The organism is Streptomyces sp. NPDC017202 (assembly GCF_044331705.1).
In the GTDB taxonomy this organism is placed as follows: domain Bacteria; phylum Actinomycetota; class Actinomycetes; order Streptomycetales; family Streptomycetaceae; genus Streptomyces.
The window spans coordinates 1-55828 of the sequence record NZ_JBIRNP010000022.1 but is presented as its reverse complement, the minus strand read 5'-3'; the positions used below and the strand labels follow the sequence as shown (position 1 = coordinate 55828).

The 55828-nt window shown below is 73.4% G+C and carries 51 protein-coding genes, 1 tRNA gene and 1 pseudogene; 29 read left to right on the top strand and 24 right to left on the bottom strand.

The genetic code is table 11. The features are described 5' to 3' along the window. Positions 1 to 294: 294 nt before the first annotated feature. Positions 295 to 1845, bottom strand: a complete 1551-nt coding sequence (locus ACH4N1_RS29625) for a DUF4331 domain-containing protein (protein WP_398102016.1) — start codon at positions 1843 to 1845, stop codon at positions 295 to 297. Positions 1846 to 2050: 205 nt separating this feature from the next. Between ACH4N1_RS29625 and ACH4N1_RS29620 the strand changes: the two genes are divergently transcribed. The 3 genes from ACH4N1_RS29620 (at position 2051) to ACH4N1_RS29610 (ending at position 3810) form a co-directional block, all read left to right on the top strand. Continuing rightward, positions 2051 to 2593: a sigma-70 family RNA polymerase sigma factor gene (locus tag ACH4N1_RS29620; protein WP_363089309.1), complete on the top strand. Its 543-nt coding sequence runs from the start codon at positions 2051 to 2053 to the stop codon at positions 2591 to 2593. Further along, entirely contained in the window at positions 2590 to 3408 is an 819-nt protein-coding gene (locus tag ACH4N1_RS29615; protein WP_398102013.1) for an anti-sigma factor domain-containing protein, read from the top strand. The genes ACH4N1_RS29620 and ACH4N1_RS29615 overlap by 4 nt, the downstream gene beginning before the upstream one ends. Positions 3409 to 3534: 126 nt before the next feature. Further along, a complete protein-coding gene (locus tag ACH4N1_RS29610; protein WP_363089307.1) occupies positions 3535 to 3810 on the top strand; it encodes a hypothetical protein in 276 nt (91 codons plus the stop codon). Positions 3811 to 3819: 9 nt separating this feature from the next. Here the strand turns inward: ACH4N1_RS29610 and ACH4N1_RS29605 are convergent, their stop codons facing one another. Continuing rightward, positions 3820 to 5016 carry a CaiB/BaiF CoA transferase family protein gene (locus ACH4N1_RS29605; protein ID WP_398102010.1) on the bottom strand — a complete coding sequence of 399 codons (1197 nt, stop codon included), beginning with the start codon at positions 5014 to 5016 and terminating at the stop codon, positions 3820 to 3822. Here ACH4N1_RS29605 and ACH4N1_RS29600 point away from each other — a divergent pair. Continuing rightward, positions 5015 to 5617, top strand: a complete 603-nt coding sequence (locus tag ACH4N1_RS29600; protein ID WP_398102008.1) for a hypothetical protein — start codon at positions 5015 to 5017, stop codon at positions 5615 to 5617. The genes ACH4N1_RS29605 and ACH4N1_RS29600 overlap by 2 nt on opposite strands. Positions 5618 to 5651: 34 nt before the next feature. Here ACH4N1_RS29600 and ACH4N1_RS29595 read toward each other — a convergent pair whose 3' ends face one another. Genes ACH4N1_RS29595 through hmgA form a run of 3 tightly spaced genes read right to left on the bottom strand, consistent with a single transcriptional unit; the run spans position 5652 to position 8900 of the window. Further along, entirely contained in the window at positions 5652 to 6791 is a 1140-nt protein-coding gene (locus ACH4N1_RS29595) for a type ISP restriction/modification enzyme (protein WP_398102005.1), read from the bottom strand. 12 nt (positions 6792 to 6803) lie between these two features. After that, complete coding sequence (locus ACH4N1_RS29590; RefSeq protein WP_398102003.1) at positions 6804 to 7553, bottom strand: GntR family transcriptional regulator; 750 nt, start codon at positions 7551 to 7553, stop codon at positions 6804 to 6806. A gap of 27 nt (positions 7554 to 7580) precedes the next feature. Next, positions 7581 to 8900 (bottom strand): homogentisate 1,2-dioxygenase, encoded by a 1320-nt coding sequence (gene hmgA / locus ACH4N1_RS29585; protein ID WP_398102000.1) that lies wholly within the window; start codon positions 8898 to 8900, stop codon positions 7581 to 7583. Positions 8901 to 9060: 160 nt separating this feature from the next. Here hmgA and ACH4N1_RS29580 point away from each other — a divergent pair, with 160 nt between their 5' ends. The 10 genes from ACH4N1_RS29580 to ACH4N1_RS29535 all read left to right on the top strand — a co-directional run bounded on the left by ACH4N1_RS29580 (position 9061) and on the right by ACH4N1_RS29535 (position 21741). Continuing rightward, the gene (locus tag ACH4N1_RS29580; RefSeq protein ID WP_398101997.1) at positions 9061 to 9789 is read left to right on the top strand and encodes a nuclear transport factor 2 family protein; all 729 of its coding nucleotides are present in this window, start codon (positions 9061 to 9063) and stop codon (positions 9787 to 9789) included. Then, positions 9786 to 10400: a TetR family transcriptional regulator gene (locus ACH4N1_RS29575; RefSeq protein WP_398101994.1), complete on the top strand. Its 615-nt coding sequence runs from the start codon at positions 9786 to 9788 to the stop codon at positions 10398 to 10400. Before ACH4N1_RS29580 ends, ACH4N1_RS29575 begins: the two co-directional genes overlap by 4 nt. Positions 10401 to 10502: 102 nt before the next feature. Then, positions 10503 to 12734: a molybdopterin oxidoreductase family protein gene (locus ACH4N1_RS29570; RefSeq protein ID WP_398101992.1), complete on the top strand. Its 2232-nt coding sequence runs from the start codon at positions 10503 to 10505 to the stop codon at positions 12732 to 12734. A 124-nt stretch (positions 12735 to 12858) separates the two neighbouring features. After that, the gene (locus ACH4N1_RS29565; protein WP_398101989.1) at positions 12859 to 14307 is read left to right on the top strand and encodes a CitMHS family transporter; all 1449 of its coding nucleotides are present in this window, start codon (positions 12859 to 12861) and stop codon (positions 14305 to 14307) included. Between the two features lie 153 nt (positions 14308 to 14460). Then, positions 14461 to 15756, top strand: a complete 1296-nt coding sequence (locus ACH4N1_RS29560) for an MFS transporter (protein ID WP_398101986.1) — start codon at positions 14461 to 14463, stop codon at positions 15754 to 15756. 101 nt (positions 15757 to 15857) lie between these two features. After that, positions 15858 to 16436, top strand: coding sequence for a hypothetical protein (locus ACH4N1_RS29555; RefSeq protein WP_398101984.1), 579 nt, complete (start codon positions 15858 to 15860; stop codon positions 16434 to 16436). Beyond that, entirely contained in the window at positions 16423 to 17577 is a 1155-nt protein-coding gene (locus ACH4N1_RS29550; RefSeq protein ID WP_398101981.1) for a class F sortase, read from the top strand. Before ACH4N1_RS29555 ends, ACH4N1_RS29550 begins: the two co-directional genes overlap by 14 nt. Before the next feature lie 227 nt (positions 17578 to 17804). After that, complete coding sequence (locus ACH4N1_RS29545; protein WP_398101979.1) at positions 17805 to 19145, top strand: ABC transporter ATP-binding protein; 1341 nt, start codon at positions 17805 to 17807, stop codon at positions 19143 to 19145. A 117-nt stretch (positions 19146 to 19262) separates the two neighbouring features. Further along, positions 19263 to 20651, top strand: a complete 1389-nt coding sequence (locus ACH4N1_RS29540; RefSeq protein WP_398101976.1) for an aldehyde dehydrogenase family protein — start codon at positions 19263 to 19265, stop codon at positions 20649 to 20651. Between the two features lie 10 nt (positions 20652 to 20661). Then, the gene (locus ACH4N1_RS29535) at positions 20662 to 21741 is read left to right on the top strand and encodes a Zn-dependent alcohol dehydrogenase (protein WP_398101973.1); all 1080 of its coding nucleotides are present in this window, start codon (positions 20662 to 20664) and stop codon (positions 21739 to 21741) included. 272 nt (positions 21742 to 22013) lie between these two features. On the opposite strand, the gene ACH4N1_RS29530 is transcribed toward ACH4N1_RS29535, so the two are convergent. From ACH4N1_RS29530 to ACH4N1_RS29520, 3 genes are all read right to left on the bottom strand, one after another. Further along, complete coding sequence (locus ACH4N1_RS29530; RefSeq protein ID WP_398101971.1) at positions 22014 to 23006, bottom strand: DMT family transporter; 993 nt, start codon at positions 23004 to 23006, stop codon at positions 22014 to 22016. 79 nt (positions 23007 to 23085) lie between these two features. Beyond that, complete coding sequence (locus ACH4N1_RS29525) at positions 23086 to 23796, bottom strand: ArsR/SmtB family transcription factor (RefSeq protein ID WP_398101969.1); 711 nt, start codon at positions 23794 to 23796, stop codon at positions 23086 to 23088. Between the two features lie 57 nt (positions 23797 to 23853). Beyond that, on the bottom strand, positions 23854 to 24495 hold the full coding sequence (locus ACH4N1_RS29520; protein ID WP_382792424.1) for a TetR/AcrR family transcriptional regulator: 642 nt from the start codon (positions 24493 to 24495) through the stop codon (positions 23854 to 23856). Between the two features lie 130 nt (positions 24496 to 24625). Here ACH4N1_RS29520 and ACH4N1_RS29515 point away from each other — a divergent pair, with 130 nt between their 5' ends. From ACH4N1_RS29515 to ACH4N1_RS29505, 3 genes are all read left to right on the top strand, one after another. Continuing rightward, on the top strand, positions 24626 to 25777 hold the full coding sequence (locus ACH4N1_RS29515) for an acyl-CoA dehydrogenase family protein (protein ID WP_398101967.1): 1152 nt from the start codon (positions 24626 to 24628) through the stop codon (positions 25775 to 25777). A 59-nt stretch (positions 25778 to 25836) separates the two neighbouring features. Then, complete coding sequence (locus tag ACH4N1_RS29510) at positions 25837 to 26124, top strand: YiaA/YiaB family inner membrane protein (protein ID WP_366059174.1); 288 nt, start codon at positions 25837 to 25839, stop codon at positions 26122 to 26124. 96 nt (positions 26125 to 26220) lie between these two features. After that, on the top strand, positions 26221 to 26847 hold the full coding sequence (locus ACH4N1_RS29505; protein WP_398101964.1) for a TetR/AcrR family transcriptional regulator: 627 nt from the start codon (positions 26221 to 26223) through the stop codon (positions 26845 to 26847). Positions 26848 to 26920: 73 nt separating this feature from the next. Here ACH4N1_RS29505 and ACH4N1_RS29500 read toward each other — a convergent pair whose 3' ends face one another. Further along, a complete protein-coding gene (locus tag ACH4N1_RS29500; RefSeq protein WP_382784827.1) occupies positions 26921 to 27382 on the bottom strand; it encodes a MaoC family dehydratase in 462 nt (153 codons plus the stop codon). A 112-nt stretch (positions 27383 to 27494) separates the two neighbouring features. Here ACH4N1_RS29500 and soxR point away from each other — a divergent pair, with 112 nt between their 5' ends. Then, positions 27495 to 28010 carry a redox-sensitive transcriptional activator SoxR gene (soxR, locus tag ACH4N1_RS29495; RefSeq protein WP_398101961.1) on the top strand — a complete coding sequence of 172 codons (516 nt, stop codon included), beginning with the start codon at positions 27495 to 27497 and terminating at the stop codon, positions 28008 to 28010. Positions 28011 to 28047: 37 nt separating this feature from the next. On the opposite strand, the pseudogene ACH4N1_RS29490 reads toward soxR, so the two are convergent. Beyond that, positions 28048 to 28470 (bottom strand): annotated as a pseudogene (locus ACH4N1_RS29490) (3-keto-5-aminohexanoate cleavage protein); the annotation flags it as partial. A 133-nt stretch (positions 28471 to 28603) separates the two neighbouring features. Beyond that, positions 28604 to 29209, bottom strand: a complete 606-nt coding sequence (locus tag ACH4N1_RS29485) for a hypothetical protein (protein ID WP_398101958.1) — start codon at positions 29207 to 29209, stop codon at positions 28604 to 28606. Between the two features lie 232 nt (positions 29210 to 29441). Between ACH4N1_RS29485 and ACH4N1_RS29480 the strand changes: the two genes are divergently transcribed. Beyond that, positions 29442 to 32228 carry a penicillin acylase family protein gene (locus tag ACH4N1_RS29480; RefSeq protein ID WP_398101956.1) on the top strand — a complete coding sequence of 929 codons (2787 nt, stop codon included), beginning with the start codon at positions 29442 to 29444 and terminating at the stop codon, positions 32226 to 32228. Here ACH4N1_RS29480 and ACH4N1_RS29475 read toward each other — a convergent pair. Further along, a complete protein-coding gene (locus ACH4N1_RS29475) occupies positions 32192 to 32761 on the bottom strand; it encodes a hypothetical protein (protein ID WP_398101953.1) in 570 nt (189 codons plus the stop codon). The two genes, ACH4N1_RS29480 and ACH4N1_RS29475, sit on opposite strands and share 37 nt — an antisense overlap. Between ACH4N1_RS29475 and ACH4N1_RS29470 the strand changes: the two genes are divergently transcribed. From ACH4N1_RS29470 to ACH4N1_RS29460, 3 genes are read left to right on the top strand one after another with little or no spacing between them, the layout of a single operon-like run. Then, entirely contained in the window at positions 32706 to 33470 is a 765-nt protein-coding gene (locus ACH4N1_RS29470; RefSeq protein ID WP_398101950.1) for an SDR family oxidoreductase, read from the top strand. The two genes, ACH4N1_RS29475 and ACH4N1_RS29470, sit on opposite strands and share 56 nt — an antisense overlap. Next, the gene (locus ACH4N1_RS29465; RefSeq protein WP_398101947.1) at positions 33467 to 35134 is read left to right on the top strand and encodes a class I adenylate-forming enzyme family protein; all 1668 of its coding nucleotides are present in this window, start codon (positions 33467 to 33469) and stop codon (positions 35132 to 35134) included. Before ACH4N1_RS29470 ends, ACH4N1_RS29465 begins: the two co-directional genes overlap by 4 nt. Before the next feature lie 25 nt (positions 35135 to 35159). Beyond that, positions 35160 to 35753: a TetR/AcrR family transcriptional regulator gene (locus ACH4N1_RS29460; protein WP_398101944.1), complete on the top strand. Its 594-nt coding sequence runs from the start codon at positions 35160 to 35162 to the stop codon at positions 35751 to 35753. A 90-nt stretch (positions 35754 to 35843) separates the two neighbouring features. Here the strand turns inward: ACH4N1_RS29460 and ACH4N1_RS29455 are convergent, their stop codons facing one another. Together ACH4N1_RS29455 and ACH4N1_RS29450 are read right to left on the bottom strand one after the other, a co-directional pair. Beyond that, positions 35844 to 37067: an acyl-CoA dehydrogenase family protein gene (locus ACH4N1_RS29455; RefSeq protein ID WP_398101941.1), complete on the bottom strand. Its 1224-nt coding sequence runs from the start codon at positions 37065 to 37067 to the stop codon at positions 35844 to 35846. Between the two features lie 4 nt (positions 37068 to 37071). Beyond that, positions 37072 to 38094, bottom strand: coding sequence for a phosphotransferase family protein (locus tag ACH4N1_RS29450; RefSeq protein ID WP_398101938.1), 1023 nt, complete (start codon positions 38092 to 38094; stop codon positions 37072 to 37074). 362 nt (positions 38095 to 38456) lie between these two features. Between ACH4N1_RS29450 and ACH4N1_RS29445 the strand changes: the two genes are divergently transcribed. Continuing rightward, complete coding sequence (locus ACH4N1_RS29445) at positions 38457 to 39404, top strand: NADP-dependent oxidoreductase (protein ID WP_398101936.1); 948 nt, start codon at positions 38457 to 38459, stop codon at positions 39402 to 39404. A gap of 50 nt (positions 39405 to 39454) precedes the next feature. Here ACH4N1_RS29445 and ACH4N1_RS29440 read toward each other — a convergent pair whose 3' ends face one another. From ACH4N1_RS29440 to ACH4N1_RS29425, 4 genes are all read right to left on the bottom strand, one after another. Further along, positions 39455 to 39766: a DUF202 domain-containing protein gene (locus ACH4N1_RS29440; protein ID WP_398101933.1), complete on the bottom strand. Its 312-nt coding sequence runs from the start codon at positions 39764 to 39766 to the stop codon at positions 39455 to 39457. Next, entirely contained in the window at positions 39763 to 40155 is a 393-nt protein-coding gene (locus ACH4N1_RS29435; protein WP_398101930.1) for a YidH family protein, read from the bottom strand. Before ACH4N1_RS29435 ends, ACH4N1_RS29440 begins: the two co-directional genes overlap by 4 nt. Before the next feature lie 85 nt (positions 40156 to 40240). After that, positions 40241 to 40756 (bottom strand): NUDIX hydrolase, encoded by a 516-nt coding sequence (locus tag ACH4N1_RS29430; protein ID WP_398101927.1) that lies wholly within the window; start codon positions 40754 to 40756, stop codon positions 40241 to 40243. A gap of 77 nt (positions 40757 to 40833) precedes the next feature. Then, a complete protein-coding gene (locus ACH4N1_RS29425) occupies positions 40834 to 41727 on the bottom strand; it encodes a DMT family transporter (RefSeq protein ID WP_398101924.1) in 894 nt (297 codons plus the stop codon). A 437-nt stretch (positions 41728 to 42164) separates the two neighbouring features. Between ACH4N1_RS29425 and ACH4N1_RS29420 the strand changes: the two genes are divergently transcribed. The 3 genes from ACH4N1_RS29420 (at position 42165) to ACH4N1_RS29410 (ending at position 44690) form a co-directional block, all read left to right on the top strand. Next, positions 42165 to 43181 (top strand): hypothetical protein, encoded by a 1017-nt coding sequence (locus ACH4N1_RS29420; RefSeq protein WP_398101921.1) that lies wholly within the window; start codon positions 42165 to 42167, stop codon positions 43179 to 43181. Between the two features lie 176 nt (positions 43182 to 43357). Further along, the gene (locus tag ACH4N1_RS29415; RefSeq protein ID WP_398101918.1) at positions 43358 to 44083 is read left to right on the top strand and encodes a molybdopterin-dependent oxidoreductase; all 726 of its coding nucleotides are present in this window, start codon (positions 43358 to 43360) and stop codon (positions 44081 to 44083) included. After that, positions 44067 to 44690 (top strand): cytochrome b/b6 domain-containing protein, encoded by a 624-nt coding sequence (locus ACH4N1_RS29410; protein WP_398101915.1) that lies wholly within the window; start codon positions 44067 to 44069, stop codon positions 44688 to 44690. Before ACH4N1_RS29415 ends, ACH4N1_RS29410 begins: the two co-directional genes overlap by 17 nt. 115 nt (positions 44691 to 44805) lie before the next feature. On the opposite strand, the gene ACH4N1_RS29405 is transcribed toward ACH4N1_RS29410, so the two are convergent. Together ACH4N1_RS29405 and ACH4N1_RS29400 are read right to left on the bottom strand one after the other, a co-directional pair. After that, positions 44806 to 46203, bottom strand: a complete 1398-nt coding sequence (locus tag ACH4N1_RS29405) for a gluconate:H+ symporter (RefSeq protein WP_398101912.1) — start codon at positions 46201 to 46203, stop codon at positions 44806 to 44808. A gap of 95 nt (positions 46204 to 46298) precedes the next feature. After that, positions 46299 to 46817, bottom strand: a complete 519-nt coding sequence (locus ACH4N1_RS29400) for a gluconokinase (RefSeq protein ID WP_398101909.1) — start codon at positions 46815 to 46817, stop codon at positions 46299 to 46301. Positions 46818 to 46947: 130 nt separating this feature from the next. Here ACH4N1_RS29400 and ACH4N1_RS29395 point away from each other — a divergent pair, with 130 nt between their 5' ends. Next, positions 46948 to 47649, top strand: a complete 702-nt coding sequence (locus ACH4N1_RS29395; protein WP_398101906.1) for a FadR/GntR family transcriptional regulator — start codon at positions 46948 to 46950, stop codon at positions 47647 to 47649. A gap of 26 nt (positions 47650 to 47675) precedes the next feature. On the opposite strand, the gene ACH4N1_RS29390 is transcribed toward ACH4N1_RS29395, so the two are convergent. The 4 genes from ACH4N1_RS29390 to ACH4N1_RS29375 form a co-directional block, all read right to left on the bottom strand. Continuing rightward, positions 47676 to 48053, bottom strand: a complete 378-nt coding sequence (locus tag ACH4N1_RS29390; protein ID WP_398101903.1) for a YchJ family protein — start codon at positions 48051 to 48053, stop codon at positions 47676 to 47678. A 57-nt stretch (positions 48054 to 48110) separates the two neighbouring features. Continuing rightward, positions 48111 to 49454 (bottom strand): M1 family metallopeptidase, encoded by a 1344-nt coding sequence (locus ACH4N1_RS29385; protein ID WP_398101900.1) that lies wholly within the window; start codon positions 49452 to 49454, stop codon positions 48111 to 48113. A 74-nt stretch (positions 49455 to 49528) separates the two neighbouring features. After that, positions 49529 to 53383 carry a Pls/PosA family non-ribosomal peptide synthetase gene (locus ACH4N1_RS29380; RefSeq protein ID WP_398101898.1) on the bottom strand — a complete coding sequence of 1285 codons (3855 nt, stop codon included), beginning with the start codon at positions 53381 to 53383 and terminating at the stop codon, positions 49529 to 49531. A gap of 272 nt (positions 53384 to 53655) precedes the next feature. Next, a tRNA-Leu gene (locus ACH4N1_RS29375) sits at positions 53656 to 53740 on the bottom strand. Positions 53741 to 53962: 222 nt separating this feature from the next. Here ACH4N1_RS29375 and ACH4N1_RS29370 point away from each other — a divergent pair. Next, the gene (locus tag ACH4N1_RS29370; protein ID WP_398101895.1) at positions 53963 to 55291 is read left to right on the top strand and encodes a M20/M25/M40 family metallo-hydrolase; all 1329 of its coding nucleotides are present in this window, start codon (positions 53963 to 53965) and stop codon (positions 55289 to 55291) included. Positions 55292 to 55434: 143 nt separating this feature from the next. Then, positions 55435 to 55668 carry a chaplin ChpH gene (gene chpH, locus ACH4N1_RS29365; protein WP_363089246.1) on the top strand — a complete coding sequence of 78 codons (234 nt, stop codon included), beginning with the start codon at positions 55435 to 55437 and terminating at the stop codon, positions 55666 to 55668. Positions 55669 to 55828: the final 160 nt, after the last annotated feature.

The following is a 55828-nucleotide window of genomic DNA, read 5'->3' as shown; positions in this document are numbered from 1 at the left end:
CCGGCGGGCTCGACGAGGTCCGGTCGGGTTCGGCGGCCCCCGCAGGTCGGGCACCGTGCCTGGCGCCTCCGCAGGTCGGGCACCGTGCCCGGCGCCTCCGCGGGGCCCGCCCCTCCGGACCCGTGGCCGTGCCTAGGGCCTCTCGTTTGGATCAGGCCGGGCTCGCGGGGCCTGGTGCCGTCCCTCGCCGCGTTGTCGTCGGTTGCCATGGCTCCGCCATGGCGCCCTCCTCCGCCTTGCGATGAACGGCACCAGGCCCCGCTCCCTGATCCGACCTGATCCAAACGAAAGACCCTAGCCCCGGTAAGCCCGTCGGCCGTGGCCGCCGCTCGTCCGGCGCCACCACATCAGCCCGCCGCCGATGAGCAGGATTCCGGCCGCGCCGGCACCCGCCGAGGCGGCGATCACGGTGGTGTCCGTCCCGGACGTGGTGCCCGCGGGCCGGAGGGCGTCGCCGAGCTGGTTGCGGACGTCGTTGCCCGTGCTGACGCCCTTGGCGAGCGGGCCGCGTGACCCCTCGGTCGGCAGCGCGACGTAGGGGAAGGCCTTCTCGAAGTGCTTGTCGTTCTTGTCGACCGCGTCACCCAGGTCGTTCTTGGCGCCCAGCAGTTCGCCCTCGACGACCTGGAGCGAGGCGTCGATCACGTCGTCGGTGAGCCGGCGCCCGTTGGGGAAGCCCGCGTTGTCGCCGTCCAGCACGCCCAGCCGCTTGGGGGAGGCGGTCGGCTTGATGGAGGTGTTGAGACGCAGCTGCTCCGAAGGCGTCACGTGCGGAGGCTGGTTGAGTCCCTTCACCCCCTTGAGGAACACGTCCACCAGGTCGTTGCGCGGCTCGGCGGGTGCCTTGATCTTGTAGATCGCCTCGATGAGCTTCGGCAGCTCCGGGTTGGTGACGTTCTTCAGGAACCGCGCGTCGTCCTTCGGCTCGGACGCGTTGAACCTGTCCTTGTCCTTGATGGGGTTGACGACCTCGTTGACCAGCGGGTTGCCCAGCCGGGACACCTGGGACCAGTAGCCCTGCGCGTTGCGGCGCTGCGTGGTCGACCAGATGCCCACGATCGGCTGGTGCGCGGACTCGGCGATCAGGTCCGTCGGCACCTGGAGGGCGATCGAGTTGACGTTGTAGCCCTTGAGCGTGTCGTTGCCGACCTCGGAGAGGTTCCCGCCGTACAGCAGGTCGAAGACGCGCAGGTCGAGGAAGAACGGGTCGTCGGCCTGGCCGGCGAAGGTCTGCGCGCCGTTGGAGAGTTTGTAGATGGCCTGGCTGCGCAGCTTGGCGTAGTCGGGCATCGAGGCCTTGCCGACGTTCGACGGCGCCACCGGCACGTCGTCCGCGAGCTTCGTCGTGTGGACCTCCTTCCCCTTCCTCAGCTTGACCAGTTCGAGGTCGTACGTCTGCGTCACGTTCAGGTCGGGGTCGTCCAGGCTCTCGACCGCCCCGGTGTTGTACAAAAACGTCTTCTTGTTCTTCACATGCGTCTTGAAGGTGTAGCGGAAGAGCAACTCGCCCTGTGCGTCACCGTTGTTGTCGATGCGGATGTCGTACTGGGCGTCCTCCGCGAACGGGAAGAAGTTCGGGCCGCCGGCCGGCTCCTCGAACGGGATCCAGTTCGCGACGATCGTCGTGGTATCCGGTTTGTCCGGGCTCACGAAGGCGTACACGTCGGTGTTGTCGTACTGCGGGGTGCCCGAGATGAGCGGGGCCTCCCGGTGGCTGGAGGCGGCCGCCTCCCCGGGTGCCAGCGTGGCGACGCCGGCGGCCGCGAGACCCCCGGCGGCCAGTGCCCCGCATATGAGGGTCGCGACGCCCCTGCGTCCGGATCCGCTCCTGGAGATAGCTGTCATGCCGTCCGTCCTCAGTGCCAACTTGCCTGACGGACAGTGATACGGAATGGGGACGCCGGCTGGATTGGTCGGAACCCAAAAACTTTTTCTTTCCTGCTCACCCGCGTTTTCGCCCCTGGAATCCGTACCCCTGCCGGAGGTGTGTGCGTTGCGAGTGCCTGGGATGACGGGACGGCCGGGATGCGGCCGCGGGGAGGGGGACCGGATGGAGGCGGACGAGCTGCTGGTGCTCGTCGCGGGAGGCGACCAGAACGCATTCGAACGGCTCTATGCCATCGTGTCCGGGCCGGTGTTCGGACTCGTGCGGCGCGTCGTGCGGGACCCGGCGCAGTCGGAGGAGGTCTCCCAGGAGGTGCTGCTCGAACTGTGGCGCTCCGCCGCCAGGTTCGACCCCCGGCGCGGCAGTGCGCTGTCGTGGATCCTCACCCTCGCCCACCGCCGCGCCGTCGACCGGGTGCGCAGCGCCCGCGCGGCCGGCGAGCGCGAGCAGCGCGAGGCGCAGCGCGCCCACCACCCCGCCTTCGACCAGGTCACCGAGGAGGTGGAGGCCGGCCTGGAGCGCGAGTGGGTACGCCGCTGCCTCGACCGGCTGACGGCCCTGCAACGCCAGTCCGTCACCCTCGCCTACTACGACGGCTACACCTACCGCGAAGTCGCCGAGCGGCTCTCGCTGCCGCTGGGCACGGTCAAGACCCGGATGCGCGACGGACTCACGCGGCTGCGCCACTGCCTGGGAGGTGCCGCGTGAGCGTTCTCGGCTTCCTCCGCCGCGAGGACCTGCACTCGCTGGCGGCGCCCTACGCCCTCGACGCCCTCGAATCCGGCGAGCGGCGCCGCTTCGAGAAACACCTGAGCGGCTGCGACCGCTGCGCCGCCGAGGTGCGCGCCCTGTCCGAGGACGCCGTCCGGCTGGCCTGGTCGACGGCCGCGCCGCCCCCGGCCGCGCTGCGGGACCGGGTCCTGGCCGCCGTACGCACGACGCCGCAGGAGCCCGCGCGTGAGCCGTCGCGGGAGCGCGCGCCCCAACTGCCCCCGCACGTCTGGGGCATGCGGCCGCCGCCCGGACGCTCCCGTGCGCCCCGGGCACGCCGCCCGCTGTTCGTGCCGTTCGCCACCGCGACGGCCGCCGCCGCGCTCGTCGTCGCCTCCCTCTTCGCGGTCCAGGCCGGTCGCACCCAGGATCAGCTCGACGCCGAGCGGACCCGGGCACGTGAGATCGCCCACGTTCTCGCCGCTCCGGACGCCCGTGCGAGCACCGGCGAGGACGCGCGGGGCGGCACGATCGGAGTGATCGCCTCCGCTTCGGCGGGCGAGGCGGTCGTCACGTTGAGCGGACACGACGGGCTGCCCGGCGGGCGGGTGCACCAGCTCTGGGTCATGCGCCCCGGCGCGCAACCGCGCTCCCTCGGCCTCTTCGAGGGTGACGCGCCTCTGCTCGCCACCGGACTCGAGCCCTCGTCGACGTCACTCGCCGTGACCGTCGAGCCCGACGGCGGCTCACCACGGCCCACTACGCGGCCGGTTGTCCAACTCACCCTGAAATCGGTCGGATTCGGAGAGTGATGATGGAGGGGTCGTCAACCCCCTTACGGGGAAGGTGATTCCTGTGGCCGCGATACACGTGTGCCTCGCCGGGACGATAGGGTTACCCTGCCCGGGCCGGGTGGAGTCGTACGGGTGGGGAGTGACATGGAACAGATAACGATGCGCAGCAGGGCGAGGGTCCCCGCGATCACCTGCGGGAGCAACGCGACCAGTTCGCGTCTCGACCGCCATCTCTCGGTGCTGGCGGGCCCCGCCATACCGCAGCGGGAGACGGTCGAGGCGACCTCCCTCATGCGGGAACTGACGTCGCGCGCGCCGGCCCACCGCAGTCCCAGGGGTGCCCGGATCAGCGGGGTCTCGCTGTTCGCACCGCTGCGCCGACTGCGCCGTTCGCTGTTCGGCAGCAACAACAAGCACTGAGGCCCGCGCTCAGGAGGCCACACCGTCCCGGCGCAGCGCTGCGATCTCCTCGTCCGTCATCCCCACGGCACGCAGCAAGGCTTCGGTGTGCTCCCCGAGCGCGGGCACAGGCCCCATCCGCGCCTCCACTCCACCCGGCAGTGTGATCGGAGGCAGCAGCGCCCGCAACGGCCCGACCGGCGAGTCCACCTCCCGCCACCGCCCCCGGGCGGCCAGCTGCGGATGCCCGGCCACCTCGTGCAGATCCCGCAGCCGCGCGCACGCGATGCCCGCGGCCTCCAGGCGCGCCAGCGCCTCGTCGGCGTCCAGCGCGCCCAGCGCTCCCGCCACCAGCGCGTCGGTGCGCTCCCGGTGCGCGACCCGCGCCGCGTTCGTCGCGTACGCCGGGTCACTTCCCCACTCCGGTCGCTCCAGCACCAGCTCCGCCAGCCGGCGCCACTCCCGGTCGTTCTGCACCGACAGCAGCACCCGCCCGCCGTCGGCCGTCGCATAGGCGTCGTAGGGCGCGATCACGGCGTGCGCGAGACCGGTGCGCGCGGGGACCGTGCCGCCGTGCATCGCGTGGTGCAGCGGATGCCCCATCCACTCGGCCAGCGCCTCCAGCATCGACACCTCCACCGGCCCGCCTCGCCCGGTCGTCCCGCGCCGTACCAGCGCCGCCAGCACGCCCGAGAAGGCGTACACGGCCGCCGCGATGTCCGCCGCCGGGATGCCCGCCTTCACCGGCTGCCCGGGCGTCCCCGTCACCGACACCAGCCCCGCCTCGCACTGCACGAGCATGTCGTACGCCCGCCTGTCCGCGTACGGCCCCGACGTGCCGTACCCGGAGATGTCGACCGCGACCAGGCGCGGGTGCGCGACGCACAGGGTGGCGGCGTCCAGGCCGAGCCGGGCCGCCGCCCCCTGCGCGAGGTTCTGCACGAACACGTCCGCGTCCGCGACCAGCCGGCGTACGACGTCCAGGCCGCGCGGGTCCTTCAGGTCCAGCGCGATGGACTCCTTGCCGCGGTTGCACCACACGAAGTGCGAGGCGAGGCCGCGGGCCGCGGTGTCGTAGCCGCGGGCGAAGTCGCCGCCGTCGATCCGCTCGACCTTGATCACCCGGGCGCCGAGGTCGGCGAGCTGCCGGGTGGCGAACGGGGCCGCGACGGCCTGCTCGACGGCGACGACGGTGAGGCCCTCCAGGGGCAGGGGCTGCTGGTCCATGGGGTGGATCATGTCCCGTGCGGCCCCGGTCTGTCATGGCCGCGCGTACCGTCGCACGGCGAGCGGCGCGAACACCGCGCTCAGCAGCCCGCACCAGGCCAGCGATCCGGCGACCGGATGCGCCACCGGCCAGGCGGAGCCCCCCGGGGACCGGCGCGTTCCCGAACAGGTCCCGCAGCGCCGTCGTCACCGCGCTGATCGGGTTCCGCTCGGCGAGCGCGCGCAGCCGGCCCTGCAGGTCGCCGGTCGGGATGCAGGCGTTGGACAGCAGCGGCAGCACGAAGGTCGCGCTGCCGAGCTGACCGGCCGCCTCCTCGCTGCGGGACAGCAGTCCGAGGAAGATGCCCGCCCAGGCGCAGGCGAACCGGAACAGCAGGAGCAGCGCCACCGCGCCGGTCGCGGCGAGCGGACGCGGTCGCTGCCGTGGTCGGAGGAGCAGGAGAACGCGGCGCGGATCGCCTACCTGGGGAGCCAGGTCGCCACCGGGGCCTGTCCGCGGATGGCCGCGGCCTTCTCCGGGGATCCCGGGCCGATCGACCTGGAGGCCGTGTTCGGGTTCGCGGTGGAGCGGGTGCTGGACGCCTTCGCGCCCAGGCCGTGAACACGCCCTGCACGCCCTGCACGCCCTGCACGCCCTAGAGGAGCGCCAACTGGCCCTCCGGGCCCTCCTCGTCCAGGGTCAGGACCGAGGCGGGGCGGCGGGCCCGGTGCGGTACCGGCAGCACGCCCGCCGCCCGCAGGTCCGACGCCGTGACGTCGTCCGCCACCTGCAACTCCGCACGCTGGGGGAGGAGTTCCGCCAGCAGGGTCAGCACCGTGATGAGTTCCAGGAGTTCCGAGGTCCAGGACTGGGGCCAGGTGCGCGGGCGGAGGGCGGAGAGGGTGCCGGCCTCGCCGGGTGCCGTGCGGACCGCGCACCACTGCTCCAGGACCCGGACGCCGCCCGCCTCGAAGTCCCAGGCCCGCGCGGGGACCGGGGAGACGCGTCCCCCGTCGAGGTGGAGGGCCTCCTCGTCGGGGTCGTAGCGGACGGTCAGGGGCAGGGCGGGGAGCGGGGCGCGGACGTAGGGGCGGCGGCCGCCGGGCAGCTTGGGGCGCTCGCCGTCGCGGCGCAGGAGCCGCAGCAGGCGGTGGCCCAGCGCGACGCCGCGGGACCACGCTCCGGGGTCCCGGGTGAGCGGGACCGTGAGGTCGGGGCGGACGGCGGCGAGGGTCCAGGCGAGGAAGTCCAGCGGGTCGCCGGAGTGGCCGAGGTGGTCCAGCAGACCCGGCGCGAGGTTGGGTTCCCCGCCGCCGGGGCGGCGGTACAGCGGGCGGATCCGGCCGGCGCGGAGCGTGGGGAGGCGGGAGGTCGCCAGGAGGTGCGGGGCCTCGGCCGACTCCACCACGAAGACCTGCTGGGCGTCCGCCACCCGCCACAGCTCGGGTCGGGCCGCGTCGATCAGCCGGTGGTCGGGGATGAGCCACTGCTCGTCGAAGGGGGCGGCCAGGACCCGGACCGGCTCGGGGCAGGGACCGGTGGCGCGGATCAGTCTGCCGGTGCCGGCGGGCCCGCCGGGCAGCTGTGCGACCGCGGTGTGCGCGGTGCGTGAGCGGGTCGGCTGGAAGAGGACCTCGCGGTCCGCTCCCTCCGCCTTCAGGAGGCGGTCCCAACGGGCCCGCAGGGAAGCCGGATCGGGGGCCGTCGGCCACCCCCGGCCGAGCCGCGGCGGTGCGACCGACCACGGCATGAGGTCCGCCAGCGGCGGAGCTTCGTCGCGCGTCACGCGTGGCATCGTACGACGTGCTCAGTGCGCGTCGAGGGTGACCGTGAAGGAGAAGCGGTCGCCGCGGTAGTGGATGACGGCCACGTCCAGCGGGCGGCCGCCGCTGTCGTAGGTGACGCCCGTGTAGCGCAGGATCGGGCTGAGCAGCGGTACCCGCAGCAGCCGGGCGGTCTCCGGGTCCGCCAGGCGGGCCTCGACCGTGTCGGTGATCCGGCTGATGTCCGCGCCCACCACGTCCCGCAGCACCTTGGTCATCGGCCAGCGCACCAGGTCCTCCGGGTCGATCACCGCGGCGAGTTCCGGACGGACGTAGTTGCGGGCGTGGTTGGTCGGCTCGCCCGTCTTCTCGTCGCCGCGCAGCCGGTGGTACGCCGTCACCTCCGCCAGGTCCGGGAAGTACTCGGCGACGTCCGCCGGGACCGGCGTCCCGCCGTGCGAGAGCAGCTCCGTCACCATGCCCGACTGCTGGGCCACGATCGCGTCGACCGAGCCCAGCAGCCGGACCGGGGCGCCCCGCTGGGCCGTCGGCTCGATGAACGTGCCGCGGCGGCGGTGCCGGGTGATCAGCCCCTCGTCCTCCAGCTCCTTGAGCGCCTGCCGCATGGTCAGCACGCTCACCCCGTAGTGCCCCGCCAACTGTTCCTCGGTGGGCAGCCGCAGGGGGTCCGCGGCCGAGCGGCCGAGTATCGAGGCGCGCAGCGACTGCGACACCTGGTACCAGAGCGGCAGCTTGCGGTTCAGGACGATCGAGTCCGGCGCGAAGGAGGTCACGGGGCCATCCGTACCTGGCGGGAATCCTCAGTGCAAGGGGCGGAAGTGGCGTTCGAGGCCCGACCACACGTCGTCGTAGCCCTGTTGCAGATGGTCCGCGCCGGCCGCCTGCGGGGTGAGGGCGAGCGGCCACCGCGTCTCGAACATGAACGCCAGTCCGTCGTCGACCCTGTGGGGCACCAGGTCGGCCGCGCTGGCCCGGTCGAACGTCTCCCGGTCCGGGCCGTGCGCCGACATCATGTTGTGCAGCGAGCCGCCGCCCGGCACGAAGCCCTCCGCTTTGGCGTCGTAGGCCCCCTCGATCAGGCCCATGTACTCGCTCATCACGTTCCGGTGGAAGTACGGCGGCCGGAAGGTGTCCTCGCCCACCAGCCAGCGCGGCGCGAAGACCACGAAGTCCACGCCCGCCAGCCCGGGGGTGTCGGACGGGGACGTCAGCACCGTGAAGATCGACGGGTCCGGGTGGTCGTACGAGATCGTGCCGATGACGTTGAAGCGGCGCAGGTCGTAGACGTACGGGACGTGGTTGCCGTGCCAGGCGACGACGTCGAGGGGCGAGTGGTCGTAGGTGGCCGTCCAGAGGTTGCCGCAGTACTTGTTGACCACCTCCACCGGACCCTCGACGTCCTCGTACGCGGCGACGGGCGCGCGGAAGTCGCGCGGGTTGGCCAGGCCGTTGGCGCCGATGGGGCCGAGGTCGGGGAGGCGGAAGGGGGCGCCGTAGTTCTCGCACACGTAACCGCGGGCCGTGCCCTCGAGCGGTTCCACCCGGAAGCGGACCCCGCGCGGGATCAGCGCGATGTGCCCCGGCTCGGCGTGCAGCAGACCGAACTCGGTGCGCAGCAGCAGGCCGCCGCGCTCCGGCACGATCAGCAGCTCGCCGTCGGCGTCGCTGAACACCCGGTCCATGGGGGCGTCGGCGTGGTAGAGGTGCACGGCCATGCCGGCGCGCTGGGCGGCGTCGCCGTTGCCGCCCAGGGTCCACAGGCCCCCGAGGAAGTCCGTCCCCGGCGCGGGGTCGGGGAGGGGGTTCCAGCGCAGCCGGTTCGGGTCCGGGACCGTGTCCGTGAAGGGGGCGGTGCGCAGAGCGCCGTTGTCCGCGCGGGTGAACGCCGGGTGCGCCGCCGAGGGGCGGATCCGGTACAGCCACGAGCGGCGGTTGTCGGCGCGCGGCTCGGTGAAGGCGGAGCCGCTGAGCTGCTCCGCGTACAGCCCCAGGGGCGCGCGCTGCGGGGAGTTGCGGCCCTCGGGCAGGGCGCCGGGCACGGCCTCGGAGGCGTGCTCGTTGCCGAATCCCGTGAGGTACGTCAGCCCCTCTGCCGTCTTGCGTGCGTCCCCGCTGTTCATGCGTGCTCCCTCGACCGCCGATTCCTCTGCATCACCGTAGGATTGCGGTTTCCCGGACGCAAGAGGTGCGCGGGTCCTCCTCCCGGAGGACGATCACGGATGGCGAGAACCAGACCCCGGGGGGATCCCCGTGTCGTACCCGTGTTCTACGCTCCCGGGCATGTCGTGGACGCGTGGAACCCTGCCCGCGCTCGGGGTCTGTGTCCTGTTGGTGACCGGATCCGCGGGCTGCGGCAGCAGTGGCGCGCCCGCGCCGGCCGGGCGGGAGAGCACGCTCTCGCCCTCGCCCGTCGGCAAGGTGCTCGACGCCACGGACGACGACGGCCGGCACTACCGGGAGATCGGCGGGAAGGGCGCGCCGCGGGTCGGTCTCGAGGTGGAACCCGACGCGGAGGGCGGCTGGGACGTGCGCCTGAAGCTGCGCGGCTTCCGCCTGTCGCCGTCCGGCGCGCAGGCGGCGGTCGGCGGCCACGGCATCGCCCGGCTCTTCGTGGACGGCTCGCCCCTCGCCGACCTGCGCGACCCCTCCTACCGCATCCCCGAGGGCTACCTCGGGCACGGCACCCACCAGGTCACCGCACGGCTGTACGCCGACGACGGCACGGTGTGGGCGGTGGACGGGAAGCCGGTGGAGAGCACGGCGGACATCACGGCCTCGGAGCCGGAGCCGGAGCCGGAGCCGGAAACGGAGCCGAAGTCGAAGTCGAAGCCGGAAACGGAGCCGGAAACAGGGCCGGAAACGGAAACGGGACTCGAGCCGGACGCCGGCTCCGGACCGGGTGCCGCGGACGGCGCGGGCACGCCGTCCCCCGCCGCGTCGAGTGCACCGGGCACCTTCCTCCGTACCGAGGGGCGAGGTTCACCGGATCACGGCGGAAAGGCATCATGAAGCCCGTGCCCCACGCGACATCGCTCCGTCGCGCGCCCGTGCAGCGGCGCAGCGCCGAACGGCTGACCAGAATCCTCGACGCCTGCGCCGACCTCCTGGACGAGGTCGGCTACGACGCGCTGAGCACCCGTGCCGTCGCCCAGCGGGCCGGCGTCCCCATCGGGTCGGTCTACCGCTTCTTCGGCAACAAGAAGCAGATGGCCGACGCGCTGGCCCAGCGCAACCTGGAGCGGTACGCCGAGCGTGTCACCGAGCGGCTGCGGGATGCCCGGCAGGGGGACTGGCGGGCCGCGATGGACGCCGTCCTCGACGAGTACCTGGCCATGAAGCGCACCGCGCCCGGCTTCTCGCTCGTGGACTTCGGCAACCAGATCCCGGTCGGCTCGCGCGCCGAACCCAACCACCGCGTCGCCGACCGCCTCACCGACCTGCTCTCCGGCCACCTCGGCCGCACCCCCGACGAGGACCTGCGCCGCACCTTCCTGATCGCCGTGGAGGCCGCCGACACCCTCGTCCACCTGGCCTTCCGGGTGGCGCCCGAGGGCGACCCGAAGGTCATCGAGGAGACGCGGGAACTGCTGCGGGCGTACCTGGGTCGCGTGCTGGACTGACGCGTCCGCCGGATCCCCGGGCCAGGGCCTCCCCAGCATGCATACCGGTCGGTATGCTCGGCGGACGAGAGCGTCACAGCCGCCGCCTTCCCAGGAGGACCCGTGTCCCGCACCGCCCTGCGAATCTGCCCCCTGTGCGAGGCCACCTGCGGGCTGACCCTGACCATCGAGGGAACCCGGGTCACCGGTGCCCGCGGCGACCGCGAAGACGTCTTCAGCAACGGCTTCATCTGCCCCAAGGGCGCCTCCTTCGGCGCCGTCGACGGCGACCCCGACCGGCTGCGCACCCCCCTCGTCCGCCGGGACGGCGAGCTGCGCGAGGCCACCTGGGCGGAGGCCTTCGACGCCGTCGCCGCCGGGATCCGTCCGGTCGTCGAGCGCCACGGCCCGCACGCGGTCGGCGTCGTCCTCGGCAACCCCAACGTGCACACCATGGCCGGCGCGCTCTACCCGCCGGTGCTGCTCGCCGGGCTCGGCACCCGCAGCCTCTTCACCGCCTCCACGGTCGACCAGATGCCCAAGCACGTCTCCAGCGGACTCCTCTTCGGCGACGCCAACGCCATCCCGGTGCCCGACCTGGACCACACCGACCACCTGCTCCTGATCGGGGCCAACCCCCTGGAGTCCAACGGGAGTCTGTGCACCGCCCCCGACTTCCCCGGCAAGCTCAAGGCGCTCAGGGCCCGCGGCGGCACCCTCACCGTCGTCGACCCCCGCCGCACCCGCACCGCCAGGCTCGCCGACCGGCACATCGCGATCCGGCCCGGCGCCGACGCCCTGCTGCTCGCGGCGATGGCACACGTGCTGTTCGACGAAGGACTCGTGCGGCTCGGCGAGTTGAGCGCCCAGGTGCAGGGAGTCGACGAACTCCGCGACGCCGTCAGCGACTTCACCCCGGAGGCGGTGGCGGCCGCCTGTGACGTGGACGCCGCGCTCGTGCGCACCCTCGCCCGGGAACTCGCCGCCGCCCCCACCGCCGCCGTCTACGGCCGCATCGGCAGCTGCACCGTCCCGTACGGCACCCTCGCGAGCTGGCTCGTCGACGTCCTCAACATCCTCACCGGCAACCTCGACCGGCCCGGCGGCGCCCTCTTCCCGCAGGCCGCCACGGACCGGACGCCCCGGCCCGCCGGTCCCGGCCGGGGCTTCGCGCTCGGCCGCTGGCACTCGCGCGTGAGCCGGCACCCCGAGGCCAAGGGCGAACTGCCGCTCTCCGCGCTCGCCGAGGAGATCGACACCGCGACGGACGAGGGCACCCCGGTCCGGGCGCTGATCGCCGTGGCCGCCAACCCGGTGCTCTCCGCACCCGACGGCGACCGGCTGGACAAGGCGCTGGACTCGCTCGACTTCATGGTCAGCGTGGACCCGTACCTCAACGAGACCTCGCGCCACGCCGACGTCGTCCTGCCGCCGCCGCCGCCGTCCCAGAGCCCCCACCACGACTTCGCCTTCAACACCCTCGCCGTCCGCAACCAGGTCCGCTACACCCGCCCCGCCGTCCCGCTGGAGCCGGGCCGGATGGCCGAGACCGAGATCCTCGCCCGGCTGACCCTGGCCGTCACCGGGATGCACGGCGCCGACCCGCGCGCCGTCGACGACCTGGTCATCGGCCAGACCCTCGGCAAGGCGGTCGAGGACCCGCACTCACCCGTGCACGGCCGCGACCCCGAGGACCTCGCGGCACGGCTCGCCGGCGACAGCGGCCCCGAACGCCGGCTCGACATGATGCTGCGCCTCGGCCCCTACGGCGACGGCTTCGGCGCCCGGCCCGACGGGCTGTGCCTGGAGCGCCTCCTCGACCGCCCGCACGGCATCGACCTCGGGCCGCTGCGGCCGCGCCTGCCGCAGCCGCTGAAGACCCGCAGCGGGAAGATCGAGCTGCTGCCCCGGCCGATCGCCGACGACCTCCCGCGGCTGCGGCGGGCGGCGGACGAGCGACCCGCCGGGCTCGTCCTCGTCGGACGCCGGCACCTGAGGTCCAACAACAGCTGGATGCACAACGTCCCCGCCCTCACCGGCGGCAGCAACCGCTGCACCGTCCAGGTCCACCCCGAGGACGCCGAGCGGCTCGGGCTGCGCGACGGGGAGCCGGTGCGGGTCAAGGGCGCCGGGGGCGAGGTGACCGTGCCCGCCGAGGTGACCGACGGGGTGCGCCGGGGCGTCGTCAGCATCCCGCACGGCTGGGGCCACGACCGCCCGGGCACCCGGCTCGGCCACGCCTCCGCCGACCCCGGAGTCAACGTCAACCAGCTCCTCGACGGCAGCCTGCTCGACCCGCTGTCCGGCAACGCCGTCCTCAACGGCGTACCCGTCGAACTCACCCCCACCGGCTGACCTGGAGTTTTGCGCTTATTGCTCGCACGTCAACGTCTTGTTAACACCGTTTGAACGGTCCTAACGTCAACGCACCGCCGACCCCCAGGTGGGATGTTCAAGGGCGAACGTTAGGTATCCATTCATGCTGACCATCCTCGGCTTCGCCATGATCGCGACCTTCCTGGTCCTGATCATGCTGAAGAAGATGTCGCCGATCGCGGCGCTCGTCCTGATCCCGGCACTGTTCTGTGTCTTCGTCGGGAAGGGCGCCAAGCTCGGGGACTACGTCCTCGACGGCGTCTCCAGCCTCGCCCCCACCGCGGCGATGCTCATGTTCGCGATCGTCTACTTCGGTGTGATGATCGACGTCGGTCTGTTCGACCCGATCGTGCGGGCCATCCTGAAGTTCTGCAAGGCCGACCCGCTGCGCATCGTCGTCGGCACGGCGCTCCTCGCCGCGATCGTCTCGCTCGACGGCGACGGCTCCACCACCTTCATGATCACCGTCTCGGCGATGTACCCGCTGTACAAGCGCCTGAAGATGAGCCTGGTCGTGATGACCGGTGTCGCCGCGATGGCCAACGGCGTGATGAACACGCTGCCCTGGGGCGGCCCGACCGCCCGCGCCGCCACCGCCCTGAAGCTCGACGCCGGCGACATCTTCGTCCCGATGATCCCGGCCCTGGCCGTCGGTCTCCTGGGCGTCTTCGCCCTCTCCTACGTCCTCGGCCGCCGCGAGCGCAAGCGGCTCGGCGTGCTGACGCTGGACGAGGTCCTGGTGGAGGAGCCGGAGACGGAGACCGAGACGGTGCTCGTGGGCGCCGGCACCGGTACCGGCACCGGCCGGAAGGCCGCCCCCGTGGGCGGTTCGGGTTCCGGCACCGACGCCGACGCCGACGCGGGGGTGGATGCCGACGCCGACGCCGACGAGCCCGAGGAGGACGAGCGCCTCGCCGGACTCGACCCGAACCGTGCCACCCTGCGTCCCAAGCTGTACTGGTTCAACGCGCTCCTCACGGTCACGCTGCTCACCGCCATGATCATGGAGTGGCTGCCGATCCCGGTGCTGTTCCTGCTCGGCGCCGCGCTCGCGCTCACCGTCAACTTCCCGCACATGCCCGACCAGAAGGCCCGCCTCGGCGCGCACGCCGAGAACGTCCTCAACGTCGCCGGCATGGTCTTCGCCGCCGCCGTCTTCACCGGCGTCCTCACCGGCACCGGCATGGTCGACCACATGGCCACCTGGCTGGTGGACAACATCCCCGACGGCATGGGCCCGCACATGGCCTTCGTCACCGGCGTCCTGAGCATCCCGCTCACCTACTTCATGTCGAACGACGGCTTCTACTTCGGCGTCCTGCCCGTCCTCGCCGAGGCCGGCCAGGCCCACGGGGTCTCCTCGCTGGAGATCGCCCGCGCCTCCCTGGTGGGCCAGCCCCTGCACATGTCGAGCCCGCTCGTCCCGGCCGTCTACGTCCTGGTCGGCATGGCCAAGGTCGAGTTCGGCGACCACACGCGGTTCGTCGTGAAGTGGGCGGCCCTGACCAGCCTGGTGATCCTCGCGGCGGGAATGCTGTTCGGGATCATCTGACCCGCGATCCCGGCCCGTACGGCCCGACCCGGTCCGGCCCGATCACCTCAGGTCCCACCGGCCTGAGGTGATCGGATCAGGTCCCCCGACCCGCTCCGTCCCACGCTCGTTCCGACTGCGACTCCGACTCCGACTGCCAGGGAGGAAAGACTCATGGGGCCCGGTGGGAACCGCGGCTGGCTGCTCCGCCTCGTCATCGCCTTCGGCTTCGCGCAGGGGGCGGTGTCGATGGCCCGGCCCGCCGTCTCCTACCGGGCCCTCGCGCTGGGCGCGGACGAACGGGCGGTCGGTGTCATCGCCGGTGTGTACGCCCTCCTTCCGCTCTTCGCCGCCGTCCCGCTGGGGCGCCGTACCGACCACGGCCGGTGTGCGCCCCTGCTGCCCCTCGGCGTGGTCCTGATAACCGGCGGCTGCGCGCTGAGCGGTATGGCCGGCTCCCTGGGGGCGATGGCCCTGTGGAGCGGCGTCATGGGACTCGGCCACCTCTGCTTCGTCATCGGCGCCCAGTCGCTCGTCGCCCGCCAGTCGGCACCGCACGAACAGGACCGCAACTTCGGCCATTTCACGATCGGCGCCTCGCTGGGCCAGCTGGTCGGCCCGATCGCCGCGGGCGCCCTGATCGGCGGCTCCGACATGGCCGGCACCAGCGCGCTGGCCCTCCTCGTCGCCGGAGCCGGTGCCGCGGCCGCGTTCACCTCGCTGTGGCGCATCGAGCACCCGGGCACCTCCGCCACGTCGCGTGCGCCGAAGGGCGACCGCGTCCCTGTCGTACCCGTGGTCCGCATCCTGCGCACCCGCGGCGTGCCCGCGGGCATCTTCGTCAGCCTCTCGGTGCTGTCCGCGACCGACATCCTCACCGCCTACCTGCCGGTGGTCGGCGAGCACCGGGGCATCGCACCGTCGGTGATCGGTCTGCTGCTCAGCCTGCGGGCCGCGGCCACCATCGCCTGCCGCCTGGTCCTCACGCCCCTGCTGCGGCTGCTCGGGCGGACCATGCTGCTCACCGTGACCTGCCTGCCGGCGGCCCTGCTGTGCGCCGGGGTCGCGCTGCCGGTGCCGGTGTGGGCGCTGGCCGTGATGCTCGCGGCGCTCGGCTTCTGCCTCGGGGTCGGGCAGCCCCTGTCCATGACGACCGTCGTCCAGGCCGCGCCCGACGGTGCCCGCTCCACCGCCCTCGCGCTCCGGTTGACCGGCAACCGCCTCGGCCAGGTCGCCGCGCCGGCCGCCGCGGGTCTGATCGCCGGGGTGGCGGGCGCGGCGGCGCCGTTCGTGATGCTGGGCGGCCTGTTGCTGCTCTCGTCGGGGGTGGCGCTGCGCTCGCCGGCGGGGGGCGGGGCGGGGGAGCGGGCGGCGGGCGGCGAAGACGCTTCCGGGGCCGGCGGCGGAGCCGGGGCGCGGGGCGGAATCCGGCGTACCGGCTCCTCGTTGGGCCGTAAGAGCGATATCTGAGGCGCGGCACGCGATGCTTCCGTGATCGACGGGCCGGGATGTGACATCCAGTCAGATGAAAGTCAATTTGTATGAAAATCACCTGACTCGGAGGTTCTCTGATGCCGACCTCGTCCCGTCCACGCAAGGCCGCCACGCTGACGGCCCTCGCCGCCGGTGCAGCCGTCCTCCTCGGAGCGCCGGCCGCCGTCGCGGCCCCCGGGGACAACGGAGACGTCAAGGTGCACACGGTGGGCACCGCCGTCAGTGCCCAGGCCAACCAGCCCAAGGTCTGCAGGTTCTACCTCGACGCCTTCAACTTCGACGTCGCCCAGGGCATCAACTGGACCATCGCCCCGCAGTCCGCGCAGGCCGGCACCAGCGCCACCCTCTCCGGTGTCGTCACCCTCGCCAACGGCGCCGGGGTCACCGAGAACCTGTTGCTGCCCACCGGCCAGTACAAGCTGACCTGGACCATCGTCGGCGGCAACGGTGCCGCCAAGCAGAAGGTCTTCAAGGTCGACTGCCCGGACCGGCCGCACCACCCCGGCGGCCCCAACGGCGGCCCGCCGGCGGGCGGCGGCGGCCTGGCCCGCGACGCCGCGTTCACCCCGGTCGCCGGTGCCGCGGCGGTCGGTCTGGCCGCGGCCGGCGGAGCGGCATGGTTCCGGCTGCGCCGCCGTTCGCATGGCGCCGCGTAGGCGGATCCGCAGGCCCTGGCACCGGACGCGCGCCTACCGCCTGACGAGGACCGCCGCCCTGGCCGTCACGCTGGTGACGGGCGCCGTCTGGTGGGCCCACGCCGAGGAGCCCGCCGGCACGGCGGTCTCGGCGGTCGGCCCCGCCGGATCCGCCGTCGGGGCGGGGGACGCGCGGGGCCCCGACCGGCAGGCGCGTCCGCGGTCCGGGCCCGCGCGGGACGCCGGCGAGGGCATGCCGCGCGCACATCCGGAGCAGGCCCGGCACGGGACGGGGCTGTCGGGGCCGGCGCGGCCCCCGGAAGGCGCGCCGACGCCGGCGACCCACGGGGCGGGGGCGCCGTCGGCGCACTCGGGGAAGCCCCGGCCGCCGGCGCCCTCCGCGCGTCCGGGACGGCCGCGCCAGGGGGCGCCGTCGGCACGGGCCCGGCAGTCCCCGCCGGGGGAGCCGTCCGCGGGAGCGGCCCGGCGGTCCCCGCAGCGGGCGGCACCGTCGCGGCCGCGGCCGGCCCGGCCGGTCTCGGCGCCGCCGGGTCCCCGGCGGCCGCCGTCGGCGACGGGAGCGGCGCCGGCGCCGGGCGGGGCGGCCGCCCCCCGGCCCGCGCCGGGCACCTCCCGCGCGGCGCCGCCCCGCCCCCGGCCCGCCCCCAAGGGGCCCCACGTCCTCCCGCGCTCCCGCGCGACCCGGCTGGCGATCCCGTACCTCGGCCTCGACGCGCCGGTCATGGACCTCCACCTGGACAGCAGGCGCAGGCTGCCCGCGCCCCCGGGGGACGACCCCGAGCTGGTGGGCTGGTACGCGGACGGTCCCTCCCCGGGCGGACCGGGCACCGCCGTCGCCGTCGGACACCTCGACACCGACAGCGGGCCGGCCGTCTTCGCGGGCCTGTCCGAACTCTCGCGCGGCCGCCGCGTCGAGGTCCGCCGGGCCGACGGGCGCACCGCCGTCTACCGGGTCGACCGCATCGAGAACTACGAGAAGGCCCACTTCCCCGACCGGGAGGTGTACGGCGACCGGGGCCGCCCCGAACTGCGGCTCATCACCTGCGGCGGCACCTTCGACCGCAGGTCCGGTTACTCCGGCAACCTCGTGGTCTTCGCCCACCTGACCCAGATCCGGGACCGGGCCGGCCCGGCGGGCTGAGCCGGGCGGCCGCTGCGGCGAGCGGGCCGCCGGCACTTCGCGGCCGCGGATCTGGCCGGTTCTCTTCCCCGGGCGCGCACGGTCCGTTAACTTCCGTGACTCACAGCCTCGTTCGACCCTTCGAAGGCTGGCGAGCAGACGCGCCCAGGGTCCGCCCGGCGCCCGCCCCGTCCCCGATCCGGACGGGGCGGGCGGCGGCGGGTCCGTGAGCCCCGGGGAGTCCTGTCATGACACGCGCCATCTCCCTGCACGACGTGAGCAAGGTCTACCGCGCCGAAGGTTCCCGCGTGGTGGACCGGCTGTCGCTGGACATCGCGCCCGGCGAGTTCCTCGTGCTGCTCGGGCCCTCCGGCTGCGGGAAGTCCACGGTGCTGCGGATGATCGCCGGGCTGGAGCAGATCACGGAAGGGCGGTTGCTGCTCGACGGCGCGTACGCGAACGACCTGCCGCCGTCCGGCCGGGACATCGCGATGGTGTTCCAGAACTTCGCCCTCTACCCGACCATGACCGGCCGCGACAACATCGGTTTCCCGCTGCGCATCGAGGCCCCGGGCACCGATCCGGGCCCCCGCGTCGACGCCACCGCACGGATGCTCGGCATCGAGGACCTCCTCGACCGCTACCCCGGCCAGCTCTCCGGCGGGGAGCGCCAGCGGGTCGCCATGGGCCGGGCCATCGCCCGCCACCCGTCCGCCTTCCTGATGGACGAACCGCTGTCCAACCTGGACGCCAAGCTCCGCAACCGGCTGCGGGCCGAAATAGCCTCCCTGACGCGCGAGCTGGGCGTGACGACGGTGTACGTCACGCACGACCAGGCCGAGGCCATGTCCCTCGGCGACCGGGTGGCGGTCCTGCGCGGCGGCGTCCTCCAGCAGGTCGACACCCCCCGCTCGGTCTACGCCCTGCCCCGCAACGTCTTCGTGGCCGCCTTCATCGGCACCCCGCGCATCAACCTCCTGCGCGGCGTGGTCCGGGCCCCGCTCGACGGGGCGATGACGGTCAGCCTCGGCAAGCAGGCCCTGCGGCTGCCCGAACCGCTGTCCCTGGACCACAGGTTGCTGCGGGTGCAGCAGGGCCGCGAGGTGATCGTCGGTCTGCGCTCGGAGGCCGTCCGCGTCGGCCGCCTCGCCGAGGCGCGTCCCGGCGAGACGCACATCACCGGCCTGGTGGAGCACGTGGAGTTCCAGGGCCACGAGGTGCTCGTGCACTTCGACACCGGCTCCCGCCCCGCCGTCGTCCCCGACCTGGAGGCGCCGCGCCCGCAGGCCCGGCCCTCCCGGCGGCGACGGCGGGAGACCGGGGTGCTGGACCGGCTGCGGGGGCGGACGGGCAGCCGGCGGGCCGGGCCGGTCGTGGCGCTGGACGATCCGGCGGAGCAGCCCCTGGCGGTGGCCTCCCCGGACGGCCGCCAGCCCGGCGACCTGGTCGTGCGGACCACGCCCGACTTCGACCTGCGGTACGGCATGCAGGTCCCGCTCCTCGTCGACCTCGCCCACCTGTTCGTCTTCGACCAGCACGGCGAGCGGATCTGCCCGGCCCCGGACCGGCTGCCGGACCTCGACGAGTGACGCCCGCGGCGGCTGCCGTGCCCGTGAGGGAGGCCGCACGGCGAACGCCCCTGGTGCCAGAAAACTATCGGCGCTAGTTTAGGGCGCGGACGACGACGACCGCCCGGAGGGAACGCGATGAAGGCACACGACGGCATCTACCTCGACGGCGCCTGGCGCCCCGCCGCCGGGCAGGACGTGATCGAGGTCGTCAACCCGGCGGACGAGCAGGTCATCGGCCGGGTCCCGGCCGCCGGGCCCGAGGACGTCGACGCGGCCGTACGGGCGGCCCGCACCGCCCTGCCCGCCTGGGCGGCGACGGCGCCCGCCGAGCGGGCCGCGCGCCTGAGCGCCCTCCGGGACGTGCTGGCGGCCCGCAAGGACGAGATCGCCGAGACGGTCACCGCCGAACTCGGCTCCCCGCTGCCCTTCTCCCAGGCGGTCCACGCGGCCGTCCCGATCGCGGTCGCCGGCTCCTACGCCGAACTGGCCGCCACCCACTCCTTCGAGGAGAAGGTCGGCAACTCGACCGTGTACCAGGAGCCGGTCGGCGTGGTCGGCGCCATCACGCCCTGGAACTACCCGCTCCACCAGATCGTCGCCAAGGCCGCCCCGGCCCTCGCCGCCGGCTGCACGGTCGTCCTGAAGCCCGCCGAGGACACGCCGCTCGTCGCGCAGCTCTTCGCCGAGGCGGTCCACGAGGCCGGCGTCCCGGCCGGTGTCCTCAACCTCGTCACCGGCCTCGGCCCGGTCGCCGGGCAGGCCCTCGCCGAACACCCCGGCGTCGACCTCGTCTCCTTCACCGGCTCCACCGCGGTGGGCAAGCGGATCGCCGCGACGGCCGGTGCCGCGATCAAGAAGGTGGCCCTCGAACTCGGCGGCAAGTCCGCCAACGTCATCCTCCCGAGCGCCGACCTCGCCCGCGCCGTCAACGTCGGCGTCGCCAACGTGATGTCCAACTCCGGTCAGACGTGCAGCGCCTGGACCCGGATGCTGGTCCACCGCGACCGCTACGACGAGGCCGTCGAGCTGGCCGCCACCGCCGCCGCGAAGTACGGCGACCGCATCGGCCCCCTCGTCAACGCCCGGCAGCAGGCGCGGGTGCGCGGGTACATCGACCAGGGCGTCGCCGAGGGCGCGCGCCTGGTCGCAGGCGGCACCGGGACCCCCCACGAGCGGGGCTGGTTCGTCAGCCCCACCGTGTTCGCCGACGTCACCCCCGAGATGACGATCGCCCAGGAGGAGATCTTCGGCCCCGTCCTGTCGATCCTGCGCTACGAGGACGAGGAGGACGCCCTGCGCATCGCCAACGGCACGGTCTACGGCCTGGCCGGCGCCGTCTGGGCCGGCGAGGAGGCGGAGGCGGTCGCCTTCGCCCGCCGGATGGACACCGGGCAGGTCGACATCAACGGCGGCCGCTTCAACCCGCTCGCCCCCTTCGGCGGCTACAAGCAGTCGGGCGCCGGCCGGGAACTCGGCGCGCACGGTCTCACCGAGTACCTCCAGACCAAGTCCCTCCAGTTCTGAGGAGTTCCCCGTGGTTCGTGCCGCCGTCCTTCCCGCCGTGGGCGCCCCGCTGGAGATCACCGAGATCGAGCTGCCCGAGCCCGGGCCGGGGCAGGTCCGCGTCCGGCTCGCCGCCGCCGGCGTCTGCCACTCCGACCTGTCCCTGTCCGACGGCACCATGCGGGTGCCGGTCCCGGCCGTCCTCGGTCACGAGGGCGCGGGCACGGTGGTCTCCGTCGGCGAGGGCGTCACCGGCCTCGCCCCCGGCGACGGCGTGGTCCTCAACTGGGCCCCCTCCTGCGGGAAATGCCACGCCTGCTCGCTCGGCGAGGTCTGGCTGTGCGCCGACGCGCTCAGCGGCTCCGCCGACGTGTACGCCAGAACCGCCGGCGGCACCGACCTCCACCCCGGCCTGAACGTCGCCGCGTTCGCCGAGGAGACCGTCGTCCCCGTCTCCTGCACCCTGCCGCTGCCCGACGGCATCCCGCTCACCGACGCCGCCCTCCTCGGCTGCGCGGTCCTCACCGGCTACGGCGCCGTCCACCACTGCGCCCAGGTCCGCCCCGGCGAGACGGTGGCCGTGTTCGGCGTCGGCGGGGTCGGCCTCGCGGCCCTCCAGGCGGCCCGGATCGCGGGCGCCTCGACGGTCGTCGCCGTCGACGTCTCCCCGGAGAAGGAGGAACTGGCCCGCGCGGCGGGCGCCACCGAGTACCTCGTGGCCCGCGACACCACCGCCCGGGAGATCCGCGCCCTCACCGGGAAGCAGGGCGTCGACGTCGCCGTGGAGTGCGTCGGCCGCGCGGTCACCATCCGCACGGCCTGGGAGTCCACCCGGCGCGGCGGCCGCACCGTGGTCGTCGGCATCGGCGGCAAGGACCAGCAGGTCACCTTCAACGCCCTGGAGCTCTTCCACTGGGGCCGCACCCTCACCGGCTGCGTCTACGGCAACTCCGACCCGGCCCGCGACCTCCCGGTCCTGGCCGCACACGTCCGCGCCGGCCGCCTGGACCTGGGCTCCCTCATCACCGAACGCATCGCCCTGGAGGGCATCCCGGCGGCCTTCGAGAACATGCTCGCGGGCAAGGGGGGCAGGGCCCTGATCGTCTTCTGACACCCGGCACGGAGCCCCGGAACCCCGGAACCCCGGGATCCGGACGGCACACCGACGGCGCCGGCACCGCGACGGCCGGGCCGCTCTCGGGCGGCCCGTGCGGCGGGCGGTGGCCCCCGCGGGCGGCGGGGCGCACGCGGGCCCCGCCGGGCCCGTGGACCCGGCCGCCGCCCCCTCGGCCTTTCCGGACGCGGGCGTCGTCGTCCCGGCCGGCCTGCCGGGCCCCGCGCCCCCCGAGTCGACCCGCCGCCGGCCTCCCGGGCCCGGCGCCGTCAGCTCGGCGCCTCGGTCTCGTCGGACCGCGCCTGCGACCGGGTCCGGGACTGCGGTTCGGGCCGGGGCCGCGGTTCGGGCCGAGGCGCCGCGGCCCGTCCGGCCGGTCCTCCCGACCGGGACACCGCCACCCCCGCCAGGCACAGCGCCCCGCCCGCCAGGGTGAGGACCCCCGGCACCTCGCCCAGGGCCAGCCACGACATCAGCACCACCAGCGAGGGCACGGCGTACGTCGTCGCGCCCATCCGTCCGGCCGTGGTCCGGGCCAGCGCGTACGCCCAGGTGGTGAAGGCGAGCGCGGTCGGGAACACGCCCAGGTAGACCATGTTGAGCGTGGCGGACAGCGGCGCGTCGGCGGCGTCGCCGACCAGCTGTCCGGCGAAGGGCAGGCAGGTCACCGCACCCACCAGGCACCCGAACGTCGTCACCTGCAGGGCACCGGCCCGCCCCAGCGCCGGTTTCTGCGCCACGACCCCGCCCGCGTACGCGACGGCGGCCAGCAGGCACAGCACCACCCCGAACAGCGAGGAACCGCCCCCGCCCGACATCGACAGCCCGACCGTCACCGCGCCCGCGAACGACACCGCCATCCCCGCCAGCAGCCGCGGCGGCACCCGGTCGCCGAGGAACCGCGCGCCGAGCAGGGCGATGAGCAGCGGACCGATGTTCACGACCAGCGCCGCCGTCCCCGCGTCGACCTCCTGCTCGCCCCAGTTCAGCGCCACCATGTAGAAGCCGAACCACAGCACCCCCGACACCGCGATCCCGCGCCGGGCGGACCGCGGCGGCAGGCCCTCCCGCCGTACGAGACAGATCGCGCCCAGGGTCAGGGCACCGGCCAGCAGGCGGCCGAGGGCCAGCGCGCCGGGGGAGTACGCGGTGCCGGCGCTGCGGATCGACACGAAGGCGGAGGCCCACAGCACGACGGTGACCGAGGCCGCGCCGGCGGCGAGCAGTCGGGTACGGCGTTCCGGGCGGCCGGCGGTGTTCATCGTGCTCCTGAAAAGAGTGGGTCGGGGGTGGACGGGGTCGCGGAAACCGGACGCCGGCCGCGCCTCGCCGGGGCCCCGGTCACCGCAGTGCCGCCCCGTCGATGCCGAGCAGCTCGCCCAGCGCCCGCCGGCCGGCTGCGGTCGCGCGCACCGCCCGCCCGGAGCCGACGCGCTCGCACCAGCCCGTGTCGAGGGCGTGCCGGCACAGGGCCGCGCCCGCGACCCCGGCGAGGTGCGGCCGGCGTTCGGTCCAGTCGAGGCAGGCGCGGGCCAGCGGCCGGCGGCCCCCGCGGTCCAGGGCGATGCCGGTGTCCGCGAACCATCCGAGCCCGGCGTGCGTCAGCGCGAAGCCGGTGTCCTGGACGAGGAGGCCGCGCGCGGTCAGGGCGTCGGTGACGGCGATGCCGAGCCGCCCGGCGAGATGGTCGTAGCAGGTCCGGCCGCGTGCCATGGCCGCCCCGGCGCTCGACTCGCGCAGGGTCCGGGGCCCTGCGGCGTCGGCGGGGGCGACCTGGGCGGCGAGGTCCTCCACGAGCTGGGCGACGCGCGCGTCGGCGAGCCGCACGTACCGGTGGCGGCCCTGCCGTTCCTCGGTGAGCATCCCGCCGGCGACGAGCTTGCCGAGGTGCTCGCTCAGGGTCGAGGCGGCGACGCCCGCGTGCCGGGCCAGCTCGCCCGCGGTCCACGCCCGGCCGTCGAGCAGCGCCAGCAGACACGTGGCGCGCGTCTCGTCGGCGATCAGGCCGGCCAGTTTGGCCAGCAGCGGCGCGCGGGGATCCCTGGTGGTCATGGCTCCCAGGATGGGGCACGGACGGTTCGGCGGGCGCCGAAGTGCCGGCGCCCGGGCTCACGCCGTGCGGCGCAGCCGCTCGTACTGCTGCGCCAGCCCGTCCAGCAGGGCCGCGAGGCCCGTCTCGAAGGCGCGCTCGTCGACCTTCTCCTGCTGCTCGGCCAGCAGATGGGCCTGTCCGAGGTGCGGGTAGTCGGCCGGGTCGTAGGCGCTGGCGTCGTCCACGAAGCCGCCGGCGAAGGAGCCGAGCGCGGACCCCATGATGAAGTACCGCATCAGCGCGCCGATGGAGGTGGCCTGCGCGGGCGGCCAGCCCGCCTCGACCATCGCGCCGTAGACCGCGTCCGCGAGCCGCAGTCCGGCCGGCCGGCGGCCGGGGCCGCGGGCGAGGACCGGGACGATGTTCGGATGGTCGCGCAGGGCGGTCCGGTAGGAGACCGCCCAGTCGTGCAGCGCGGTCCGCCACTGCCGGCCGTCCTCGAACATCGACAGGTCGACCTGGGCGCTCACCGAGTCGGCGACCGCTTCGAGGATCTCGTCCTTCGTCCGGAAGTGGTTGTAGAGCGAGGGCCCGCTCACCCCGAGTTCGGCGGCGAGCCGGCGGGTCGAGAGCGCCGCGAGGCCCTCCGCGTCCACGAGCGCGCGGGCCGTCTCGACGATGCGGTCGGTGCTCAGCAAGGGCTTGCGCGGTCGGGCCATGGCGCACATAGTAGGGCTGCGACCAAGAAACTAGCAGTGCTAATTTAATGGTCGGGCAGGCCGGGGTCCGGGGACGGGCCCTCGGACCGCCCGTTCCACCGTCCGTCGGTTCTCTGTGGGGTGACGCGTCATGCATCTGGGGCTCAGCGAGGAGCAGGAGGCCGTACGGCGGCTCGCCCGGGACTTCGTGGACCGCGAGATCACCCCGCACGCCGTGGCCTGGGACCGCGCCGAGGAAATCGACCGGTCGCTCGTGAAGAAGCTCGGCGAGGTCGGCTTCCTGGGCCTGACGATCGACGAGGAGTACGGCGGCTCCGGCGGCGACCACCTCGCGTACTGCCTGGTCACGGAGGAGCTGGGCCGCGGCGACTCCTCCGTGCGCGGCATCGTCTCCGTCTCCCTCGGCCTGGTCGCCAAGACGATCGCGGCCTGGGGGGACGAGGAGCAGAAGCGGCGCTGGCTGCCGGGACTGACCTCCGGCGCGTACGTCGGCTGCTTCGGCCTCACCGAGCCCGGCACCGGCTCCGACGCCGGGAACCTCACCACCCGCGCGGTCCGCGACGGCGAGGACTACGTCATCAGCGGCACCAAGATGTTCATCACCAACGGCACCTGGGCCGACGTCGTCCTGCTCTTCGCCCGCTCCACGGACGCCCCCGGCCACAAGGGCGTCTCCGCCTTCCTGGTCCCCACGGACACCCCGGGGCTGACCCGCCGCACCCTTCACGGCAAACTCGGCCTGCGCGGCCAGGCCACCGCCGAACTGGTCCTTCAGGACGTGCGGGTGCCCGCGTCGGCGCTGCTCGGCGCGGAGGGCAAGGGCTTCTCCGTCGCGATGTCGGCCCTGGCCAAGGGCCGGATGTCGGTCGCGGCGGGCTGCGTCGGCATAGCCCAGGCCGCGCTGGACGCCGCCGTGCGGTACGCGGGGGAGCGCGAGCAGTTCGGCAGGACCATCGCCCACCACCAGCTCGTCCAGGAGCTGATCAGCGACATCGCGGTCGACGTGGACGCCGCCCGCCTGCTGACCTGGCGGGTCGCGGACCTCGTCGACCGCGGGCTGCCCTTCGCCGTGGAGTCCTCCAAGGCCAAGCTCTTCGCCTCGGAGGCGGCCGTCCGCGCCGCCAACAACGCCCTCCAGGTCTACGGCGGCTACGGCTACATCGACGAGTACCCGGCGGGCAAGCTGCTGCGCGACGCCCGCGTGATGACCCTCTACGAGGGCACGAGCCAGATCCAGAAACTGGTCATCGGGCGGGCGCTGACGGGGGTTTCGGCGTTCTGAGTACCCGTCTGAGTATCCCGACCGATGTGGTGCGGGCCACGTCCGCCGATGCTCGTCCCATGAGTGACACACCCGTCAAGCAGCAGAGCACGGCCGCCTTCTACGGTCAGGCCGTGGCATCGTTCGCGGTCGCCATGGCGGCCACCGCCATCGGCATCCTCCGGCTGAACGCCGACGCCTGGGTCCGCGGTTTCCTCGGCATCGCCGTCCTCTACCTGGTCACGTCCGCCTTCACGCTCGCCAAGGTGATCCGGGACCGCCAGGAGGCCGGGCAGATCGTCAGCCGGGTCGACCAGGCCCGTCTGGAGAAGCTGCTCGCCGAGCACGACCCCTTCGAGAAGATCTGAGCCCGCCACCCGCACCGGCCGCCGGCAGCCACGCTAAGCGGGCGCTCACCTTCGGCGGTATGGTGGAGCTCCGGTACCGAGAGGGGCGAACGAGCGATGAGTACGGCGGAGGAGACGGCCGGCGGCGAGGTCGAGCCGTGGGAAGAGGTCACCCCTGACGCGGCCCGGCGACTGCTCGTCGCCGCCGTGGAGGCCTTCGCCGAGCGCGGCTACCACGCGACGACGACCCGCGACATCGCGGGCCGCGCGGGGATGAGCCCGGCGGCGCTCTACATCCACTACAAGACCAAGGAGGAGCTGCTCCACCGCATCAGCCGGATCGGCCACGACCGCGCGCTGGACATCCTGCGCACGGCCGCGCGCGGCGGGGGCAGTGCGACGGACCGGCTCGCGGAGGCCGTCAGCTCCTTCGTCCGCTGGCACGCGGGCCGGCGCACCACCGCACGGGTCGTCCAGTACGAACTGGACGCCCTCGGCCCCGACGCCCGCGCCGAGATCCTCGCACTGCGCCGGCAGGTCGACGGCGAGGTGCGCGGGATCATCGAGGAGGGCGTCGCGAGCGGCGAGTTCGACGTCATCGACGTGCACGGGACCACCCTCGCGGTACTGTCCCTGTGCATCGACGTGGCCCGCTGGTTCAACGTGGACGGCCCGCGCACCCCCGACGAGGTCGGCGCGCTGTACGCCGACCTCGTGCTGCGGATGGTGGGGGCGGCGAAGTAGCCGCGGGGGCGGGAGCGCCGCGCGGCGGCCCGCCGCTCGGTGGCGCGGGGTCCGCCGCTCGCGCGACGGCGGGTCAGAGGTAGTAGCGGGAGACCGACTCGGCCACGCACACCGGCTTGTCGCCGCCCTCGCGCTCCACCGTGAAGGCGACGGTGACCTGGACGCCGCCGGCGACGTCGTCGACGGCGGAGACGGTCGCGGTGGCGCGCAGTCGCGAGCCGACCGGGACGGGCGCGGGGAACCGGACCTTGTTCGTCCCGTAGTTGACACCCATCTTCACGCCCTCGACCGCGATCAGCTGGGGACCGAACAGCGGCAGCAGGGACAGCGTCAGGTAGCCGTGCGCGATGGTGGTCCCGAACGGGCCCGAGGCCGCGCGCTCGGGATCGACATGGATCCACTGGTGGTCGCCGGTGGCCTCCGCGAACAGGTCGATCCGCTTCTGGTCGACCTCCAGCCAGTCGGTGTACCCCAGCTGCTCGCCCACCGCCGCCCTCAGCTCGTCGGGGGACGTGAAGATCCTCGGCTCTGCCATGTCTGCGGCCTCTCTCGCACTCACGGAATGTCTAAGCAACTGCTTAGCATGGTGGCCGCGGGAGGTCATGTCAACGGACCGGGCGCCCGGCGGGATGGGTAGGCTCCGAGGGGTGCCGAAGATTCCAGAGACGATCCACGAACTCACGGTCGGCCAGGTCGCCGCCCGCAGCGGCGCCGCCGTCTCCGCCCTGCACTTCTACGAGTCCAAGGGCCTGATCAGCAGCCGGCGCACCCCGGGCAACCAGCGCCGCTACACCCGTGACACGCTCCGCCGGGTCGCCTTCGTCCGCGCCGCGCAGCGCGTCGGCATCCCGCTCGCCACGATCCGGGACGCACTCGCCGAACTCCCCGAGGAACGCACCCCCACCCGCGAGGACTGGGCCCGCCTCTCACAGACCTGGCGGGCCGAACTCGACGAACGCATCAGGCAGCTCAACCGCCTGCGCGACCACCTCACCGACTGCATCGGCTGCGGCTGCCTCTCGCTCGACTCCTGCGTCCTGTCCAACCCCGACGACGCCTTCGGCGACCGCAGCGCGGGCTCGCGCCTCCTCCCCGAACGCAAGGCCCCCGCTCCCGGCGGCCCCCGGGCCGCCCCGCCCCCGGGCGAGGACTGCTGCGCCTGACGACCCACGTGCCGCCGGTCCGCCGTCGGGTGCGGGCCCGCACCGACCCGTCGGTCCTGTACCGGATCCCGGCCTCCACCCCGATGCCCAGTGCCATCAGCCGGGCGGCCGGCTCCTCCGCCCCTCCGCCCCTCCGGCTCGTGCCGGCTGACCGGGGCGTGGTCGGGGCGCACCGTCCAGTCGCGCACACGGGCGAGTCTCGCCGCCGGGTCGGGTTCCGCCCAGCGCCCGTCGTCATCCCGACCGGCACGGACACCCGTCGCCGTATCGCGTCGAGCACCGCCGCCACCACCCGCGGGGACAGGCTGTCCCGCCCTCACGGCGTCTTCGGATGCACGTGGATCTCCGTGGCTCCGGCCGCGACCGCTTCCGCGGCGGACCCGGCCGGCGCCTCGGGGGACAGCGGCACCGCCGCGCCGTCGGCGGCACCCCGCGCTCCGTTCGGACAGACCCGCACCACGCCTCGACGGTGTCACCCGCCCCTGACACCGGCCCTGTTCCACGGCAGCGCAGAAGCAGGCGGGAAAACGGGGGGTGCGGCATCCCCGGCGCACCCCCGCCGTTCACTCGGGATCTCCCGTCCTGGAGCGGGATCAGGCCGACATCAGCAGCCGCCGTCCGCGCCTGGCGTACGCCAGGGCCTCAGGCGTGAGCACGGGGCGCGGGACGAGTATCCCGCAGTCCGCGCAGACCGGACCGGACGACGGTTCGTGGTCCAGGTCGTACCTCCACACGAGCCGCTCGCCGCCGCACACCGGGCAGTCGGAGCCCGGCTCGCGCTCCAGCGCGGCGATCAGCCGGCGCAGCACCTCCGCCAGCGGTTCACGGGGGTGGACCCGCGGGTCGTCGCACCAGGCCACACCGAAGCCGCCCCAGGTCATCCGGTGCCAGTCGTCCACACTGCCCGGCCGGCGCAGCCCGTCGTGCTTCTCCTTCCTGCGGCGGTCGGCGAACTCGACCTCGTAGGCCAGCCACACCGCACGTGCCTCCTCCAGCTCCTCCAGTGCGGCCACGAGCCGCACCGGATCGGGGGAGCGGTCCTCGGGACCGAACCCGGCACGCGAGCACAGATGGTCCCAGGTCGCCCTGTGCCCGTAAGGGGCGAACCGTTCAAGGCACTTGCGGAGCGAGTAGCGCCGCAGTGCCAGATCGCACCGCGGGTCGCGCACCTGTCTCGCCAGACTCCGGAAACCGGCCATCGCCTTGCACCTCCGTCACATTCGCACCTGCACTTCGGTCACTTCGGCGTCGTCGTACGGACGTCGCCGAATAGACGTATCGACACGCGATTCGGCTCCCTTCCTGCCCATCCTTTTCCCGATGCCCTGCACAAGCCGGATGAGGCGACTCCAAAAAGTGACGCATGTTCATCTTCAACTCCGGGGATACCGGCGGTAACTTCTCCGCCACCCCCGTCGCTAGGAGTTGCCGATGTCACGGCGAACTTCCCGCACCGCACCCGACAGACTGAGAACTCCCGGCAGAATCCCCGGGTTCCTGAAGACCGCATCCGTATGCGCCCTGATCGCCGGACTTTTGTCGCCTCTTTCCCCGGCGGCGGCGGCGGCCGAGGTCACGGCGGCGAACGACCACTGCGGAAACCAGTGTTCCGACATCCTGCCGCCCGGCCAGAACGGCAACGCCACGCTGGCCCAGATCCTGCTCAACCAGGCCTTCGGCGTCCAGCCCGCGCACGCCGAGGACCAGCTCGGTCCCTACGCCGACCTGGCCAAGGGCCACTCGACGCTCACCAACTCCACGATCAACACGTTCTTCAACGACGCGTCCTTCGGGGTTCCCGCCGATCAAGTCGCCTCCACCGTCAAGCCCGCGGGCCGCGGCGACGTGACGATCGTCCGCGACAAGAAGACGGGCGTACCGCACATCACCGGTACCACCAGATACGGCACCGAGTTCGGCGCCGGCTGGGCGGCCGCCGAGGACCGGCTGTGGCTCATGGACGTCTTCCGGCACGTCGGCCGGGGTCGACTCACCTCCTTCGCGGGCGGCGATCCCTCCAACCAGGGCCTGGAACAGCAGTTCTGGCGGCACGCCCCCTATTCCGAAGCGGACCTCCAGGCCCAGATCGACAACGCGGTCGCCACCAACGGCGCCCGCGGCCGGCAGGCCCTGGAGGACGCCGACGCCTACCTCGCCGGCATCAACGCCTACATCGACGCCTCCGACAGCGGCCGTTACTTCCCCGGTGAATACGTCCTGACGGGCCACAAGGACTCAATCACCAACGCCGGCACCATCGACCACTTCAAGATCACCGACCTGGTGGCGCTCGCCTCGGTCATCGGCTCCCTCTTCGGATCCGGGGGCGGCGGCGAGGTGAACAACGCGATGTCGCTGCTCGCCGCCCAGGAGAAGTACGGCGTCGAACAGGGCACCGCGGTCTGGGAGTCCTTCCGCGAGCGCAACGACCCCGAGGCCGTCATGACCCTCCACGACGGCAAGAGCTTCCCCTACGCCGTCCGGCCCGAGGACCCGCAGGGCGAGGCCCTGCCCGACCCCGGCTCGGTGGTCGAGGAACCGCTGGTCCACGACCGTACGGGCAGCGCGGCCGGCGCCGCCGCCGCGGAAGCCTCCGGCACGGCGGCCACGGCCGCCACCACCTCCGCCCGGCGCGGCATGTCCAACGCCCTCGTGGTCAGCGGCGCTCACACGGCGAGCGGCCACCCGGTCGCCGTCTTCGGCCCGCAGACCGGCTACTTCGCCCCGCAACTCCTGCTGCTCCAGGAGATCCAGGGCCCGGGCATCAGCGCCCGCGGCGCCTCCTTCGCGGGCCTCAGCATGTACGTCGAGCTGGGCCGCGGCCAGGACTACGCGTGGAGCGCCACCACCTCCGGCCAGGACATCATCGACACCTACGCCGTCGAGCTGTGCCAGGACGACCACCACTACCTGTACCGCGGCACCTGCACGGCGATGGAGAAGATCGAGCAGAAGAACGCCTGGAAGCCGACCACTGCCGACGGCACCGCGGCCGGTTCGTACACGATGCGCGTCTGGCGCACCGCGTACGGGCCCGTCGAGTACCGCGCGACCGTCGGCGGCAGGAAGGTCGCCTACACCACCTTGCGCTCGTCGTTCCTGCACGAGGCCGACTCCATCATCGGCTTCCAGATGCTGAACGACCCGTCCTACGTCACCGGACCGCAGTCCTTCCAGAGCGCGGTGCAGCACATCAACTTCACCTTCAACTGGTTCTACGCCGACTCCGAGCACACCGCCTACTACAACAGCGGCGACAACCCGGTCCGGGCGAGCGGTGTCGACGCCGAGTTCCCGGTCTGGGCACGGCCGGCGTACGAGTGGCGCGACTGGGAGCCGACGACCAACACCGCGGCGTACACCCCCGCGTCGGCGCACCCCAACTCCGTCGACCAGGACTACTACATCTCCTGGAACAACAAGCAGGCGAAGGACTACGCGACCGCGCCCTGGGGCAACGGTTCGGTGCACCGCGGCAACCTGCTGGAGGACCGGGTGAAGAAGCTGGTCCGGGCGGGTGGTGTCACGCGGGCGTCGCTGACGAAGGCCATGGCGGACGCGGCACTCGCCGACCTGCGCGCCCAGGACGTGCTGCCCGACCTGCTGAAGGTGATCGACACCTCCCCGGTCGCCGACACCACGGCCGCGGCCGCGGTCGCCAAGCTCCGTACCTGGCTGGCGGCGGGCGGCCGGCGCACGGAGACCACGGCCGGCTCGAAGACGTACGCCGACGCGGACGCCGTCCGCATCCTCGACGCCTGGTGGCCGCTGCTGGTGAAGGCGGAGTTCGAACCCGGTCTCGGCACCGCGCTCTACACCGCCATGACGAACAACCTGCCCGTCGACGAGACCCCTTCGGCCGCACACGGCCCGACCGGCGCGCACGCCGGCAGCGCCTTCCAGTACGGCTGGTGGAGCTATGTCGACAAGGACATCCGGGCGGTGCTCGGTGAGCCGGTGCGGGGCGCGCTGGGCCGCGCGTACTGCGGCGGCGGCGACCTCGGCGCCTGCCGCGACGTCCTGCTGTCCACCCTGAAGCAGGCGGCCGGCCGCACCGCGGCCCAGGTCTACCCCGGCGACACGCTGTGCGCGGCGGGCAACCAGTGGTGCGCCGACTCGATCGTCCAGCGCACCCTCGGCGGCATCAAGCACGGCAACATCAGCTGGCAGAACCGGCCCACCTACCAGCAGGTCGTGGAGTTCACCTCCCACCGCTGACCACCGGTGCCGGTCCGGGGCGCACGACGTCGCCGTGCGCCCCGCTCACCGGTACAGCAGGTACTCCCGGCGCACCCGCCGGAAGGCGGCCGGCTCCTCCTGGCGGCCGCCACCGCCTCGTCGACCCCGGCGCCCGCGTCGATCGCCGTACGCCCCCACGCCGAGCCGGTGAGCTTGTCGGTCCAGCCGTCGGCACGCCGGGCGAAGCCGCTCCGGACCCTCCTCACGGTCACGAGGAGGGCGATGCCGGTACGGGCCGGGCCGAAGGCGTCCCGGTCGTGCACGTGGACCTGCGCCCCGCCGGCCCCACGGGCCGGGTCGGGTACGAGGGGCGGGGCACCCGGCGCCCCGCGGCGGAGCCGGTCGGTGAAACGGCCCCACGCCCCTCGCCCGTGCTGCGCCGACCCTTTCCCGAAACATACCGACCGGTTAGTCTGACGGCCGGAAAACAGGCCGGAGCCGGGTCGAAGGAGATCGATGGTGGAAGCCGTTCGAGGTGCTGGAGTCGTCGTCACCGGGGCGGGAGGCGGCATCGGGGCCGCGCTCGCCCGCCGTTTCGCCGCCGAGGGAGCGCGGGTCGTCGTCAACGACCTCGACGCGGACCGGGCGAAGGCCGTCGCCGAGGAGATCGGCGGGACCGCCGTGCCGGGCGACGCCTCCGTGATCATCGCGGACGCCCGCGAGGCACTCGGCGGCACCGTCGACGTCTACTGCGCCAACGCCGGGGTCGGCTCGGGCGGCTCCGAGGCGGCCGACGAGTCGGTGTGGGCGCTGGCCTGGGACGTCAACGTGATGGCCCACGTCCGCGCGGCGCACACCCTGATCCCCGACTGGCTGGAGCGCGGCTCGGGCCGGTTCGTCTCCACCGTCTCCGCCGCCGGACTGCTCACCATGATCGGCGCCGCGCCCTACAGCGTGACCAAGCACGGCGCGTACGCCTTCGCCGAGTGGCTGTCGCTGACCTACCGCCACCGCGGCATCAAGGTCCACGCCATCTGTCCCCAGGGCGTGCGCACCGACATGCTCGACGCCACCGGCAGCGCGGGCGACCTCGTGCTCAAGCCCACCGCGATCGAGCCGCGGGACGTGGCGGACGCCCTCTTCGCGGGGATGGCCGAGGACCGCTTCCTGATCCTGCCGCATCCCGAGGTCGCCGGGTACTACCAGGCGCGGGCCGGTGACCCCGACCGCTGGCTGAGCACCATGAACCACATCCAGCAGAAGTGGGAGGCCGCCGGGTGACCGCCTCCCGCTACGCCGCCAAACCCTGGCTGGACCTCCTCGACGAGGCCCAGCGCGGCCCCGTCGACCCGGCCGACTCCCTGGTGCACGCCCTGCGCCGGTCCGCCGCCGAGGCCCCCGACCGCGCCTTCCTCACCTACTTCGACGGCCGCCTCACCTACCGCGAGGCGGACGAGCTGAGCGACTCCGTCGCCGGGCACCTGGCGGCCCGCGGCCTGGAGCGGGGCGACCGGGTCGCCGTCCTGCTCCAGAACTCCCCGCACTTCGTGCTCGCCGTGCTGGGCGCGTGGAAGGCGGGCGCCACCGTCGTCCCCGTCAACCCCATGTACAAGTCGGGCGAGGTCGCCCACGTCCTGCGGGACGGCGAGGTGGCCGCGCTGATCTGCGCCGACCGCGCCTGGGAGTCGTACCTGCGCGCGACCGCCGCGGACTCGCCGGTGCGGATCGTGCTGACGGCCTGCGAGCTGGACTTCCAGACCCGCGGCGACACGCGCGTGCTCGGCTTCGAACGGCTGCCGCAGGCCCCGGACGCCGACGACCTCACCGCCGTCGCCCGCGCCGGGCACCCGGCGCCCGCCGACCGCGACCCGGCCGCCGCCGACACCGCCCTGATCAGCTACACCTCGGGCACCAGCGGCACGCCGAAGGGCGCCACCAACACGCACGCCAACATCATGTACAACGCCGAACGGCAGCGCACCGGCCTGCACCTGCCCGAGGCGCCCGTCTACCACGCGCTCGCGCCGCTGTTCCACATCACCGGCATGGTCTGCCAGCTCGGCGCCTGCCTCGACAGCGCCGGCACGCTCGTCCTGACGTACCGGTTCGAGGCGGGCGTCGTCCTGGAGGCGTTCGCCGAGCACCGCCCGCACTACACGGTCGGCCCGTCCACCGCCTTCATGGCGCTGGCCGCCCACCCGGCCGTCACGCGCGAGCACTTCTCCTCCTTCGTGAACATCTCCTCCGGCGGTGCCCCGCTGCCGCCGGCCCTGGTGGAGAAGTTCCGGGCGGGCTTCGGGCCGTACATCCGCAACGGCTACGGCCTCACCGAGTGCACCGCCCCCTGCGCCTCCGTCCCGCCCCACCGGGAGGCGCCCGTCGACCCGGCCTCCGGGACCCTCGCGGTCGGCGTGCCGGGCCCCGACACGGTCGTCCGGATCGTCGACGACCAAGGCGCGGAGGTGCCCTTCGGCGAGCAGGGCGAGATCGTCGTACGCGGTCCCCAGGTGGTCCCCGGCTACTGGCGCCGCCCCGACGCCACCGCCGAGACCTTCCCCGACGGCGAGCTGCGCACCGGCGACATCGGCTTCATGGACGAACAGGGCTGGCTGTACGTCGTCGACCGCAAGAAGGACATGATCAACGCGTCCGGCTTCAAGGTCTGGCCGCGCGAGGTCGAGGACGTGCTGTACACCCATCCGGCGGTGCGCGAGGCGGCCGTCGTCGGGGTGCCCGACGGGTACCGCGGGGAGACCGTGAAGGCGTACATCAGCCTGCGCCCCGGCGCCGGCACGGACCCCGGCGAACTCGCCGCGTACTGCAAGGAGAGACTGGCCGCCTACAAGTATCCGCGGCAGGTGGAGATCCTGCCCGACCTGCCGAAGACGGCGAGTGGGAAGATCCTCCGGCGGGAACTGCGTTCCCGCACGCAGGACAGTCGGTAAGGCGAACGGAAGGCAGGTGGCGGCAGTGCCCAGGACGACGGACGGTGCAGAGGCTCCTGTTCCGCAGCGGCTCCTCGCCGCCGCCACCCGGCTCTTCGCCGAGCGGGGCTACGACCGCACCTCGGTCCAGGAGATCGTCGAGGCGGCGGGCGTCACCAAGGGAGCGCTGTACCACTACTTCGGCTCCAAGGACGACCTCCTGCACGAGGTGTACGCGCGCGTGCTGCGCGTCCAGCAGGAACGCCTGGACGCCTTCGCGAACGCCGACGAGCCGATCGAGAAGCGGCTGCGGGGCGCCGCGGCCGACGTGGTCGTCACGACGATCGAGAACCTCGACGACGCGTCGATCTTCTTCCGCTCGATGCACCACCTCAGCCCCGAGAAGAACAAGCAGGTCCGTGCCGAGCGCCGCCGCTACCACGAGCGGTTCCGCGCCCTCATCGAGGAGGGCCAGCAGAGCGGTGTCTTCTCGAGGGCGACCCCGGCCGACCTGATCGTGGACTACCACTTCGGGTCCGTGCACCACCTGTCGACCTGGTACCGGCCGGACGGCCCGATGAGCCCCCAGGAGGTCGCCGACCACCTGGCCGACCTGCTGCTGCGGGCGCTGCGCCCCTGACGCTCGCCGGACCCGGACCCGGCCGGCGGTCCATGAGGCGGGAGGAAGGCCCCGGCGACGCCGCCGGGGCCTTCCTCCCGCCACCCGCTGCTACAGGTACTTCTTCAGCTCCCGCCGCGCCAGGGAACGCTGGTGCACCTCGTCCGGGCCGTCGGCGATCATCAGGGTCCGCGCCCCGGCGTACAGCTCGGCCAGCGGGAAGTCCTGGCTGACGCCGCCCGCGCCGTGCAGCTGGATCGCCCGGTCGATGATGTCCACGACCGCCCGCGGCGTCGCGATCTTGATCGACTGGATCTCCGTGTGCGCCCCCCGGTTGCCCACCGTGTCCATCAGCCAGGCCGTCTTGAGGACCAGCAGCCGCAACTGCTCGACCGTCACGCGCGCGTCGGCGATCCAGTTGTGCACCACACCCTGCTGACCCAGCGCCTTGCCGAACGCCTCACGCGAGACGGCCCGGCGGCACATCAGCTCGATCGCCCGCTCCGCCATGCCGATCAGGCGCATGCAGTGGTGGATCCGGCCCGGGCCGAGCCGGGCCTGGGCGATGGCGAAACCACCGCCCTCCTCACCGATCAGGTTGGTCACCGGCACGCGCGCGTGGTCGAAGACCACCTCGGCGTGGCCGCCGTGGTAGTGGTCCTCGTAGCCGAAGACCTTCATCGCCCGCTCGACGGTCACCCCCGGCGTGTCACGGGGCACCAGCACCATGGACTGCTGACGGCGGATGTCGGGACCGTCGGGGTCCGTCTTGCCCATCACGATGAAGACCGCGCAGTCCGGGTTCATCGCCCCGGAGATGTACCACTTGCGGCCGGTGATGACGTACTCGTCTGTTCCGTCGGAGGCTCGCTCGATGAGCGTGGTGATGTTCGTGGCGTCGGAGGAGGCCACCTCCGGCTCGGTCATCGCGAACGCCGAGCGGATCTCCCCCGCCAGCAGCGGCTCCAGCCACTGCTTGCGCTGCCGCTCGTCGCCGAACTGCGAGAGCACCTCCATGTTTCCGGTGTCCGGCGCGGCGCAGTTCAGCGCGGTCGGCGCCAGCTGCGGGGAACGGCCGGTGATCTCCGCCAGCGGAGCGTACTGGAGGTTCGTGAGGCCGGCGCCGTACTCGGCGTCGGGCAGGAAGAGGTTCCACAGCCCCTGGCGGCGGGCCTCGGCCTTCAGCTCCTCCACCACGGCCGGGGTGTCCCAGGGCGAGGCGAGCCGGGCCCGCTGCTCCTCGGCGACCGCCTCGGCCGGGTACACGTACTCGTCCATGAAGGCGAGCAGTCTGGCGCGCAGTTCCTCGGTGCGCGCGTCGAACGCGAAGTCCATGGCGTCAGCCTTCCTGGAGAGTGGTCAGTCCGTGGCGGATGAAGACGGGGACCAGCTCGCCGATGCGGTCGAAGCCGCGGCCCACCGTCTGGCCCAGCGTGTAGCGGTAGTGGATGCCCTCCAGGATCACGGCGAGCTTGAACCAGGCGAACGCCGTGTACCAGGAGACGGCCGACACGTCGCGCCCCGAGCGCGCGGCGTACCGCTCGATCAGCTCGGCCGGGGCCGGGTGGCCGGGGGCCGAGGCGGTGGTGGAGACGGGGGACTGCGGGACCTCCAGCGGCACGCTGTACATCACCAGCAGGCCCAGGTCGGTCAGCGGGTCGCCGAGCGTCGACATCTCCCAGTCGAGGATCGCCCGGATCGTGTCGTCCTCGCCGATCAGGACGTTGTCGAGCCGGTAGTCGCCGTGCACGACCGCGGGGGCGGGGGAGGAGGGCAGCGACCGGCCGAGCGCGGCGTGCAGCTCGTCGATGCCGGCCAGGTCGCGGCTGCGGGAGGCGTCCAGCTGCTTGCCCCAGCGGCGCAGCTGCCGGTCGAGGAAGCCCTCGGGGCGGCCGAAGTCGGCGAGGCCCACCTCGGCCGGGTCCACCGCGTGCAGTTCCACCAGGGTGTCCACGAGCGACAGCACCGCGCCGCGGGTGCGCTCCGGGCCGAGCGGGAGGAGCTGGTCGGCCGTGCGGTACGGGGTGCCCTCGACGAACTCCATGACGTAGAAGGGCGCTCCCAGCACCTCCTCGTCCTCGCAGAGCAGCACCGGACGCGGCACCGGCACGCTGGTCGGGTGCAGGGCCGCGATCACCCGGTGCTCGCGCCGCATGTCGTGCGCGGTGGCCAGGACGTGGCCGAGCGGGGGCCGCCGGACGACCCACCGGGAACCGCCGTCGGTGACCGCGTAGGTCAGGTTCGACCGTCCGCCCTCGATCAGCCGGCCGGTGAGGGGTCCGTCGACCAGACCGGGGCGCTCGCGGTCGAGCAGGACGCGCAGCCGGCCGAGGTCGAGTCCGGGCGGGTGGTCGGGGATCATACATCGCTCCTACGGACAGGTGGACGGGAACCCACCCCATGATGCCGACCGGTCGGTATGTACGTCCAGAGGGGGCACCCAAAGTGATCGGGGCCACGATAGGACGACGGCTCCCCGGCCGGGAGCCGGGGAGCCGTCGCGGAACGCCCGAAGCAGGTCCTCCGCACGGGTGCGAGGCCGCCCCGGCCGTCGTCCCGATGGCCGTCGTGCGCGTGCGGGCGGGCCGTGCGTTCCCGGTGCGGGACGGTCATGGCGCGCGCCTTCGGGGGTACCGGGACGACGTCGGACCGGCCGCCGCGCGAACGGCGCGGGCCCGGGCATCCGGCTTGCGCGGCGTGCGAGTACCCTGGAGGGTCGGTGACATGAAGGGCATCAGCTACAGCCGGTACGGCGGTCCCGAGGTTCTCGAGTACGGGGACCTCCGCGACCCCAAGGTCGGCCCCGACACCGTGCTGGTCAAGGTACGGGCGGCCGCCGTCAACCCCGTCGACTGGAAGTGCCGGGCGGGCCACCTCGACGCTGTCCTCGACGCCGTCTTCCCCGTGATCCCCGGATGGGACGTCTCCGGCGTCGTCGTCCGGCCGGGGGCGGCGGTCACCGAGTTCTCGGTCGGCGACGAGGTGATCGGCTACGTCCGCGAGGACTTCCTCTCCCGCGGCACCTTCGCCGAGTACGTCGCCGCCCCGGTGCGCACCCTCGCCCGCAAGCCGCGCAACCTCACCTGGGAGGAGGCCGCGGGCCTGCCGCTGACCGGCCTCACCGCCTACCAGGTCCTGTACGAGGCCCTCCGGGTCAGGCGCGGCGAGACCGTCCTGATCCACGCGGCCGCCGGCGGCGTCGGCTCCATCGCCGTGCAGCTCGCCCGCCATCTGGGCGCCCGCGCGATCGGCACGGCGAGCGAGGCGAACCACGACTTCGTACGGTCCCTGGGCGGCGAGCCCGTGACCTACGGCGAAGGCCTGGTGGAACGGGTGCGGGGGCTCGCCCCGGAGGGCGTGGACGCGGTCTTCGACACGGTCGGCGGGGACACCCTGAAGACCTCCGCGAACCTGCTGGCCCCCGAGGGCCGCCTGGTGTCGATCGCCGACGGCGACGTCGTCGACTACGGCGGCCGCTACTCCTTCGTGCGTCCCGACGCCGAGGACCTCACCCGCCTGGCGGAACTGGCCGAACAGGGCGTGGTGTCGGTCCACGTGTCGGAGACGTTCCCCCTGGAACGGGCGGCGGACGCCTACCGCCGGAACGAGGAGGGCCGCACCCGCGGAAAGATCGTGGTGACGGTGGACTGGCCGGACGAGACGGAGGGCTGACCCCCCGGGCGCGCACCCTCCGCGCACCCGTTCGCGACCGCGGCCACGGCTCACACCACCAGCGCCGCCGCGCACACCGCCAGGGCCACCGTGCACAGGACCGCCGCGGTGGCGCGGCGGGGCTGGAGGGCCGGGGGCGTCGTCGTCGACGCGAGCACGCGGATCCGGTGGTGCGCCAGCACGAGGAGAGCCAGCCAGAGCAGGCACAACGCCACGCACGCGGTGACCGCGGTCGCCGACGCGCCGCCCTGCAGCGCCGCCTTCGCCCCGAGCACGGCGGCCGCGGTGGCCGACAGCGTCGTACGCCGCCAGGCGAGCCGGGTCCGCTCCGGCTGGAGCCCCGGATCGCGGTCGCCGCTCACCCCTCCCACCCGAGCAGCACGGCGACGACCATCGCGACGGCCACCACGGCGACGACGACGCCGAGCAGCGCGGGGAAGCGCGAGACCGGCAGGTCCTCGCCCCGCCGCATGGCCCGCTCGCAGAGCACCCAGTGGTTCACCGCCCGCAGGGCGCACAGCACGCCCGCCCCCAGCAGCGCGAGTGCCAGCCCCACCCGCCAGCCCCAGCGCAGGTCCGGCAGGAACTGGTCCACCGCGAACCCGCCGCCGATCAGCGCCAGCGCGGTCCGCAGCCAGGCCAGGAAGGTGCGCTCGTTGGCCAGCGAGAACCGGTAGTCGGGCGTCACCCCTTCCCGCCGGACCTCTTCGGGCGCGAACCACAGCCGGACGTTCCGCACGAACTCGCTCACGTGTCGGACCCTACCCGGCGCCCGTCCGCGTGCCCTGCCCGGTCCGCCGCCCCCACCCGGCGCCCGTCCGCGCGCCCGCCGCGCCTCAGTCCGCCGCCCGCAGCGCCCTGAGCCGCTCGTACGCCGCGAGGCCGTCCGGTACCCACTCCCAGTCGCGCAGCCGGCTCTCGACCTCCTCCTCGGTGAGGAAGGCGTGCCAGGCGACCTCCTCCACCTGGGGGCTCACCGGCAGCTCGCAGCGCACCTCGTACACGGCCGACCACCAGCTCCCGCGGGCGCCGCCGTCGTAGAGGAACTTGAGGAGGAACTCCGGACGCGGCAGGCCGCTCACGCCGAGTTCCTCCTCGGCCTCGCGCAGGGCCGCGTCGTCGTAGCTCTCGCCCGCGCCGACCACCCCGCCCACGAACATGTCGTGGAGCGAGGGGAAGACCAGCTTGGTGGGGGTGCGGCGGTGGACGAAGAGGCGGCCCTCGGCATCCCTGGCCCGGACGAAGACGCAACGGTGGCGCAGGCCCTGGGCGTACACCTGCCCGCGCGGCAGGCGGCCCACCACCCGGTCGTGTTCGTCGACGACGTCGAGGATCTCGTCAGCAGCGCTCATGCGCCCATCAAAGCAGGGCCGGGCGGCCGGGCGTACGGGCGGCAGGCCGGCCGGGGAGGCAGGGGAGCTGCCGGGGGTCAGAGCGGCTGGAGGTCGCGCACCCGTTCGCGCCGGGCCCCGCCCTGCGGCATCGCCGGGTGCAGTCCGAGCAGCATGATGCCGCCGACGACCGCCGCGAGCCCCGCCGCCTCCCAGGCCAGCGCGCCCGTGTCGGTGCGCAGCCGGTCCCCGAGGAAGCCCACCCCGCAGATGATCCCGGCCAGCGGCTGGGCGGCGGTCAGCGCGGGCAGCGACATCCGCAGCGGTGCCGTCTCGAACGCGCTCTGCACCAGCACCAGACCGGTCACGCCGAGCGCCAGCACGGCGTACGGCTGCCAGCCGGTGAGCAGTTCGACGAGACCGCCCTCGGAGAAGCGTTCCCCGCTGGTCCGGGTCAGGGCGTCCTGGACGCCGTAGAGCAGCCCGGCCGCGAGGGCCAGCAGCACCGGGGCCGCGGACAGCCGGGAGCGTTTGGCGTAGGCGGTGAGCAGCAGGGCCAGTCCGACCATCGCGCCGATGATCAGCCACTGCCGCAGCGGATCGGAGAGCGCCGTGCCGCCGCGCGGTTCGCCCGCCACGATGAACGCGCTCACCCCGCCCGCGAGCAGCAGCAGGCCCGCCCAGCCCTGCCGGCCCAGCGGCTGTCTGGTCTGGCGGCGGGAGAGGGCCAGGGCGAACAGCAGGTTCGTCGCGAGGAGCGGCTCGACCAGGGACAGCTCGCCCTGGCTCAGGGCGACGGCGCCGAGCGCCATGCCGGCGACCATCAGTCCGATGCCGCCGAGCCAGCGCGGCACGCGCATCAGGTCGATCAGCAGCCGGGGCGAGAGGAAGTCGCCGAGGGGCGCCTTCCGGGCCGCGTTCTGCTGGAGGACGAATCCGAAACCCAGGCAGCAGGCGGCGCTCACGGCGAGAACCAGAACCAGAACCGACACGCTGCGTCCCTCGATCATCGGGTCGGGCCACGGGGTGGGTGGTGGCCGACTGTAGCCTCCCGGCGCGCTCGGCGCCCCGGAGTGCCCGGGAAATGTGTACCTCGGCGAGTGCCCGCTCACGGGCCCCACGCGGTCGCTGCACCGGGGGCGGCGCGGAGCGACCGTACCGCCATGCTGCGGGACCGGAGCGCGCCGCGCCATGGCGTACGCCACATTCGCCACCGCGGTCCCGCCGCGACCAGCCGTAGGACCGGTCAAGTTCCTTTCCGTCGGGATGAGTTGACGCCTGTCATGTGACCCCGGCGCTTGACGCTGGGCGTCGACCGGGGGTTTGCTGTGGGTGATCGGTCGATTGCGGGCCGATGACGGGCCTGCCGCCCCGGCCGTGTGCGGCCGCCTGCCCGGCCCGTCACCGAGGAGGATGAGGAAGTCCCGCGGTGCCCCGACCCCCGTTGTTCCCCGCCCGGCGCCAGGAGCGTCCGGCCGCGACCGCCGACGCGGCGCTCGCCGACGCCGCGTCCTGTCGCGCCGCGTCCGAGCCCGCCGCGTTCGCTCACGCGGCGCTCGACGACACCGAGCTGGCCGCCGCCCGCGCCGCACTGGCCCAGGGCCGTCGGCAGGCGGCCCGCTCGCTGCTCGCCCGCACCGGCGACGACTGGGACCGGCGCGGACACCGGATCACCGTCCTGGCCCTCGAACCGTACGCCGCCGCCTGGGCCCACGCGTGGCTGGTCGCCGAGCCCGACTCCGCCGACGCCGCGGTCCTGCTCGCCCTGGCCCAGGTCAGGCGCGCCCTGCGCGGCAGGGAGACCCCGGCCACCGCCCGCACGGCCTGCCGGGCCGCCGCCGCGGCGGCACCCGCCGACCCCACCCCCTGGCTCGGCCTGCTGATGCTGGAGCGCGAGGGCACCGCCGACGCCGTCCGGATCTTCGAGGAGATCCGGGCCCGCCACCGCGACCACCACCACGCCCACCACCGGATGGTCGCTCTGCTCGCCGAGCGCCGCGCCGACGCCGGCCCGGACCCGCTGCACGAGGTGTACGAGTTCGCCGTCTGGGCGGCCGAGCAGGCACCCGCCGACTCCCCGCTGGCCATCCTGCCGATCGTCGCGCACGCCGAGCGCTACCGCGCCCTGGCCCTCCGCGGCCACGCCCCGGCCGACCCGACGACCGCCCTGCACTGGCGCGACCACCGGGCCGCCGACGTGATGAAGGCGGCCTTCGACTGGTGGCTGGAGTGGGAGCACGACGATCACCCCCGCCGCCTGGTCGACCTGAACTTCCTCGCCCACGCCAAGTTCTGCGAGGGCCTGCCCGCCGAGGCCGCCGCCCTCTTCCGCCGCATCGGCGACCACGTCACCCCGGCCCCCTGGTCCTACCCCGACCGCGATCCGTACGCCGCCTTCCACGCGGCCCGGACGGCGGCGCTGGGGCAGGAGCGGCCGGGGAGGTGACGTGGGGCGAGCGGCCGGGGAGGCGGCGTGGGCCGGGAGAGGGGAGGCGGCGTGGGGCCAGGAGCGGGGAGGCCACCCGTGGTGCCGGCCGGCGGAAGCCGGGAAGGGATGACGGAATTCTGACGGTCACCCCGCCTCCCTGGCCCCGCCCGGGCCCCGAGTGCTCGAATGGAGGCGTGACCTCCGAAACGCCCGAGGAGCGCGGCACCCCCGTCGGCCGCCGCGTCTTCCTCGGCACGCTCGGCCTGGGCGCCCTCGGCGTCGTGGCCGCCCCCGTCCTCCAGCGCGGCCTGGAGGACTTCCTGGGCCGCGCCGCCGACAAGGACCCCACCGGCCTCACCGGCCTGCTCCCCAACGGGGGCGGCTTCCGCTACTACTCGGTGGCCTCCTCCGTGCCGCACAAGGACGCCGGGACCTACCGCCTGACCGTCGACGGCCTGGTCGACCGCCCCGCCGCCCACACCCTGGCCGACCTGAGGGCACTGCCGCAGACCCGCATCGTCAAGGACGTCCAGTGCGTCACCGGCTGGCGGGTGCCCGAGACGCCCTTCGAAGGCGTACGGCTGTCCGTCCTGCTCGACGCGGCCGGGGTGCGCGCACGCGCCGGCGCCGTCCGCTTCACCTGCTTCGACGGCACCTACACCGAGAGCCTCACCCTCGCCCAGGCCCGCCGTCCCGACGTCCTGGTCGCCCTGCGCATGCAGGACGAGGACCTCGGTCACGAGCACGGCGGCCCGGTCCGCCTGTACGTGGCACCCATGTACTTCTACAAGTCCGCCAAGTGGCTCTCGGGCATCACCGTCACCGAGAAGGTGGAGACCGGCTACTGGGAGAGGCGCGGCTACGACGTCGACGCCTGGGTGGGCCGTTCGAACGGGCGGGACGATGAGCCCACGAACTGACGCGCCGCCCGCCCCCACCCGCGTCCGCCGCTTCAGCCCGGCCGAACGCCTCGTGCACCGCGCGACCGCCCTGCTCATGGGCGTGTGCGTGCTGACGGCGGCCTTCCTCTACGTCCCCCAGCTCGCGCAGCTCGTCGGCCGCCGCGAACTGGTCGTGCGGGTCCACGAGTGGTCCGGCCTGCTCCTGCCCGTCCCCGTCCTGGCCGGACTCGCCTCCCGCGCGTTCCGCGCCGACCTCGGCCGCCTCAACCGCTTCGGCCCGCACGACCGCCGCTGGCTGCGCGCGGCCCTGCGCCGCGACCGGCGACGGGAGTCCAGGCCGGCGGGCAAGTTCAACGCGGGCCAGAAGGTCTACGCCGCGTGGATCGCCGGAGCCACCGTGGTGATGCTCGGCACCGGGCTGCTCATGTGGTTCACCCACCTGACCCCGCTCGTGTGGCGGACCGGCGCGACCTTCGTGCACGACTGGCTGGCCCTGGCCGTCGGCATCGTCCTGGCAGGCCACATCGGCATGGCTCTCGGCGATCCGGAGGCCCGCCGCGGCATGCGCACCGGATCGGTGAGCCCGGACTGGGCGGAGCGGGAGCACCCGCTGTGGCACCGCTGACCGCCGGCGAACCGTACGGCCGCTGATGCCGAACAGCGGGTGAACCGGGCCCGCGGGCCTGTACGACCCCTGCCGGCCTGTACGACTCCCGCGGGCCTGTACGACTCCCGCGGGCCTATATGACCAGCGAGAGCAGCAGGACCAGGCCGCCGGCGACCACCGAGACGACGGTCTCCATGACCGACCAGGTCTTGATGTTCTGGCCGACGCTCAGGCCGAAGTACTCCTTCACCAGCCAGAAGCCGGCGTCGTTGACATGGCTGAAGAACAGGGAACCGGCGCCGATCGCCAGGACCAGCAGGGCGGTGTGGGTGGTCGACATGTCGGCGGCGAGCGGGGCGACCAGGCCGGCCGCCGAGATCGTCGCCACGGTCGCCGAGCCGGTCGCCAGCCGGATCGCCACCGCGATCAGCCAGGCCAGCAGCAGGGCCGGGATCGACCAGTCCTCGGATATCTCCAGGATCATCCGGCCCACCCCGGAGTCGATCAGCGTCTGCTTGAAGCCGCCGCCCGCGCCGACGATCAGCAGGATGCCGGCGATGGGGGCGAGGGACTTCTCGACCGTGGAGGAGAGCCGGTCCTTGGTGAAGCCGGCCGCCCGGCCGAGGGTGAACATGCCGACGACGACGGCGGTGAGCAGGGCGATCAGCGGGGAGCCGACCACGTCGAACACGCGCTGCACGGTGTCCTCGGGGTCGTCCACGACGATGTCGACGAGCGCCTTGGCCAGCATCATCACCACGGGCAGCAGGATCGTCACCAGGGTGATCCCGAAGCCCGGACGCCTCTCCAGGTCCTCCGAGGGCCGCTGCGGGATCATCCGGTCCGGGGCCGGGACGTCCACCCAGCGGGCGGCGAACCGGGAGAACACCGGACCGGCGATGATCACGGTCGGGACGGCGACCAGCACGCCCAGCGCGAGCGTCACGCCCAGGTTGGCGTCCACGGCGTCGATCGCGACCAGCGGACCGGGGTGCGGCGGGACCAGGCCGTGCATCACGGACAGACCGGCCAGCGCCGGGATGCCGATGCGCATCAGCGAGTAGTTGCCGCGCTTGGCGACCATCAGCACGACGGGGATCAGCAGGACGACGCCGACCTCGAAGAACAGGGGCAGACCGATCACCGAGGCGATCAGCACCATGGCCCACGGCATCGACCGGCCGCCCGCCCTGGCGAGGATCGTGTCGACGATTCTGTCGGCGCCGCCGGAGTCGGCGAGCAGCCTGCCGAGGATCGCGCCGAGCGCGATGAGTACGCCCACACCGGCGACCGTGGCGCCGAGACCGGTGGTGAAACTGGCGATCGCCTTGTCGAGCGGCGCCCCGGCGAACGCGCCGAGCGCGAGCGAGCCGATGGTCAGGGCCAGGAAGGCGTGCAGTTTGAACTGGGTGATGAGCAGGACGATGACGGCGATGCCCGCCAGCACGGCGATGCCCAGCTGGGCATGGCCGGCCGAGGTGATCGGCTCGACACTGTCCGCCGCCAGCATCTCGACGCTGAGTCTGGTCACGGGGGTCCCTTACGCATTACGGGGATGGGGAGAGGGGGAGGGGGATACGAGGGGGTACTACTGGTGTTGCGGCGCCGCCCGGCAGAACGGGGCGGCTACCGCCGGGTGCCGGGAAGCCCGTCGAGCGCCCGCGCGGCGCGTTCGGTGATCTTCTCGGGCGTCCCGGTCACATCGACCGCGACCCCGGTCTCGTCCGCCGCGAGCGGCTGGAGTGTGGCGAACTGCGAGTCCAGCAGCGCGGTCGGCATGAAGTGACCCTGCCGGTGCGCCATCCGGTCCTCGATCAGCGCCCGGTCACCCGCGAGGTGCACGAACACGATCCCGGGGGCGGCGGCCCTGAGCCGGTCGCGGTACGACCGCTTCAGCGCCGAGCAGCTGACGACCCCGCCCAGCCCGGCCCGCCCGTGCGCCCAGTCACCGATGGCGTCGAGCCACGGCCACCGGTCGTCGTCGTCGAGCGGGGTGCCGGCCGACATCTTGGCGATGTTGGCCTGCGGGTGGAAGTCGTCGCCCTCGGCGTAGGGAACGCCCAGCCGGGCGGCGAGCAGGGGACCGATGGTGGTCTTGCCCGTGCCGGCGACGCCCATCACCACGACGACGTGGGGGGTAAGCATCTCTGCCTCGCTGTCTTCCTCGACACCTGATGTCGACGACACTGAAACCTATTAGGTACGACGAATTCAAGACTCTGTGACAAATAAGTCTGACTTTTTGGGTCCGTGACGCGGCGCGTACGCTGAGTGCATGACCATTCCGGGCCGGGGTCTGCACGGCCGTGTACTCGACACCCTCGGCCCCGCCATCACCGCGGGCGAATACCCTCCGGGCAGCGTCCTGCGCACCGACGAGCTGGCCCAGCGTTTCGACGTCTCACGCTCCGTGATGCGCGAGGCGGTCCGCGTCCTGGAATCGATGCACCTGGTCGAGTCCCGCCGCCGGGTGGGCGTGACCGTACGCCCCAAGGCCGAGTGGAACGTCTACGACCCGCAGGTCATCCGCTGGCGGCTGGCCGGCGCCGACCGCCCCCACCAGCTGCGCTCGCTCACCGTCCTGCGGTCGGCGATCGAACCGGTCGCGGCGGGCCTGGCGGCGCGCAACGCCACGGCGGAGCAGTGCGCCGAACTGACCGAGTGCGCGCTCGGCATGGTGGCCACCTCACGCGGCCATCAGCTGGAGGGCTACCTCTTCCACGACGTGGCCTTCCACCGCGTGATCCTCACGGCCTCCGGCAACGAGATGTTCGCCCGCCTCGGGGACGTCGTCGCGGAGGTCCTCTCGGGCCGCACCCACCACGAGGTCATGTTCGAGGACCCCGACCCGGCCGCCGTCACCCTGCACGTACGGGTCGCGGAGGCGGTCCGCGAGCGCGACGCGGACCGCGCGGAGAGGCTGACGCGCGAGATCACGGTCGGCGCGCTCCAGGAACTCGACATCCTGGCGCCGTAGCGCCCCCGCGCTCCGGGCGGCGGGCCCTACACCTCCGGGAACTCCCCGTCCACGTACACCCAGGCCCCGGCCACCCGCTCGAAACGGCTCCGCTCCCGCAGCGCGCCGCCCCGGTAGGAGGCCCGGAACTCCACGACCCCCGTGGCGTGGAACGCGCTCCCGTCGACCGTGTCGAGGATCTCCAGCCCCGTCCACCGCATCCCCGGATCGAGGTCCAGCCGCCCCGGCCGGGTCCGCGGATGCCAGGTCCGCAGCAGGTACCCCGTATCGCCCTTCACGAAGGCGCTGTACCGCGACCGCATCAACGCCTCGGCGGTCGGCGCGGCGACGCCCCCGGCGTGATACCGGCCGCAGCACTCCGCACAGGTCCCGGGCAGCCCACAGGGGCAGTCACGCGTGTTCATGAACGCCATTGTGCTAGGTCCTGTCGCCACCTTCCCGCCCGCCTCGCGACGACAGGGCTACACGGCCGCCCGCGTGTCGGCCCGCGGCAGCGGCGGCAGCGCCGTCGCGTACAGCCACGCGTCGAACAGGTCGTCCAGCGGCTCGGCCGCGAACCGTGCCGCGTGCGCCGTGAAGGCCGACGTCGTGACCGCGCCGCCGCGGTGCAGACCGAGCCAGGCGCGCAGCATCCGGAAGAACGCCTCGTCGCCCAGCGCGCAGCGCAGCGCGTGCACGGTCAGCCCGCCCCGCTCGTAGAGCCGGTCGTCGAACATCGACTTGCGGCCGGGGTCGGCCAGCTTCAGGTCCTGCGGCAGGGCGGAGAGCGAGCGGTGCGCGGCGAGCGCCAGTTGCTGCGCCGTACGGCCGCCCGAGCGCTCCGACCACAGCCACTCCGCGTACTTGGCGAAGCCCTCGTTCAGCCAGATGTGCCGCCAGTCGGCGATGGACACGCTGTTGCCGAACCACTGGTGCGCCAGCTCGTGCGCCACCAGCCGCTCCGAACCCCGGGCCCCGTCCACGTGGTTGGCGCCGAACAGCGACAACCCCTGTGCCTCGACCGGCACATCGAGTTCCTCCTCGGTCACCACGACCGCGTACTCGTCGAACGGGTAGGGCCCGAAAAGCTGTTGGAAGAGATGCATCATGCCCGGCTGGCGCGCGAAGTCCCGCGAGAACTCCGGCAGCAGGTCCGCCGGGATGTGCCCGTGCTGCGGCACCCCGCCGAGCCCCGGATCACCGAGCAGCACGGTCTGGTACTTGCCGATCGACAGCCCGACCAGATAGCTCGACGTCGGCGCGGACTGCTCGTACACCCAGGTCGTCGTGGACGCCTTCGTCGTCCGGGTCAGCAGCCGGCCCCCCGCCACCACCGCGTACGCCGACGGCGTCGTGACCGAGATCTGGTACGACGCCTTGTCGGCGGGCCGGTCGTTGCACGGGTACCAGGACGGCGCCCCGACGGGCTGGCTCGCCACCAGCGCCCCGTCGCCCAGCTCCTCCCAGCCGATCCCGCCCCAGGGGCTGTTGACCGGCCTGGGGTTGCCCGCCCAGTGCACCTCGACGGTGAACGCGGCCCCGGCCCGCAGCGCCTTGGCGGGCCGGACGCGCAGCCTGCCGCCGCGGTGCGTGTAATGCGCCTGCCGGCCGTCCACCCGGACCCGGCCGATCTTGAAGTCGGCCAGGTTGAGCTGGAACTCGGCGAGCGGCGCACGCCCGGCTATCGCGTTGATCCGGGCGGTCCCCGCGAGCCGGTTCGGCCCGGGCCGGTAGTCCAGCGTGAGCTCGTAGCGGTGCACCCGGTACCGGGAATCACCGTTGGCCGGGAAGTACGGGTCCGCCCCGCCTGCCTGCTGAACTGCCACTGCCGCGTCCGCTCCCTGCGCCGTGCTGCCACTCCCCGCCGGTGTGCCGTCGTCCGGTTCCGAGTGGCCGGCGTTCAGGAACGCCACGCTTCGATCGGGTTGCCGAGCCAGCGGGTGTCGTCCGGGACGGACTCCGCGGCCATCACGAGCGACGCGGGACCCAGGGTCGTACGGGCCCCGACCGTGCTGCCGGGCAGCACGATCCCGCCAGGGCCCAGCGTGGCACCCTCACGGAGGACCACAGTATCCGTCCGCAAGATCCGGTCGTGGAAGAGGTGAGTCTGGAGCACACAGCCCCGGTTGACCGTGGCCGCGTCCTCCAGCGTCACCAGGTCCGCCTCGGGCAGCCAGTAGCTCTCCACCCACACGCCCCGGCCGATGCGCGCGCCGAGTCCGCGCAGCCACGCCGACAGCACCGGCGTACCCGGCACCGAACCGGCCAGCCACGGCACCGCCACCACCTCGACGAAAGTGTCCGCCAGCTCGTTGCGCCACACGAAACCGCTCCACAGCGGGTGCTCCCCGCGGCGGTGCCGCCCCACCAGCAGCCACTTCGCGACGATCGACAGCAGGGCCGCCGCCCCGCCCGCCCCGAGCAGCACCAGCCCGGACAGCAGGGGCGCCCACGCTCCCAGCGCGCACAGCGCGGCCACGGTCAGCACCGCGAGACCGGCCGAGCAGAACACCGGCACGATCCGGCACAGCTCCACCAGCGCACGCGCCCACAGCAGCCGCGCCGGCGGCTCGTAGGTGCGGCTCCGGTCGCCGTCGGCCGCCGCCCGCGGCAGCTTCACCGGCGGCAGCCCCAGGTAGGAGCTGCCCTTCTTCGCCTTCTTCGGAGTCGCCGACAGCACCCCGACGAGCCCGCCGTCCGGCACGCTCCGCCCCGGCGCGGTCATCCCCGAGTTCCCGAGGAACGCCCGCCGCCCGATCTCCGCGCGCCCGATCCGCATCCAGCCGCCCCCCAGCTCGTACGGCGCGGTCAGCGTGTCGTCGGCCAGGAACGCGCCCTCGCCGACCGTCGTCAGACTGGGCAGCGCCAGGACGGTCGACACCTCGGCGCCCTTGCCGATCCGCATCCCGAGCAGCCGCAGCCACACCGGCGTCGCCAGCCCGGCGTACAGCGGGAAGAGCGTCTCGCGCGAGCGGTCCATCAGCTGGGTGACCGTCCAGGCCTGCCAGCCGATCCGGCCGTGCGTCGGATGCGTCCCCTCCCGCAGCCCCAGACTCAGCAGCCGCACGGCGACCAGGAGCAGCAGCGCGTACGTCAGCCCGTAGGCGAGCGTGGCCGGGACCAGCGCCGGCGCGGCACCCCGCAGCGGGGCGTCCGCCGGGACGAGGGCGTACGCCACGAGCAGCGCGGCCCCGGCCGCCGACACCGGCAGCAGCGTCAGCCCCGCCCCCGAGGCCCCGTACAGCGCCCGCCAGACCCGGCTTTGGGCCGGCCGCTCCTTGGGCCAGTTGCGCTTGGCCCTGCCGAGTTTGACCGCGGGCGCGCCCGCCCAGCGCTGCCCGGTCGGGACCTGGCCGACGACGGCCGAACCCGGCGCCACCTCGGCCCGCTTGCCGACCCGCGCCCCCGGGAAGAGGACGCTGCGCGTGCCGACGACGGCGTGCGCACCGACCCTGACCGGGCCGATCTCCAGCCGGTCGCCGTCCAGCCACCAGCCGGAGAGGTCCACCTCGGACTCGACGGCCGCGCCCCGGCCCAGCCTGAGCATGCCGGTGACCGGCGGCAGCGCGTGCAGATCCACGTCCGGCCCGATCCTCGCCCCGAGGGCGCGGGCGTACCGCTGCAGCCAGGAACCGGTCAGCGAGGTCGCCCCGCTGGACTCGACGAGCCGCTCGGCGGCCCACAGCCGCAGATGGACCCCGCCGCCCCGCGGGTGACGGCCCGGCGCCACCCCCCGCAGCAGCAGTCGTGCCCCGCCCGCACCGAGCGCGAGCCGGCCGGGCGGACTGAAGAACAGCAGCGCGCCCGCGACCACCAGCCACCAGGGCGCGGTCGGCAGCCAGCCGTGGGCGGGCAGGACGTTGCCCGCGGCGGCCAGGACCAGCGTCCAGCGCAGCCCCGGCAGCGTGAACAGCGGCACGAGCAGCAGCACCTGCACCAGCTGCGCGCGCCGCGGCACCGGGGCGACGGTGCGCCGGGAGCCGTCGTCCTGCGCGGACTCCTCCAGGTGCCGGGCCAGCTTGCGCAGCGTCGGCCGCTGGTAGACGTCGAGAACGGCGGTGCTCGGGTACCGGGTCCGCAGCCGTGTCGTCAGCTGCGCGGCGGCCAGACTGCCGCCGCCGATCGCGAAGAAGTCGTCACGGGCACCGCCGACCGGGACGCCGAGGACCGCCGTCCACTGCTCGGCGAGCCAGGCCTCGGTGCCGTAGAGCCGTTCGGCCGGCCCGCCCGTCTCCAGGCCCTCCAGCGGCCACGGCAGCGCGGCCCGGTCGACCTTGCCCGACGTCCGGGTCGGCAGCTCGGCCACCGGCGCGAGCAGCGGCACCAGCGCGGCCGGCAGCTCGGCGCGAAGCCTGTCCACCGCCGCGGCCCGGTCCCAGCCGTCCTGCACGACGACGTACCCGACGAGGAGCTGATTGCCGCCGCGCGCGGTGCGCACGGCGGCGGCCGCGCCCGCGACCCCGGGCAGCGCCTGGAGCGCCGCGTCGACCTCGCCCAGCTCGATCCGCCGTCCGCCGAGCTTGACCTGCTCGTCGGCCCGTCCGAGGAAGACCAGTCCCTCCGGCTCCGCCTTCACGAGGTCACCGCTGCGGTACGCCCGCTCCCAGCCCAGCGATGCCAGCGGCGCGTACTTCTCCGCGTCCTTCTCGGCGTCGAGGTACCGGGCGAGCCCGACCCCGCCGATCACCAGCTGCCCGCTGCCGCCCATCGGCACCGGCTCACCGGCCTCGTCCACGACGGCCAGCTCCCAGCCGCGCAGCGGCAGCCCGATCCGGATCGGCTCCGCCCCGCCCAGCAGCGCCGCGCAGGCCACGACGGTCGCCTCGGTCGGCCCGTACGTGTTCCAGACCTCGCGCCCCTCGGTCACCAGCCGCTGCGCCAGCTCGGGCGGACAGGCCTCACCGCCGAAGATCAGCAGCCGGACGTCGTTGAGGGTCTCGGGTTCCCAGAGCGCGGCGAGCGTGGGCACCGTCGAGACCACGGTGATCTCCTGCTCCACCAGCCAGGGACCGAGGTCGGCACCGCTCCTGACCTGCGCGCGCGGCACCGGCACCAGGCAGGCGCCGTACCGCCACGCCAGCCACATCTCCTCGCAGGAGGCGTCGAAGGCGACGGACAGCCCCGCCATCACCCGGTCGCCCGGCCCGATCGGCTCGTCGGTGAGGAACAGCGCGGCCTCGGCGTCCACGAACGCGGCGGCGCTGCGGTGGCTGACGGCGACGCCCTTGGGTTTACCGGTGGAGCCGGAGGTGAAGATGACCCACGCGTCGTGCCCGGCACCGGGCCGTGCGGCCGGCGCCTCCGAGCGGCCGTGCACGGTCAGCTCGTGCCCGGCACCGACGACGGCCGCGACCCCGGCCTCCCCGAACACCAGCTCGGCCCGTTCGTCGGGGTCCTCGGCGTCCACGGGGACGTAGGCCGCCCCGGCGGCGAGCACGGCGAGGATCGCGACGTACAGGTCGTTCGTCCCCGACGGCACCCGGATCCCCACCCGGTCGCCGAGACCGACCCCGGCACCGGCCAGCCGGCGGCGCAGCCGCTCGACCTCGACGGCCAGCTCGCGGTAGGTCAGCGCGGCAGCGCCGTCGTCCAGGGCCGGCTCGTCGGGGTACGAGCGCACGGACGCGTCGAGGATGTCGACGAGGGTGCGCGGGGAGGGGGCGGGACCGCCCGAGAAACGTGCCGTGTCGCCGAGTTGTCCGCGGATCTCTTCGTCGAGCAGGCCGAGAGCACTGCTCTCGTCGGTGGCTGCCATCGGGTCCTCGCGTCTCGTTCCCGGAGCCCTCCGGGGCGCTGGCGGGCCCGCAGGTCTGCCTGGGGTTGTCCGGCTCCAGCCCGTAACAAGCCGGAAATTTTAGTACGACGCTAGGCTCGCCCCCTTCCGGCGGCCAGCCGGGACGGCCGAACGGGGCGCGCCGGGGGACCGCGGGAATGCCGTGACCTGGCGATCTTCGAGCCGGGGAGAGATGCCCCACACCAACGAGCGAGGGCCCCGACCAGACGGTCGGGGCCCTCGCTCATCTCGCGTGTCCGAGGGGGGACTTGAACCCCCACGCCCGATAAAGGGCACTAGCACCTCAAGCTAGCGCGTCTGCCATTCCGCCACCCGGACAAGGTGTCTTTCGCGCGGGTTTCCCCTGCGGCGACGACGTAAACATTACCAGGCTTTCCGGGGTGTCCGATCACAGCCCGCCAGCCGCCCGCCGTCGGCGGTCCGACGTCCGCCGCATCCGGCGTGAACGGCGTGTGACGGGCCGGGACCGGTCTTGGGCGCGGACGCCGGGGAGGGGGAGGATGAGGGGAACCACCAGCAGTGACAGCGGGAGGAACCAGCGTGAGCGCGACGGACGACACGGCCAGGGGCGTCACCGGCGAGGACGAGGTCGTGGACCTCTGCCGCGAGCTGATCCGGTTCGACACCAGCAACTACGGCGACCACTCGGGTCCCGGCGAGCGCGAGGCGGCCGAGTACGTCGCCGAGAAGCTCGCCGAGGTCGGGCTCGAACCGAAGATCTACGAGTCCCATCCGGGGCGCGCCTCCACCGTGGCCCGCATCGAGGGCACGGACCCCTCCCGGCCCGCGCTCCTCATCCACGGTCATCTCGACGTCGTCCCCGCCAACGCGGCCGACTGGACCCACGACCCCTTCTCCGGAGAGGTCGCCGACGGGTGCGTGTGGGGCCGGGGCGCGGTCGACATGAAGGACATGGACGCGATGACCCTGGCGGTCGTCCGCGACCGGCTGCGCTCCGGGCGCAGGCCGCCGCGCGACATCGTCCTCGCCTTCCTCGCCGACGAGGAGGCGGGCGGCACCTACGGCGCCCGGCACCTGGTCGACCGCCACCCGGACCTCTTCGAGGGCGTCACCGAGGCGATCAGCGAGGTGGGCGGGTTCTCCTTCACGGTGAGCGAGGAGCGCCGGCTCTATCTGATCCAGACGGCCGAGAAGGGCATGCACTGGATGAAGCTGAGGGTGGCCGGCACCGCCGGGCACGGCTCGATGATCCACCGGGACAACGCGATCACGGAGCTGTCCGAGGCCGTGGCCCGGCTCGGCCGCCACAGGTTCCCGGTACGGGTCACCAAGACCACCCGGGCGTTCCTCGACGAACTGGGCGACGCGCTGGGCACGCCGCTGGACCCGGAGGACATGGAGTCCACCCTCGCCCGGCTCGGCGGCATCGCCAAGCTGATCGGCGCGACCCTGAGCAACACCGCCAACCCCACGCAGCTGAACGCCGGTTACAAGGTCAACGTCATCCCCGGCGAGGCCACCGCCCACGTCGACGGGCGCTTCCTGCCGGGGCACGAGGAGGAGTTCCTCGCCGACCTCGACCGGATCCTCGGCCCGAAGGTGCGCCGTGAGGACGTGCACTCCGACAAGGCCCTGGAGACCTCCTTCGACGGGCCGCTGGTGGAGGCCATGCAGTCCGCTCTGCTCGCCGAGGACCCCACCGCCAAGGCGATCCCCTACATGCTCTCCGGCGGCACCGACGCCAAGTCCTTCGACGACCTCGGCATCCGCGGCTTCGGCTTCGCCCCGCTGAAGCTGCCGCCGGAGCTGGACTTCGCCGGCATGTTCCACGGCGTCGACGAGCGCGTGCCCGTGGACGGCCTCCGGTTCGGCGTCCGCGTGCTCGACCGCTTCATCGACGCCTCCTGAACGGTACGCCTCCTATTCGGCAGCATGTACGGGAGCGACTGAGAAGAGTGAATGCGACGATAAGCACGTAGCCCCATTACTCCCTCGTCGTTAGTGCTGGTGCGACCCGTTACCGGGAATCGCATTGCCAACAAGGAGGAATAATGCTCAAGAAGGTCGTTGCTGCTGCGGCTGCCACCGGTGGTCTGGTTCTCGCGGGCGCGGGCATGGCCGTCGCCGATTCCGGTGCCCAGGGTGCCGCCGTGCACTCCCCGGGTGTCGCTTCCGGCAACGTGATCCAGGTGCCCGTCCACGTTCCCGTGAACGTCTGCGGCAACACGATCTCGGTGATCGGGCTGCTGAACCCCGCCTTCGGCAACGTCTGCATCAACAAGTGACGTCGACCCGCTGAGGGGTCGTCCACACCGTCGGCCCCGGAGCGCACGCCATGCGCTCCGGGGCCGCCCGGTGTTTTTTACAGGCCTTAGTGGGGCAAACCCATTTCATGAGAAAAGAAAGAGAAGAAGTAGTATCAACCCGGAGCCACGCGCAGCGGGA

Bases quoted from the DNA above. Each gene is read 5' to 3' on its own strand.
- ACH4N1_RS29550 (WP_398101981.1), top strand. From the start codon at position 16,423: ATGGCGCCGCGTAGGCGGATCCGCAGGCCCTGGCACCGGACGCGCGCC.
- ACH4N1_RS29515 (WP_398101967.1), top strand. From the start codon at position 24,626: ATGCATCTGGGGCTCAGCGAGGAGCAGGAGGCCGTACGGCGGCTCGCC.
- ACH4N1_RS29445 (WP_398101936.1), top strand. From the start codon at position 38,457: ATGAAGGGCATCAGCTACAGCCGGTACGGCGGTCCCGAGGTTCTCGAG.
- chpH (WP_363089246.1), top strand. From the start codon at position 55,435: ATGCTCAAGAAGGTCGTTGCTGCTGCGGCTGCCACCGGTGGTCTGGTT.
- ACH4N1_RS29430 (WP_398101927.1), bottom strand. From the start codon at position 40,756: ATGAGCGCTGCTGACGAGATCCTCGACGTCGTCGACGAACACGACCGG.
- ACH4N1_RS29525 (WP_398101969.1), bottom strand. From the start codon at position 23,796: ATGACCACCAGGGATCCCCGCGCGCCGCTGCTGGCCAAACTGGCCGGC.
- ACH4N1_RS29470 (WP_398101950.1), top strand. From the start codon at position 32,706: ATGGTGGAAGCCGTTCGAGGTGCTGGAGTCGTCGTCACCGGGGCGGGA.
- ACH4N1_RS29475 (WP_398101953.1), bottom strand. From the start codon at position 32,761: ATGCCGCCTCCCGCCCCGGTGACGACGACTCCAGCACCTCGAACGGCT.
- ACH4N1_RS29580 (WP_398101997.1), top strand. From the start codon at position 9,061: ATGTCGTGGACGCGTGGAACCCTGCCCGCGCTCGGGGTCTGTGTCCTG.
- ACH4N1_RS29530 (WP_398101971.1), bottom strand. From the start codon at position 23,006: ATGAACACCGCCGGCCGCCCGGAACGCCGTACCCGACTGCTCGCCGCC.
- ACH4N1_RS29450 (WP_398101938.1), bottom strand. From the start codon at position 38,094: ATGATCCCCGACCACCCGCCCGGACTCGACCTCGGCCGGCTGCGCGTC.
- ACH4N1_RS29620 (WP_363089309.1), top strand. From the start codon at position 2,051: ATGGAGGCGGACGAGCTGCTGGTGCTCGTCGCGGGAGGCGACCAGAAC.
- ACH4N1_RS29505 (WP_398101964.1), top strand. From the start codon at position 26,221: ATGAGTACGGCGGAGGAGACGGCCGGCGGCGAGGTCGAGCCGTGGGAA.
- ACH4N1_RS29400 (WP_398101909.1), bottom strand. From the start codon at position 46,817: ATGCTTACCCCCCACGTCGTCGTGGTGATGGGCGTCGCCGGCACGGGC.
- ACH4N1_RS29565 (WP_398101989.1), top strand. From the start codon at position 12,859: ATGCTGACCATCCTCGGCTTCGCCATGATCGCGACCTTCCTGGTCCTG.
- ACH4N1_RS29510 (WP_366059174.1), top strand. From the start codon at position 25,837: ATGAGTGACACACCCGTCAAGCAGCAGAGCACGGCCGCCTTCTACGGT.
- ACH4N1_RS29605 (WP_398102010.1), bottom strand. From the start codon at position 5,016: ATGGACCAGCAGCCCCTGCCCCTGGAGGGCCTCACCGTCGTCGCCGTC.
- ACH4N1_RS29560 (WP_398101986.1), top strand. From the start codon at position 14,461: ATGGGGCCCGGTGGGAACCGCGGCTGGCTGCTCCGCCTCGTCATCGCC.
- ACH4N1_RS29395 (WP_398101906.1), top strand. From the start codon at position 46,948: ATGACCATTCCGGGCCGGGGTCTGCACGGCCGTGTACTCGACACCCTC.
- ACH4N1_RS29500 (WP_382784827.1), bottom strand. From the start codon at position 27,382: ATGGCAGAGCCGAGGATCTTCACGTCCCCCGACGAGCTGAGGGCGGCG.
- ACH4N1_RS29540 (WP_398101976.1), top strand. From the start codon at position 19,263: ATGAAGGCACACGACGGCATCTACCTCGACGGCGCCTGGCGCCCCGCC.
- ACH4N1_RS29485 (WP_398101958.1), bottom strand. From the start codon at position 29,209: ATGGCCGGTTTCCGGAGTCTGGCGAGACAGGTGCGCGACCCGCGGTGC.
- ACH4N1_RS29520 (WP_382792424.1), bottom strand. From the start codon at position 24,495: ATGGCCCGACCGCGCAAGCCCTTGCTGAGCACCGACCGCATCGTCGAG.
- ACH4N1_RS29625 (WP_398102016.1), bottom strand. From the start codon at position 1,845: ATGACAGCTATCTCCAGGAGCGGATCCGGACGCAGGGGCGTCGCGACC.
- hmgA (WP_398102000.1), bottom strand. From the start codon at position 8,900: ATGAACAGCGGGGACGCACGCAAGACGGCAGAGGGGCTGACGTACCTC.
- ACH4N1_RS29600 (WP_398102008.1), top strand. From the start codon at position 5,015: ATGGGGTGGATCATGTCCCGTGCGGCCCCGGTCTGTCATGGCCGCGCG.
- ACH4N1_RS29545 (WP_398101979.1), top strand. From the start codon at position 17,805: ATGACACGCGCCATCTCCCTGCACGACGTGAGCAAGGTCTACCGCGCC.
- ACH4N1_RS29455 (WP_398101941.1), bottom strand. From the start codon at position 37,067: ATGGACTTCGCGTTCGACGCGCGCACCGAGGAACTGCGCGCCAGACTG.
- ACH4N1_RS29575 (WP_398101994.1), top strand. From the start codon at position 9,786: ATGAAGCCCGTGCCCCACGCGACATCGCTCCGTCGCGCGCCCGTGCAG.
- ACH4N1_RS29610 (WP_363089307.1), top strand. From the start codon at position 3,535: ATGGAACAGATAACGATGCGCAGCAGGGCGAGGGTCCCCGCGATCACC.
- ACH4N1_RS29595 (WP_398102005.1), bottom strand. From the start codon at position 6,791: ATGCCACGCGTGACGCGCGACGAAGCTCCGCCGCTGGCGGACCTCATG.
- ACH4N1_RS29380 (WP_398101898.1), bottom strand. From the start codon at position 53,383: ATGGCAGCCACCGACGAGAGCAGTGCTCTCGGCCTGCTCGACGAAGAG.
- ACH4N1_RS29555 (WP_398101984.1), top strand. From the start codon at position 15,858: ATGCCGACCTCGTCCCGTCCACGCAAGGCCGCCACGCTGACGGCCCTC.
- ACH4N1_RS29480 (WP_398101956.1), top strand. From the start codon at position 29,442: ATGTCACGGCGAACTTCCCGCACCGCACCCGACAGACTGAGAACTCCC.
- ACH4N1_RS29410 (WP_398101915.1), top strand. From the start codon at position 44,067: ATGAGCCCACGAACTGACGCGCCGCCCGCCCCCACCCGCGTCCGCCGC.
- ACH4N1_RS29390 (WP_398101903.1), bottom strand. From the start codon at position 48,053: ATGAACACGCGTGACTGCCCCTGTGGGCTGCCCGGGACCTGTGCGGAG.